Source organism: Bacillus sp. LLTC93 (assembly GCF_002993125.1).
In the GTDB taxonomy this organism is placed as follows: Bacteria; Bacillota; Bacilli; order Bacillales; family Bacillaceae; genus Bacillus; species Bacillus zhangzhouensis.
On sequence record NZ_PVME01000001.1, the window covers coordinates 746080 to 803750 of the forward strand.

The 57671-nt window shown below is 41.4% G+C and carries 55 protein-coding genes, 1 tRNA gene, 2 pseudogenes and 2 other annotated features (2 of these 60 only partly in view); of the genes and pseudogenes, 6 read left to right on the forward strand and 52 right to left on the reverse strand.

The window, feature by feature from the left end:
- The 3 genes from C6W18_RS04040 to C6W18_RS04050 all read right to left on the reverse strand — a co-directional run.
- Positions 1–409, reverse strand: the 5' portion of a protein-coding gene (locus C6W18_RS04040) for a prepilin peptidase (protein WP_105926095.1). 314 nt of this gene lie to the left of the window's left edge; 409 of the gene's 723 nt are visible here — the first part of the coding sequence; the start codon lies at positions 407–409; its stop codon lies beyond the left edge, outside the window.
- Positions 410–552: 143 nt separating this feature from the next.
- Positions 553–1860, reverse strand: a complete 1308-nt coding sequence (locus C6W18_RS04045; RefSeq protein ID WP_105926097.1) for a bifunctional folylpolyglutamate synthase/dihydrofolate synthase — start codon at positions 1858–1860, stop codon at positions 553–555.
- A gap of 65 nt (positions 1861–1925) precedes the next feature.
- Entirely contained in the window at positions 1926–4568 is a 2643-nt protein-coding gene (locus C6W18_RS04050) for a valine--tRNA ligase (protein ID WP_105926099.1), read from the reverse strand.
- Positions 4569–4626: 58 nt separating this feature from the next.
- Positions 4627–4856 (reverse strand) — a binding site (T-box leader).
- Between the two features lie 169 nt (positions 4857–5025).
- Here C6W18_RS04050 and C6W18_RS20240 point away from each other — a divergent pair.
- Complete coding sequence (locus C6W18_RS20240) at positions 5026–5214, forward strand: hypothetical protein (RefSeq protein WP_003216497.1); 189 nt, start codon at positions 5026–5028, stop codon at positions 5212–5214.
- Between the two features lie 67 nt (positions 5215–5281).
- Here C6W18_RS20240 and ysxE read toward each other — a convergent pair whose 3' ends face one another.
- The 8 genes from ysxE to hemA all read right to left on the reverse strand — a co-directional run bounded on the left by ysxE (position 5282) and on the right by hemA (position 13959).
- On the reverse strand, positions 5282–6313 hold the full coding sequence (ysxE, locus tag C6W18_RS04060; RefSeq protein ID WP_105926101.1) for a spore coat protein YsxE: 1032 nt from the start codon (positions 6311–6313) through the stop codon (positions 5282–5284).
- A gap of 37 nt (positions 6314–6350) precedes the next feature.
- Positions 6351–7571, reverse strand: a complete 1221-nt coding sequence (gene spoVID, locus C6W18_RS04065) for a stage VI sporulation protein D (RefSeq protein WP_034321227.1) — start codon at positions 7569–7571, stop codon at positions 6351–6353.
- A 133-nt stretch (positions 7572–7704) separates the two neighbouring features.
- Positions 7705–8997 carry a glutamate-1-semialdehyde 2,1-aminomutase gene (hemL, locus tag C6W18_RS04070; RefSeq protein ID WP_034321225.1) on the reverse strand — a complete coding sequence of 431 codons (1293 nt, stop codon included), beginning with the start codon at positions 8995–8997 and terminating at the stop codon, positions 7705–7707.
- A gap of 27 nt (positions 8998–9024) precedes the next feature.
- Positions 9025–9996, reverse strand: coding sequence for a porphobilinogen synthase (gene hemB / locus C6W18_RS04075; RefSeq protein WP_105926103.1), 972 nt, complete (start codon positions 9994–9996; stop codon positions 9025–9027).
- Entirely contained in the window at positions 9993–10784 is a 792-nt protein-coding gene (locus C6W18_RS04080; RefSeq protein WP_105926105.1) for a uroporphyrinogen-III synthase, read from the reverse strand. Before C6W18_RS04080 ends, hemB begins: the two co-directional genes overlap by 4 nt.
- Positions 10781–11716, reverse strand: a complete 936-nt coding sequence (gene hemC, locus C6W18_RS04085) for a hydroxymethylbilane synthase (protein ID WP_105926107.1) — start codon at positions 11714–11716, stop codon at positions 10781–10783. Before hemC ends, C6W18_RS04080 begins: the two co-directional genes overlap by 4 nt.
- A gap of 37 nt (positions 11717–11753) precedes the next feature.
- Positions 11754–12584 (reverse strand): cytochrome c biogenesis protein, encoded by an 831-nt coding sequence (locus tag C6W18_RS04090; protein WP_105926109.1) that lies wholly within the window; start codon positions 12582–12584, stop codon positions 11754–11756.
- A gap of 7 nt (positions 12585–12591) precedes the next feature.
- The gene (gene hemA, locus C6W18_RS04095; RefSeq protein WP_105926111.1) at positions 12592–13959 is read right to left on the reverse strand and encodes a glutamyl-tRNA reductase; all 1368 of its coding nucleotides are present in this window, start codon (positions 13957–13959) and stop codon (positions 12592–12594) included.
- A 242-nt stretch (positions 13960–14201) separates the two neighbouring features.
- On the opposite strand from hemA, the gene C6W18_RS04100 reads away from it, so the two are divergent.
- A complete protein-coding gene (locus C6W18_RS04100; RefSeq protein ID WP_034321210.1) occupies positions 14202–14687 on the forward strand; it encodes a hypothetical protein in 486 nt (161 codons plus the stop codon).
- A 248-nt stretch (positions 14688–14935) separates the two neighbouring features.
- On the opposite strand, the gene yihA is transcribed toward C6W18_RS04100, so the two are convergent.
- The 14 genes from yihA to ilvE form a co-directional block, all read right to left on the reverse strand.
- Positions 14936–15523 (reverse strand): ribosome biogenesis GTP-binding protein YihA/YsxC, encoded by a 588-nt coding sequence (gene yihA, locus C6W18_RS04105; protein WP_105926113.1) that lies wholly within the window; start codon positions 15521–15523, stop codon positions 14936–14938.
- Positions 15520–17844, reverse strand: coding sequence for an endopeptidase La (lon, locus tag C6W18_RS04110; protein ID WP_105926115.1), 2325 nt, complete (start codon positions 17842–17844; stop codon positions 15520–15522). The genes yihA and lon overlap by 4 nt, the downstream gene beginning before the upstream one ends.
- A 171-nt stretch (positions 17845–18015) precedes the next feature.
- Positions 18016–19677 carry an ATP-dependent protease LonB gene (gene lonB / locus C6W18_RS04115; protein ID WP_034321201.1) on the reverse strand — a complete coding sequence of 554 codons (1662 nt, stop codon included), beginning with the start codon at positions 19675–19677 and terminating at the stop codon, positions 18016–18018.
- A 137-nt stretch (positions 19678–19814) separates the two neighbouring features.
- Positions 19815–21080 (reverse strand): ATP-dependent protease ATP-binding subunit ClpX, encoded by a 1266-nt coding sequence (gene clpX, locus C6W18_RS04120; protein ID WP_034321198.1) that lies wholly within the window; start codon positions 21078–21080, stop codon positions 19815–19817.
- A 251-nt stretch (positions 21081–21331) separates the two neighbouring features.
- Entirely contained in the window at positions 21332–22606 is a 1275-nt protein-coding gene (gene tig, locus C6W18_RS04125) for a trigger factor (protein WP_034321196.1), read from the reverse strand.
- Between the two features lie 240 nt (positions 22607–22846).
- Positions 22847–23854: a DNA damage checkpoint antagonist DdcA gene (ddcA, locus tag C6W18_RS04130; RefSeq protein WP_034321194.1), complete on the reverse strand. Its 1008-nt coding sequence runs from the start codon at positions 23852–23854 to the stop codon at positions 22847–22849.
- A gap of 125 nt (positions 23855–23979) precedes the next feature.
- Positions 23980–24579, reverse strand: coding sequence for a 3-isopropylmalate dehydratase small subunit (gene leuD, locus C6W18_RS04135; protein WP_105926117.1), 600 nt, complete (start codon positions 24577–24579; stop codon positions 23980–23982).
- Between the two features lie 13 nt (positions 24580–24592).
- On the reverse strand, positions 24593–26008 hold the full coding sequence (gene leuC / locus C6W18_RS04140; RefSeq protein ID WP_034321188.1) for a 3-isopropylmalate dehydratase large subunit: 1416 nt from the start codon (positions 26006–26008) through the stop codon (positions 24593–24595).
- 41 nt (positions 26009–26049) lie between these two features.
- Positions 26050–27147 (reverse strand): 3-isopropylmalate dehydrogenase, encoded by a 1098-nt coding sequence (gene leuB / locus C6W18_RS04145; protein WP_105926119.1) that lies wholly within the window; start codon positions 27145–27147, stop codon positions 26050–26052.
- An 18-nt stretch (positions 27148–27165) separates the two neighbouring features.
- Positions 27166–28719, reverse strand: a complete 1554-nt coding sequence (locus C6W18_RS04150) for a 2-isopropylmalate synthase (RefSeq protein ID WP_034321182.1) — start codon at positions 28717–28719, stop codon at positions 27166–27168.
- Positions 28706–29734 (reverse strand): ketol-acid reductoisomerase, encoded by a 1029-nt coding sequence (gene ilvC, locus C6W18_RS04155; protein WP_105926121.1) that lies wholly within the window; start codon positions 29732–29734, stop codon positions 28706–28708. The genes C6W18_RS04150 and ilvC overlap by 14 nt, the downstream gene beginning before the upstream one ends.
- Positions 29735–29752: 18 nt before the next feature.
- Positions 29753–30271: an acetolactate synthase small subunit gene (gene ilvN, locus C6W18_RS04160; RefSeq protein WP_034321175.1), complete on the reverse strand. Its 519-nt coding sequence runs from the start codon at positions 30269–30271 to the stop codon at positions 29753–29755.
- A complete protein-coding gene (gene ilvB, locus C6W18_RS04165; RefSeq protein ID WP_105926123.1) occupies positions 30268–31992 on the reverse strand; it encodes an acetolactate synthase large subunit in 1725 nt (574 codons plus the stop codon). The genes ilvN and ilvB overlap by 4 nt, the downstream gene beginning before the upstream one ends.
- A gap of 122 nt (positions 31993–32114) precedes the next feature.
- Positions 32115–32362: a binding site (T-box leader), on the reverse strand.
- Between the two features lie 8 nt (positions 32363–32370).
- Positions 32371–33285: a branched-chain-amino-acid transaminase gene (gene ilvE / locus C6W18_RS04170; RefSeq protein WP_034321170.1), complete on the reverse strand. Its 915-nt coding sequence runs from the start codon at positions 33283–33285 to the stop codon at positions 32371–32373.
- Positions 33286–33718: 433 nt separating this feature from the next.
- Here ilvE and C6W18_RS04175 point away from each other — a divergent pair, with 433 nt between their 5' ends.
- Positions 33719–34762: a lactonase family protein gene (locus tag C6W18_RS04175; RefSeq protein ID WP_034321167.1), complete on the forward strand. Its 1044-nt coding sequence runs from the start codon at positions 33719–33721 to the stop codon at positions 34760–34762.
- Between the two features lie 229 nt (positions 34763–34991).
- Here C6W18_RS04175 and C6W18_RS04180 read toward each other — a convergent pair whose 3' ends face one another.
- The 18 genes and pseudogenes from C6W18_RS04180 to C6W18_RS04260 all read right to left on the reverse strand — a co-directional run bounded on the left by C6W18_RS04180 (position 34992) and on the right by C6W18_RS04260 (position 49291).
- Complete coding sequence (locus tag C6W18_RS04180; protein WP_034321164.1) at positions 34992–35411, reverse strand: YkvA family protein; 420 nt, start codon at positions 35409–35411, stop codon at positions 34992–34994.
- A 95-nt stretch (positions 35412–35506) separates the two neighbouring features.
- On the reverse strand, positions 35507–36673 hold the full coding sequence (gene dltD, locus C6W18_RS04185; protein WP_105926125.1) for a D-alanyl-lipoteichoic acid biosynthesis protein DltD: 1167 nt from the start codon (positions 36671–36673) through the stop codon (positions 35507–35509).
- Positions 36673–36909, reverse strand: a complete 237-nt coding sequence (gene dltC, locus C6W18_RS04190; RefSeq protein ID WP_024423191.1) for a D-alanine--poly(phosphoribitol) ligase subunit 2 — start codon at positions 36907–36909, stop codon at positions 36673–36675. Before dltC ends, dltD begins: the two co-directional genes overlap by 1 nt.
- An 18-nt stretch (positions 36910–36927) precedes the next feature.
- A complete protein-coding gene (gene dltB, locus C6W18_RS04195) occupies positions 36928–38115 on the reverse strand; it encodes a D-alanyl-lipoteichoic acid biosynthesis protein DltB (RefSeq protein WP_105926128.1) in 1188 nt (395 codons plus the stop codon).
- Positions 38112–39617, reverse strand: a complete 1506-nt coding sequence (dltA, locus tag C6W18_RS04200; protein ID WP_105926130.1) for a D-alanine--poly(phosphoribitol) ligase subunit DltA — start codon at positions 39615–39617, stop codon at positions 38112–38114. Before dltA ends, dltB begins: the two co-directional genes overlap by 4 nt.
- Positions 39618–39631: 14 nt before the next feature.
- Positions 39632–39781 carry a teichoic acid D-Ala incorporation-associated protein DltX gene (locus C6W18_RS04205; RefSeq protein ID WP_223251640.1) on the reverse strand — a complete coding sequence of 50 codons (150 nt, stop codon included), beginning with the start codon at positions 39779–39781 and terminating at the stop codon, positions 39632–39634.
- Between the two features lie 253 nt (positions 39782–40034).
- A complete protein-coding gene (locus tag C6W18_RS04210) occupies positions 40035–41294 on the reverse strand; it encodes a Kelch repeat-containing protein (protein ID WP_105926132.1) in 1260 nt (419 codons plus the stop codon).
- 244 nt (positions 41295–41538) lie between these two features.
- On the reverse strand, positions 41539–42180 hold the full coding sequence (locus C6W18_RS04215) for a DUF4241 domain-containing protein (protein WP_105926134.1): 642 nt from the start codon (positions 42178–42180) through the stop codon (positions 41539–41541).
- Between the two features lie 58 nt (positions 42181–42238).
- Positions 42239–42364 (reverse strand): annotated as a pseudogene (locus C6W18_RS20565) (hypothetical protein); the annotation flags it as partial.
- A gap of 477 nt (positions 42365–42841) precedes the next feature.
- Positions 42842–42915, reverse strand: a tRNA-Arg gene (locus tag C6W18_RS04220).
- Positions 42916–43038: 123 nt separating this feature from the next.
- Positions 43039–43563: a YfcE family phosphodiesterase gene (locus C6W18_RS04225; RefSeq protein WP_105926136.1), complete on the reverse strand. Its 525-nt coding sequence runs from the start codon at positions 43561–43563 to the stop codon at positions 43039–43041.
- Positions 43564–43577: 14 nt separating this feature from the next.
- A complete protein-coding gene (locus tag C6W18_RS04230; RefSeq protein WP_105926138.1) occupies positions 43578–44180 on the reverse strand; it encodes an XTP/dITP diphosphatase in 603 nt (200 codons plus the stop codon).
- A 10-nt stretch (positions 44181–44190) separates the two neighbouring features.
- Positions 44191–44919, reverse strand: a complete 729-nt coding sequence (gene rph, locus C6W18_RS04235; RefSeq protein ID WP_034321135.1) for a ribonuclease PH — start codon at positions 44917–44919, stop codon at positions 44191–44193.
- Positions 44920–45070: 151 nt separating this feature from the next.
- Positions 45071–46132, reverse strand: a complete 1062-nt coding sequence (locus tag C6W18_RS04240) for a GerMN domain-containing protein (RefSeq protein WP_105926140.1) — start codon at positions 46130–46132, stop codon at positions 45071–45073.
- Positions 46133–46233: 101 nt separating this feature from the next.
- Complete coding sequence (gene racE, locus C6W18_RS04245; RefSeq protein ID WP_411266066.1) at positions 46234–47052, reverse strand: glutamate racemase; 819 nt, start codon at positions 47050–47052, stop codon at positions 46234–46236.
- 7 nt (positions 47053–47059) lie between these two features.
- The gene (locus tag C6W18_RS04250) at positions 47060–47500 is read right to left on the reverse strand and encodes a MarR family winged helix-turn-helix transcriptional regulator (protein WP_003216546.1); all 441 of its coding nucleotides are present in this window, start codon (positions 47498–47500) and stop codon (positions 47060–47062) included.
- Positions 47501–47649: 149 nt separating this feature from the next.
- Positions 47650–47736 (reverse strand): annotated as a pseudogene (locus C6W18_RS04255) (hypothetical protein); the annotation flags it as partial.
- Positions 47737–47767: 31 nt separating this feature from the next.
- Positions 47768–49291, reverse strand: a complete 1524-nt coding sequence (locus C6W18_RS04260; RefSeq protein ID WP_105926145.1) for a recombinase family protein — start codon at positions 49289–49291, stop codon at positions 47768–47770.
- Between the two features lie 158 nt (positions 49292–49449).
- Here C6W18_RS04260 and C6W18_RS04265 point away from each other — a divergent pair, with 158 nt between their 5' ends.
- Positions 49450–50424, forward strand: a complete 975-nt coding sequence (locus C6W18_RS04265; RefSeq protein ID WP_105926147.1) for a hypothetical protein — start codon at positions 49450–49452, stop codon at positions 50422–50424.
- A gap of 70 nt (positions 50425–50494) precedes the next feature.
- Positions 50495–50686 carry a hypothetical protein gene (locus C6W18_RS04270; protein ID WP_105926149.1) on the forward strand — a complete coding sequence of 64 codons (192 nt, stop codon included), beginning with the start codon at positions 50495–50497 and terminating at the stop codon, positions 50684–50686.
- A gap of 28 nt (positions 50687–50714) precedes the next feature.
- Here C6W18_RS04270 and C6W18_RS04275 read toward each other — a convergent pair whose 3' ends face one another.
- Complete coding sequence (locus C6W18_RS04275; protein ID WP_105926151.1) at positions 50715–50897, reverse strand: hypothetical protein; 183 nt, start codon at positions 50895–50897, stop codon at positions 50715–50717.
- 111 nt (positions 50898–51008) lie between these two features.
- On the opposite strand from C6W18_RS04275, the gene C6W18_RS04280 reads away from it, so the two are divergent.
- Positions 51009–51518: a hypothetical protein gene (locus tag C6W18_RS04280; protein WP_105926153.1), complete on the forward strand. Its 510-nt coding sequence runs from the start codon at positions 51009–51011 to the stop codon at positions 51516–51518.
- A 37-nt stretch (positions 51519–51555) separates the two neighbouring features.
- Here the strand turns inward: C6W18_RS04280 and C6W18_RS04285 are convergent, their stop codons facing one another.
- The 8 genes from C6W18_RS04285 to C6W18_RS04320 all read right to left on the reverse strand — a co-directional run.
- Positions 51556–52365: an N-acetylmuramoyl-L-alanine amidase gene (locus C6W18_RS04285; protein ID WP_105926155.1), complete on the reverse strand. Its 810-nt coding sequence runs from the start codon at positions 52363–52365 to the stop codon at positions 51556–51558.
- 54 nt (positions 52366–52419) lie between these two features.
- A complete protein-coding gene (locus tag C6W18_RS04290) occupies positions 52420–52683 on the reverse strand; it encodes a phage holin (protein WP_105926157.1) in 264 nt (87 codons plus the stop codon).
- A 26-nt stretch (positions 52684–52709) separates the two neighbouring features.
- Positions 52710–52922, reverse strand: coding sequence for a BhlA/UviB family holin-like peptide (locus C6W18_RS04295; RefSeq protein ID WP_105926159.1), 213 nt, complete (start codon positions 52920–52922; stop codon positions 52710–52712).
- 61 nt (positions 52923–52983) lie between these two features.
- On the reverse strand, positions 52984–53163 hold the full coding sequence (locus C6W18_RS04300) for an XkdX family protein (RefSeq protein WP_105926162.1): 180 nt from the start codon (positions 53161–53163) through the stop codon (positions 52984–52986).
- Complete coding sequence (locus tag C6W18_RS04305; RefSeq protein ID WP_105926164.1) at positions 53160–53459, reverse strand: hypothetical protein; 300 nt, start codon at positions 53457–53459, stop codon at positions 53160–53162. Before C6W18_RS04305 ends, C6W18_RS04300 begins: the two co-directional genes overlap by 4 nt.
- Before the next feature lie 17 nt (positions 53460–53476).
- Positions 53477–54835 (reverse strand): phage baseplate upper protein, encoded by a 1359-nt coding sequence (locus C6W18_RS04310; RefSeq protein WP_105926166.1) that lies wholly within the window; start codon positions 54833–54835, stop codon positions 53477–53479.
- A gap of 15 nt (positions 54836–54850) precedes the next feature.
- On the reverse strand, positions 54851–56725 hold the full coding sequence (locus C6W18_RS04315) for a right-handed parallel beta-helix repeat-containing protein (RefSeq protein ID WP_105926168.1): 1875 nt from the start codon (positions 56723–56725) through the stop codon (positions 54851–54853).
- A gap of 39 nt (positions 56726–56764) precedes the next feature.
- Positions 56765–57671 carry the 3' portion of a phage tail protein gene (locus tag C6W18_RS04320; RefSeq protein WP_105926172.1) on the reverse strand. It continues 827 nt past the right edge of the window, so the window shows 907 of its 1734 coding nt (coding positions 828–1734); its start codon lies beyond the right edge, outside the window; its stop codon occupies positions 56765–56767.

Consider the following 57671-nt stretch of genomic DNA (forward strand, 5'->3'; position numbering starts at 1 on the left):
TGCGGTATATGACGAAAAGAGGAAAAAAGAAGAGAAACAGCTCGTTTGGGACCCTCATATAAAGAAGATCGCTCACGACAGCAATCACGAATAAACTACAAAGAATCACAAGAAAAAGGCCTTCAAACGAAAAACCAGCGTTCCTATAAATGAGCAAAAAAAGGCTGCCTGACAGCAGCTCGACCATTGGATATAGCAAAGACAACCGAATGCCACAATGTTTGCACGACCCTCTCAATAAAGCATACGAAACTAGCGGGATCATCTCGTGCAAGGAAAGCGGCTGTTTACAGGCTGTGCAGTGAGAACGAGGAAAGAGTATGGACCTCTTCATTGGCAGCCTTTCACCAACTAGATGAAAAAACGACCCCATGGTGATGCCTGCAAGAAACACAAAAATTCCAATCATATTAGTGGCTCCTTCCGGGAATAAGATAGACCGGATTTTACCATCACCATTTACATTGAGCACCTAGCGAAAATGTGATTTTATCCCTCTTCTACACATCAAAAAAAAAAGACACAAATGGCATAGTAGCCTTTTGCGTCTTTTCATGATCCTAAAATACGATTTCGTATATCTGAAATAAAATAAAGGGAGCCTGTCACAAGGATCACTGCCGAAGGATCAGCGCTTTTTTTCTGAATCCATTCAAGCACTGCACGAGGGTCATCATCAAACGATTTTGTTTCTAAATGACTGCAAGCATAAAGCTTTTCTGCTGATTCAGCTCTTGGAAAGTCAAATGAAACAAAATGAATAGATGAACTAATGGCTTCAAGCTTTTGAATCATTTGTTTGTACGGCTTATCTTTTAAAGCGCTAAAACATATATGCACCTGTCTACTGGAAAAATGAGCTTGTACGGTTTCGATTAATCGATCCATCCCCTCTTCATTATGAGCACCGTCTAGATAGACAGGAGGATGATCTTTGACCTTTTCAAATCTTCCAGCCCATACTGCTTGCCGAATCCCTTTATACAAATGCTCTTCTGTCACACTGATATAGCCTTCTTGCTCCAGCCATTCAATCAATAGAACGGCAAGAGATGCATTTTGCCTTTGGTGCGTTCCAATTAACCCTGTTTCAAGCTCTGGATACTGACTTTTTGGGGTTCGTAACGTGAAACGTTCACCTGTTTCTGTCGGCTGCTGCTGATCAAAAGTACATGTATCATGTAACGAGATGCATACGGCATTCTTTTCTATTGCAGTGTTTTGAATGACAGCTAGTGCCTCTCGTTGATGAACAGCCGTGATCATCGGAATACCATCTTTTATAATGCCTGCTTTTTCAGCTGCAATCTGTTCAAGTGTGTCGCCTAAAATCGCCATATGATCATGGCCAATTGACGTAATGGACGTTAAGATCGGCACTGCAACATTTGTAGAATCAAGCCTTCCGCCAAGCCCTGTTTCCAAGAGGACAAAGTCTACTTGGCGCACATGGGCAAAATAAGCAAATGCACATGCTGTAATGATTTCAAATTCTGTTGCTGCGCCAAGCTCTGTGCCATCTAATTCATCAACATAAGGCTTTATCTCATTCACCAAACTTAGCCATTCTTCATCCTGAATAGGCGCTCCATTTACGCTGATTCGTTCATTGAACGTTAAAATAAATGGAGAGGTGAAAGTTCCAACTGAATAGCCGGCTTCCTGTAAAACGGAACGAGTAAACGCAATGGTTGACCCTTTTCCATTTGTACCTGCAACATGCACCGCTTTTATTTTTTGTTCAGGATGGCCTAGTCTGTTCATTAGCCACTTCATTCTTTCAAGACCTGGTTTTACGCCAAAGGCCAGTCTGCTATGAATCCACTCAATGGCTTCATGATAGGTTGTAAACAATGTCATCTCTCATTTCATACGAAATTTTCAAAAAAGACGACTCCATTCCGTTAGGAGCCGTCTTTTCAACATTATGCTTTCAGCTCTTCAATCCGCTTTTGAACAGCTTCGCGTTTTGCGACATAATCACGTTCTTTCGCACGCTCTTCTTCTACGACACTTTCAGGCGCTTTTTTCATAAAGCCTTCGTTGCCAAGCTTTTTCTGTACTCGTTCTACTTCTTTTGTCAGCTTATCAAGCTCTTTTTGCAGACGAGCAATTTCTTCATCTAAGTTGATTAAGCCTTCAAGCGGTAGAATGAGTTCTGCTCCAGAAATGACAGCCGTCATGGCTTTATCACTAGCTGGGACATCTGTGCCAATCTCAAGAACACTTGGATTCGTGAAGCGCTCAATATATGAACGATTCTTCTCTAAACGATCTTGTACATCAGATGTGGATGCTTTGATGTAAAGCTCGACTTGTTTGCTCATTGGTGTGTTTACTTCACTGCGAATGTTACGAACAGAGCGAATGAGTTCAACAAGCAGCTTCATGTCTGCAGAAGCTTGCTCATTTGAAAGCTCCGGCTTCACTTCAGGCCATTTCGCAAGTGTAATGGACTCACCTTCATGCGGAAGATGCTGCCAGATTTCTTCTGTTAAGAACGGCATAAATGGATGAAGAAGTCTCATCGTTTGATCTAATACATACGCAAGGATCGAACGAGTCGTTTTCTTCGCAGCTTCATCTTCTCCATAAAGAGGAAGCTTCGCCATCTCAATGTACCAATCACAGAAATCATCCCAAATGAAGTTATATAAATGTCTGCCAACTTCACCGAATTCATACTTGTCAGCAAGCTGTGTGACACTTTCAATCGTTTCATTTAAGCGGGTCAAGATCCATTGGTCAGCAACTGATTTTTCACCTGTCAAATCAAGTTCATCATACGTTAAACCATCCATATTCATTAAAGCAAAACGGGATGCGTTCCAAATTTTGTTCGCAAAGTTCCAAGTGGATTCAACCTTTTCAAAGCTAAAGCGAAGATCCTGACCTGGTGAGCTACCAGTGGCTAAGAAATATCTTAATGAATCCGCACCGTATTTGTCGATGACCTCCATTGGATCAATTCCGTTGCCAAGCGACTTACTCATTTTACGCCCTTGTTCATCTCGGATGAGCCCATGAATAAGGACATCTTTGAACGGTTTTTCTCCTGTGAATTCAAGAGCTTGGAAGATCATACGAGATACCCAGAAGAAAATGATGTCATAGCCAGTTACAAGCAGGTTTGTTGGATAGTAGCGCTTGAAGTCTTCATTGTCTGCATCCGGCCAGCCCATTGTGGAGAAAGGCCAAAGCGCTGAACTAAACCATGTATCAAGGACATCGTTATCTTGTTCCCAGTTCTCAATATCTTCTGGCGCTTCCAGTCCAACGTATACTTCTTTCGTTTCTTTATGGTACCAAGCCGGGATACGGTGTCCCCACCATAGCTGGCGAGAAATACACCAGTCACGGATATTTTCCATCCAGTGTAAATATGTCTTTTCGAATCGGTCTGGAACAAATTGGACTTGGTCATCACCTTTTTGCAGGTTGATGGCTTCATCCGCCAGCGGCTGCATTTTCACAAACCATTGGGTAGATAAGTACGGTTCAACAACAGCTCCGCTTCGCTCACTGTGACCAACTGAATGCATATGATCCTCAATTTTGAACAAAATGCCTTCTTCCTGTAAATCTTTCACCAGCTGTTTACGGCATTCAAAGCGGTCCATCCCTTTGTATTGCAGCGCATTTGCATTCATTGTGCCATCTTCATTCATGACAAGAATTCGCTCTAGCTCATGGCGGTTTCCAAGCTCAAAATCATTCGGGTCATGAGCAGGTGTAATTTTCACAGCCCCTGAACCAAACTCCATATCGACATAGTCATCACCGACGATTGGGATCTCACGTCCTGTAATTGGTAAAATAACTGTTTTGCCAATCAAATGCTGATAGCGTTCGTCTTCAGGATGCACAGCTACTGCCGTATCTCCAAGCATTGTTTCAGGTCTTGTTGTCGCAATTTCAATTGAACCTGTTCCATCTGCCAGCGGATATCTCAAGTGATAAAACGCACCTTGAACATCCTTATAAATCACTTCAATATCAGAAAGTGCAGTCTTTGTCGCTGGATCCCAGTTAATGATGTACTCTCCGCGATAGATAAGCCCTTTTTCATATAATTGGACAAACACTTGACGAACAGCTTTATTCAGACCCTCATCTAATGTAAAACGTTCACGCGAGTAATCTAGACCAAGGCCCATTTTCGCCCACTGACTGCGAATAAAATCCGCATATTCTTCTTTCCACTTCCACGTTTCTTCCACAAACTTTTCGCGTCCAAGGTCATAACGGCTCACGCCTTCTTCACGAAGTTTTGCTTCTACCTTTGCTTGAGTAGCAATACCGGCATGGTCCATTCCTGGGAGCCATAGAACATCATAGCCCTGCATTCGTTTCATGCGCGTCACGATGTCTTGAAGTGTTGAATCCCATGCATGCCCAAGATGCAATTTCCCTGTCACGTTTGGTGGAGGAATGACGACTGTATATGGATCTTTCGTTTTGTCATTTTGCGCTTCGAAGAATTTTCCTTCAAGCCAGTACGTATAGCGGTCTTTTTCAATCGCATTTGGATCGTACTTTGTTGGCATTTCTTGATTATTTGTTTCCATTTGTGTACCTCCACATTTTTTCGGCTGATGAAACATAAAAAAAGCCTTTCCATCCTTATAAAAGGACGAAAAAGCTTTTTCGCGGTACCACCTTTTTTCACAGGACACATACACGTGTCCCGTACACTCTAAAGGATAACGGGGTTCTCCCGAATTTCTCTACTTGTTCATTCAAGAAATTAAGCTCACAGGCGACCTTCCAAACAAGCACATCCTAGGAAACCTTTCAGCTAGTGGTTTCCCTCTCTTTAGGGTCTTGCTCGTACTCTTCCTGATCCACGCTTACGATATATCACGTTCATCAGCACATACTCATCTTTTATTAATATTACTAAATGCCTTTTGTTTTCGTCAATCATCTTTTCCGCTTTTCTTCTGCTTTATACAAATTGGGCAGGCACCCTTCACCTTATTGCCCATATGATAATAACAAAATGAAGAAGGAGGGCGTTTTATTTTGAAGAAGATCAATCCTTACACACTTCCCCCCTGGCTTAGACAAATTCGGGCAGTTGCCTCCCAAGTCGTTCTCCCGATCGCCATATTTCAAGGGTTTCGCACGATCATTTTCCCCACAACATTTGACGTCCTCATCCTAGGTATTCTTATTTTTCTCGCCTGTGCCTTTCACCTTGATTGGTTTTAAAAACTCACGCTTATGTATCGGTCCTTCCTTTACAGAGAAATCATAAAGCCAACACAAAATCACCTCGTCATTCTGCTGATGACGAGGCATTTTGCTCTTCTTCAAGGCGTCTAGCCTGCTCAATCTCATGAATCTTCATGACCGTCGGCTCTGAATTTTTCATTTGCCAATACGCTCTTAACAGCTGCTGACAGCTTTCCATCTCATCCTGCCTGCCTGTTTCATAGGCTTTCACCATATCAAACAGACCTTGCGGATAAGCGAGATAGCTTAAAAACAAATGAAGCTCTTCCTCCCGAAGAGGATTCCCCTTTTGATACGTATAAAACAAGGAAGTGCATTCAGGACAAGACGTAGGATAGGTTTTGAATGTCCGAAAGTAAAAGGTCAGAAGGTCATAAATGGGGGCGGCCTTTTTGGACCGCTCAAAGTTGGTGAAATGTCCTGTGCCTACATCATTATACAAAAAGTGATGGATCGACAGCTGCCCATGATTTAACACAACACGTGTTGTCTCTTGTTCTTTCATTTCCTCATGCCAATCCTCTAATCGTTCAAGCGCAAATTCACTGGCAGACATAGCTTCTGAAAAATACATAGCAGCGGCCAGCTCAAATGGCGACATATACCACGTTTGCTCTGCCCGCTCTATGAATCGTTCATACATGTCTTTCTCTGTTTCCCATTTGGTCTTGATTTGTGTGTAATGGGCTTCAATTTCTCGCTCTGTGATGTCCATCATCACTTCAGTTCGTTTATGGAGTCTTGCAATCTCTTGAAATAAATATTCATGTTTATCGTCCTGCTCTTCTCGCTTTTCATTCGTCAGCCATGGCATGAGATAATATGCGTACTGGCTTTCCCGATGACTTGAGAAAAAGGAACCGCTCTTCGTCCGATAAATCGGCACAAAGGAGCGATAACCTTTTGATTCTAGTTCAAGCATTTGTTCTGTAAACTGCATTTGTCGATTTGCTTTCACTCTCTTTAGGGCAAAGACGCCCTGCTTTGTATACACCTTGACGACAGCAGGACTAACAGGTTCAATGTATTCAGCCTCAAGCCCATATTCATATAGGACAGATTGGATTTCATCCACGTTCATTCACCACATTTTCTCGGTCGGTCATCGCTTGCTATGCGTTGCTTTTTTGATATTCAGGAATATAAAGGATCTGCCCTTCTTCAAGCTCCGCATCAACCGATAATGAGTTCGTTCGAAGGAGCTGCTGCACATTCAACTGATATCGCTCACAAATACGATCGACCGTATCTTCTTGCTGAACTATACAAATTTTCATGCGAGAAAAATCTTCCTCCTCCTGCTTAGCGAACAGCTTCGTTAAATAAAGAGAATTCTCACTGCCAGACGTTTCCCTCACGTCATTTTCAGGCTCCTCCGCTTCTTGAGCAGACTCATACACCTTTGGTGCTTCCCGTTCATATAATCGCTCGATTTGATAAGTGTCATCCCGCTCTTCCTGCACCGGTTCCATATGATAAGCAGGTGGTTCAAATGCCGGATACGCTGGAACCGTTTCTTCTTGCTCTTCGGCTGCTTCAGGGTCTTTTCTCACTTCCACCTCAAAGAACGCCTCATCTCGCTCCTCTTCTTCTAATAGCTTAGGCGGTTCAAAAAACGGCGGCTCTTGCACCTGAGCTTCAGGGAAGGAGCGATAACCAAGTGCCATTGTTTCTTCTTGGTCCTCCGGTTCTTTCAATTCTTCCATTTCTTCATCATCTTCTTGCTCGGTGCGTGCGTCGTCAATTTGTATTGCAGCCTGTTCTTCATAGTCCTGACGTTCATTGTCTTGCAGCTCTTCTTGTTCCTCATGCTCCGGCTGCGCCTGATATTCATAGGTCACATCGCCATATTCCTCTTCAGTACGTTGCACAAATTCATAGGGCTCCTCTACAGGCACTTGAGGCGTTTCTTCATCTAACAGACCCTCAATCGCTAGATCAGCCTGAATGGTGAGCAAACGGCTTTCTGTGAGCTGGTAATCAAACGCATCAATAAACACAAACACATCATTTAAATGATTGATTTTGTTTTTAGGGATGGTGATATCCACTGGAAATTGATGCAGAAGCTCTGCTGTTCCGTCCTCTCTTACCTTCACCTCATCAGCTTGCCTGTATGATGCATAGGAACTGGATTCACCCAATCGCTCCTCTTGATTTATGTTGTATTCTCCTGTTAGCTCGAGTGAACCTCTAATGGAAACATAATCATTCACTTCTTGAACGAGAATGTCAGGATCGAGAGAAATTGACAGTAGCTCACTGACTTCCTGTCCGTTTTTGAAATAAATGGATTCTTCTACCGAAAACTGTAATCGATTGTTTTGAGACAAGTCGGTGTCCTCCTTTCATCTAATCCTTCAAAATAAAATTAGATGTCAATACAGGTGTATGTGAGAGGCGGTGAAAATATGATTGGTTTTCTCCAACGCAAAAAAGCCGATATGTCTCCATATCGGCTTCTGTTTATCGACGTAGTTTTTGAAAAACCTTTTCCACTGTCTCAATCGTATATTCGATGTCTTCATCCGTATGAGCAGTGGATAGGAACAATCCTTCGAATTGAGAAGGTGGAAGGAAGATGCCGTGGTCAGCCATTTCCTTGTAAAATTCAGCGAATAAATCAAGATCAGCTGTTTTCGCTTTGTCATAATTGATGACTTGTTCATTTGTAAAGAAAAATCCGATCATGGAACCCGCACGGTTAAACGTTAATGGAATACCATGTGCTTTCGCTGCTTTCGAAATTCCTTCTTCCAGTCGATCCCCTTTTCGTCTAAACTCTTCATAAGACTCAGGTGTCAGCTGTTTTAATGTTTCGAGGCCTGCTGTCATCGCAAGAGGGTTACCAGATAAAGTCCCTGCTTGATAGATCGGACCACTTGGCGCAATTTGTCTCATAATATCCGCTCTTCCGCCATAAGCGCCGACCGGGAGACCGCCTCCAATGACTTTACCAAGGCACGTCAGATCAGGTGTGATGCCAAAATAGCCTTGCGCGCAGTGATAATCCACACGGAAACCTGTCATGACCTCATCAAAAATGAGTAAAGATCCGTATTGTTCAGTGATGTCTCTCAGTCCTTGCAAGAAACCTTCTTGCGGAGGAACAACGCCCATATTTCCTGCTACCGGTTCTACAATGACACCTGCGATATCGTCTCCAAATTCTTGAAAAGCGACTTGAATGCTTTCTAAATCATTGTATGGAACTGTGATCGTATTGCTTGCAGTACCTTCAGGAACACCAGGACTATCTGGAAGCCCAAGTGTTGCCACACCTGAACCCGCTTTAATCAGTAAAGAATCACCATGGCCATGATAGCAGCCTTCAAATTTCACAATTTTATTTCTGCCTGTAAAACCGCGTGCTAGACGAAGTGCACTCATTGTCGCCTCTGTTCCAGAGCTGACCATCCGAATGACTTCAATAGAAGGAACTCGTTCTGATACAAGTTTAGCTAATTCATTTTCAACTAAAGTAGAAGCACCAAAGCTTGTACCATATTCAGCTACTCGCTGAATACTTTCGACAACACGGTCATTCGTATGTCCTAAAATGAGCGGTCCCCATGATAAGACATAATCGATGTATTCATTTCCATCAATATCGTATATCTTTGCACCTTTGCCTCGTTCCATAAAAATCGGGTCTGTGTTGACTGATTTAAATGCACGTACTGGGCTGTTCACACCACCAGGCATTAAATGCTGCGCTTCTTCAAATGCTTGCTTAGATTTTTCATAGCTACGTCCCATTTCAACGTCCTCCTGTCTATCCGTTCTTTATTCTGAGAGCCATTTCGCCGCATCTTTTGCATAATACGTAATGATTAACTCTGCCCCTGCTCGTTTCATGCTTGTCAACATTTCAAGTACAAGCTCTTTTTCAGAAATCCAGCCATTTTGAGCTGCGGCTTTGACCATTGCATACTCTCCGCTTACATTATAAGCGACAACAGGTAGTGTAAATTCATTTTTCACATCACGCATAATATCTAAATAAGAGAGAGATGGTTTGACAATCAGGAAGTCAGCCCCCTCTTCGACATCAGATTGCGCTTCTCTCAGTGCCTCTAAACGGTTTGCAGGGTCCATTTGATACGTTTTACGATCTCCAAACTGTGGTGTACTATGCGCTGCATCACGAAACGGACCGTAAAAAGCACTTGCGTATTTCACGGCATAAGACATCACAGGCACATGAATAAAGCCTGCTTCATCAAGTGCCTCACGGATTGCGATAACAAAGCCATCCATCATGTTTGAAGGAGCGATGATATCTGCACCTGCACGCGCTTGGCTAACAGCTGTTTTTGCTAAAAGCTGAAGAGATTCATCATTTAAAATTTCACCATCTTCAACGATTCCGCAATGTCCATGATCTGTATATTGGCATAAGCAAGTATCTGCAATAACAACAAGCTCAGGGAAATGCTTTTTGATCTCAAGCGTTGCTCTTTGAACAATGCCATGATCGTGATACGCCTCACTACCCACATGATCTTTGTGATCTGGTACACCAAATACAATGACGGATTTAATGCCAAGATCAACAAGCTCTTGGACTTCATCTTTCACAAGATCCACCGAAATGTGATATACACCCGGCATTGAAGGCACTTCTTTCCGGACATTTTCTCCCTCTACAAAAAAGATCGGATAAATGAAATCAGATGGTCTTAAAAATGTTTCTCTGACTAGTTCTCTCATTCCTGCGCTTGTACGCAATCTACGGTGTCTATTAAATTTCATCATTGATTCAACTTCCTTTCAGATAGACGGCACATCAAATCAAGCATCCCGTCTACCGTATAAGTATCTGGGGTTTCAGACGAAATCCCGTATTGAAGCAGTGCCTCTTTTGTAAGAGGACCTATCGTCACAAAACATGTGTCAGATGCAGCTAACCTAGATGCAGCTGCTTCCATGGCATGCATAAATGAATGAACAGTGGATGAGCTCGTAAATGTAATAAAATCAAATGATTGCTCCATCATTGCCGATTTGAGGGCGGCAATTCCCTCCTCATCCTTGACTGTTTCATATAAAATCCATTCCTTTACTTCTATGCCAAGTGGAACGAGGGTTTGTTTCACCACATCTCGTGACAAGTGGCCTTTTGCTACAAATACACGCTCTCCCGGGAGCACATGGTCAAGTAAGGCATCTGCCAGCTCTTCCGCTATAAATCGTTCTGGGACCACATCAACCTTGAAGCCATGCTGCTCAAGATAGGCAGATGTTTTCTCACCTACAGCAGCCACTTTCAAGTGGGATAAGCTCTGATGTAAATGATGCTCCTCTATATAACTGAGAAAAAAAGACGCACCATTTACACTCGTGAAAACAAGCCAATGGCTTGCTTCTAAGTCTTTTAAAAATGCCTTCGCTTTTTCTTGTGTGAGCGTAGGCTCAAACCTGATAAGAGAAGTTAAAACAGCATGGCCGTTCAGCGCTTCAATTTTCTGCTGAAACACACCCGCTTGACGTTCATTTCGAGTGACAAGCACCGTCTGCCCGTGAAGCGATTTGGCTATGGTCATTGGGAGGACAGATCCTTTTTCACCTTGTCGATCAAATCCTTTGCTCCCTTATCAGCCATCTGCTTCGCGCACGCTTCACCAATTGCTTCAGGATCAGTGCCTGTTACAGTTTCTCGAATAATCGTGTGCCCGTCAGCAGATGCCACAAGACCCGTCAGTTCAATTTCATCACGCTCATTCATTGTCGCGTAACCAGCGATCGGCACTTGGCAGCTGCCATCCATTTGCTTGAGAAAGGCTCTTTCAGCGAGTACGGTTTTCTTCGTATATTCATTCGTAAATTGAGCAAGGAGCTGCAATAGCTCTTCATCATCTCCGCGGCATTCGATCGAGAGCGCGCCTTGTCCAACGGCGGGCAGGCAAGTATCGGGAGATAAAAATTCCGACACGACCTCTTTGCTCCATCCCATTCTGGACAGGCCGGCAGCAGCTAGAATAATGGCATCATATTCTTCATTTTTCAGCTTCTCAAGTCTTGTGTCAATGTTTCCTCGAATCCATTTAATTTCAAGATCTGGTCTCTCCTGAAGAAGCTGGGCACTACGCCGTAAGCTGCTCGTTCCCACAATGGCTCCCTTTGGCAGTTCATGAAGACGGAGATGATCCTTCGAAATAAGTGCGTCCCGCACATCTTCACGCTCAGGAATACAGCCAATGACTAAACCTTCCGGAAGAGCGGCCGGCATATCTTTCATGCTGTGCACCGCCATATCAATGTCATGATTCATCATTGCCTGTTCAATCTCTTTGACAAACAGTCCTTTTCCGCCAACCTTTGATAAGGTCACATCTAAAATTTGATCACCCTTCGTCACAATTTCTTTTATTTCGAAAGAATAAGAAGGGTTTAGTTCAGACAGCTTTTGAATGACCCATTTTGTTTGTGTAATTGCAAGCTTACTTCGTCTAGAACCTACTTTAATTGTACGCATTACGTCTTCCTCCCGACAATGCCCTTAAAACTCATCATTATTGAAACCAATGAAAGGTTGATAAGCTACCAAGCAGAAAATAATTGATCATCAGCACAAGAAATGAGGCGACATTCCAACGTGCCACGATTTTGCCCTGCATATTTCTCGCCAATCTGATATATAAATAAAAGCCGTATAAAAACAGCATAATAAACGAACCAAGTACCTTCGCATCTGTCCAGTACAACGTATCATACGAAATATATGCCCAAATAATGCCAAGAATTAAACTTAGCAAGAGCATTGGCACGCCAATAATATTTAACACGTAGGCCATATGATCAAGCTTTGATAAGTCTTCAATTCTCAGAAGCCATTTTCCCCATTTTTTCTTTTTCAACAAACGATATTGAAAAAGATAGAGAAGTGAAAAAGCAAATGAAAGTGAAAAGGCACCATATGATAAAATGGCCATCGTAATATGAATCACGAGCAGTTCACTCGTCAGCTTCCCCGCCAGTTCCGCCGAATGGAGATCAGATGGTGTAAAGGTATGAATCGCCATCATGGAAAAACCAATCACATTTGTAAAAAAGACAATAAATTCAACGCGCAATACTTTTGTGAGGACGAGTGAAAGTGTCACAAGCACCCACGTATAAAAATATAACCCCTCTGCTACATTCAACACAGGGAATCGGTCTGTTTCCATCATAATATAGAACATGTAGACTGTTTGCAGCAGCCAGACAATAGAAAGCAACCAGAAAGCCATTTTTCCAGCCTTCCGGTTGTGTTGAAGAAAATCTATGAAATAGAACAAGACACTTAGTGCATAGATCAAGATCGTCGCTTCGTTGAGTCTCGCTACAATGGATTCCATCATCGCTTAATCACTCACTGGCAACTGTAGCAAAGCCTTGTGCCATATTTGGTTTAAACAGCTGAAATGACCCTTGCTCTACCTGTATAGGTTCTACCTTTTGCTCTTCATCTTCAACCTGTAAATCAAAGATTTCTTTAAAGAGTAAAAGTTTTTCCTCTGCATTCGGCTCCCCGGCAATTTCCTTTGCCTTTAAAATAGGATCTTTCAGCATTTGATTGATGATGCTTTTCGTATGTTTATTTAACAGCTTCATTTCACGGTGCGTGAGGTTTGGAAGCTTTCGTTCAATGCTTTGCATCGTATCCGCTTGAATCGTGAGCGCCTTTTCTCTTAAAGCAGAAATGACAGGAACAACACCTAGCGTATTAAGCCATTGCTTAAATTCCACAATTTCTGCTTCAATGAGGAGTTCAACCTCCTCAGCCACTGCCCGGCGCTCTTTTAAGTTGGCTGCCACAATGCCCTCAAGATCATCAATGTCATACAAAAAAGCATCTTCTACTTCAGAAATGGCTGGATCTAAATCGCGGGGTACTGCAATATCCACCATAAATAGGGGTCTACCTTTCCGCTTTTTATTCGCACTTTCGACCATTTCTTTTGTAATGACAAATTGTTTAGCACCAGTCGAGCTAATGACAATGTCCGCATCAGATAATGTCTTTTCTAATTGGTTTAGGCTCTTAGGCTCTCCTGAAAAACGGCCGGCCAATTCTTTTGCCTTCTCATATGTTCGATTGATGACCGTCACCTGACCAATTCCTTGGCCTTGTAGGTTTTGTGCTGCCAGTTCACCCATTTTACCCGCACCAAGAATAAGGACATGCTTATCAGAAAGACGTCCAAAGATTTTTTTGGCAAGCTCAACAGCTGCATAGCTGACAGACACGGCATTAGACGCAATATCTGTTTCCGCATGAGAGCGTTTTGCAACGGTGACCGCCTGCTTAAATAAATAATTGAAAACGGTACCAATGGTCTTCTCCTCTTGAGATACTTTAAAGCTGGAGCGCACTTGACCGAGTATTTGTGTTTCACCAATCACCATGGAATCAAGTCCACAGGCAACACGGAATAAATGCTCAACCGCTCCATCGTTTTCATAAAACTTCAAATATGGAGAGACATCCTCTTTTTCTAAACCGAACCAATCTGCTAAAAATCTTTTTATATAAAACCGACCAGTATGAAGCTGATCTACAACTGCGTAGATCTCTGTTCGATTACATGTTGAGATGACGATATTCTCTAGAATGCTTTTTTCTTCTTTAAGCTTGGACATCGCTGTTCCGAGCTCGCTCGGTTCAAAGCTCAGCTGTTCCCGTATCTCAACAGGGGCTGTTTTATAATCTAAACCCACAACAAGAATATGCATAACTTCAGCTTGCACCCCCAACGCCCTATCTAATTTATAATAATTATAATATAGAATTTATTATTTATAGTGATTATAACATATATTCATTTTTAACTGGATGAAAATTGTGAACAGATTTCAAAAATGTTGTGATATAGTAGAAAAATGTTCGACATCAATCATGCCATATCATTACTTCAAGCAATTTACCAGATTTGGCGTGTGCGGACAAATGATCTGCTTAAAAGAAGGTGACATCTTTGAAGAAGAAATCCATTTTGCTGCCGCTCACTTTGCTGGCTGTAGCGCTTTATGCCATTCTCTCAGGAGGTCAATTTGACATCTGGAAAGACCAGGAGAAATGGTATACACTTGTACTGTTTTTTGGCCTTGCTTTCTTATATCAAGGAAAGAAGGAGCAGGAAACTTCTCATGTGTTTATCGGTATGCTCATGACTGGCCTTTCGCTACACTTTATTCTTCAGCCGAAATTGGACCACTGGCCAGACACATTTACGATGATTGTGTTCATCGTTGGACTTGCGCTCTTTATGAAATCATCTCAGAAAAAGGAATATCGTATAGAAAGTGTTGCTTTAATCGGACTCGGTCTGTTCCTTTATTTCTTTCAACAAATTACAAAACAGCTTAGCTCACTCTCTATCCCTACTTCCGGCTTTGAATTGTACTGGCCCTATGTACTGATGGCAGTCAGTCTCCTCTTATTATTTTTAAAAAGGAAATAACTTATACAATAAAAAGGCATCTACTTATGGCAGATGCCTTCAGCGTGAAAACAAACCCTCGCATTCGGTGTCAGTTCTGCGTGCTGGTGCTCACGAATAGAAAATTATCTCCGCTCCAGTACTCGGCCTTCCTAGACTTCAAGGGTTTTCATATCACGCTGTAAAGAAGACAAAGGGCTAAAATAATCCCTATTTTAGCCCTTTGTCACAAATTTAAAGGCATCTGCTCATGGCAGATGCCTTTTCTTTTAGCTGTTAACCTTCGCAAGAATCGCATTCCAGGCTTCATCTTTTCCCTTCTTGGTTTCAGAAGAGAATAAGATTAATTCATCTGATGGGTCAATGTCGAGCGTCTGTTTGACGACTTTCGCATGTTTTTCCCATTTGCCTTTTGGAATTTTATCCGCCTTTGTTGCAATGACGATCACTGGAACTCCGTAATATTTAAGGAATTCATACATGTTCACATCTTCTGCAGATGGCTTATGACGCAGATCCACAATTTGGACGACTGCTTTTAATTCTTCGCGCATCGTAATATACGTTTCGATCATTCTACCCCAGGCTTCGCGCTCTGTTTTTGATACTTTGGCAAAGCCGTAGCCCGGAACGTCCACAAAATGGAGCATATCATTAATAATGTAGAAATTAAGCGTCTGGGTCTTTCCTGGTTTAGAAGACGTACGTGCTAAATTTTTACGATTAATTAATGAGTTAATGAACGAGGACTTCCCAACATTTGATCGTCCAGCAAGAGCGATTTCCGGCAGTCCCCCGCTTGGGTACTGCTCTGGTTTCACCGCACTAATGACGATATCTGATTTTGTTACTTTCATCTTCCCTCTCCTACTAACGCTTTCTCAAGCACCTCATCTAAATGCGAGACCGGAATAAAGGTTAGCCCTTGTCTCACACTTTCAGGAATATCATCAATATCCTTCTCGTTGTCCTTTGGAAGAATAATGGTTTTCAGTCCTGCGCGATGTGCGCCTAATGCTTTTTCTTTTAATCCGCCAATCGGAAGCACTCTTCCTCTTAACGTAATCTCTCCTGTCATGCCAACCTCTTTTGACACAGGACGTCCTGTAAGTGCTGATACAAGAGCCGTCGCAATGGTAATACCAGCTGATGGCCCGTCCTTTGGAACCGCACCCTCTGGAACATGGATATGAATATCGTGCTTTTCATTAAAATTAGGATCGATGTTCAGTTTATCTGCTTTTGAACGGATATAACTGAATGCCGCTTGCGCAGATTCTCTCATGACATCACCGAGTTTACCTGTTAACAAAAGCTTGCCTTTACCCGGTGAGAGTGATACCTCAATAGATAAGGTGTCTCCACCAACTGTGGTATACGCAAGTCCTGTGACAACGCCCACTTGATCTGTCGTTTCAGCCTGACCATAACGGTAAAGTCTTTTTCCGAGATATTCAAATAAGTTCTTTTCCGTCACCGTGATGCGTTTACGGTCTTCAGCCACAATCGCTCTTGCCGCTTTTCGGCAAATCGCCGCAAGCTGACGCTCTAATCCGCGAACTCCTGCTTCTCTTGTGTAATAGCGAATCATATCGTAAATCGCTGCTTCACGAAGCTGTAAGTTCCCTTTTTTTAATCCGTGCTCCTTTAGCTGCTTCGGCAGAAGATGATCTTTCACAATCTCTGCTTTTTCAACCTCTGTATACCCTGCAATCGTGATAATCTCCATTCTATCACGAAGTGGGCCTGGAATGGTTGCTAAATTATTGGCAGTGGCGATAAATAACACTTGAGACAAATCAAATGTCTCTTCAATATAGTGATCACTAAAGTTATGATTTTGCTCTGGATCTAACACTTCAAGCATAGCAGATGACGGGTCTCCTCTAAAGTCAGAGGACATCTTATCAATTTCATCTAAAAGGAACACCGGATTCATGGTGCCTGCCTTACTCATACCACGAATGATACGGCCTGGCATCGCACCCACATATGTTCTTCTATGGCCACGAATCTCAGATTCATCACGTACACCACCAAGAGAGATACGGATAAACTTTCGATCAAGTGACTTTGCAATGGATTTTGCAAGTGACGTCTTCCCTACTCCAGGAGGTCCTGCCAAGCAAAGAATTGGTCCTTTTAATGAATTCGTCAGCTTCTGAACAGCAAGATATTCAAGCACACGTTCTTTGACTTTTTCCAGCCCATGGTGCTCATCGTCTAAAATTTGGCTTGCAAGCTTTAAGTCTAGACGATCTTCTGTATAGATGCCCCACGGAAGATTGATCAGCCAATCAATATAATTTCGAATCACAGAGCTCTCGGCAGAGCTTGAAGGGATTTTTTCATAACGATTCAGCTCTTTTAACGCAGTCTCACGAACAGAATCCGGCATGCCGGACTCTTCGATTTTAGTCATTAATGTACTGACTTCCCCTGTTTTTCCTTCTTTGTCTCCAAGTTCTTTTTGAATGGCTTTCATTTGTTCACGCAAATAATATTCTTTTTGCGTTCGTTCCATTGAACGTTTGACGCGCTGCCCGATTTTCTTTTCAATCTCCAGCACTTCTTTTTCATTGTGGATCAGGCTGATCACCCGGTTCAGCCGTTTTTTGACATCTACTGTTTCCAGTACTTCTTGCTTGTCTTTTAATTTTAACGGCAGGTGAGAAGCGACGATATCTGCCATTCTTCCCGGTTCCTCAATATCCGTCACCGTTGCGTATGTTTCAGCTGAGATTTTTTTTGAAATTTTTATGTACTGATCAAAGTGATCTAACAAAGTGCGCATGAGTGCTTCTGCTTCTGCGTCCTTTAATTCTTCTTCTGCCAATTCTTTAATATCGACTGACGTATAGTCCTCTAACTCCACATATGATTCGATCTGTGCTCGATTTAAACCTTCAACGAGTACACGAATCGTTCCATTGGGCAGCTTCAGCATTTGTTTAATTTTTGTGTAGGTGCCGACTTTGAAAATTTCTTCTTCACCTGGTTCGTCTATTGAAATTTCCCGCTGTGTTGCTAGAAAAATCATATGATCGTTCATCATTGCCTGTTCTAATGCTTGAACAGACTTCTCGCGTCCAACGTCCAAATGCAAGACCATTGTTGGATAAACAAGCAAACCTCGCAATGGAAGGAGCGGAACATTCTTTTTGATTTCATCTGCCATGTTGATTGACACCTCCGTCACTAGTATGAATCATTATAATATACCTGTTTCAGTCTTGTACAATGTAAAAGACCTGAGAAATGATGATCTTATCGTAGTATACCCTTTCTTTTTATCTTGAAAAAGAAAAAAAGTTCTATTTCACTAAAAAATCCCCATATGTGATGGGGATTAAACAGATTTTCTTTTCATTTCGTCTTCTAGTCCATCTTTCTTCTCGTCTGGTGGATTCACCAAACACTGATCCAGCACCTCTTGGAAGTGCTTCACAGCCACAATGGTGACGCCTTCGATCTCTTTTAAAATCGACTGCTGGTTGTCATAAGGGATAATCACTGTTTTGGCACCAGCTTGTTTGGCTGCCTTAATCTTCGGTATGACACCACCGATCGGCTTCACCTGACCTTGCAATCCAATTTCACCCGTCATGGCGGTTAGATGATCGATCGGAATTTGATGAATGGCTGAGAAAATCGCGGTGGCCATCGCAATCCCAGCAGACGGCCCATCAATGGGAGCACCCCCTGGAAAATTAATATGGATATCATATTCATTTGTGCGTATGCCTAAGTTTCTAAGTACTGTTAATACATTTTCAACAGAGCCTTTGGCCATACTTTTTCGTCTGATGGATTTAGACTGGTTGCCAATGCTTTCCTCTTCTGCAATACCTGTAATGTTGATACTACCTTTTTCCAGCGCCTTACATATATTCACTTCAATCTCAAGCAGGGCGCCGCTATTTGGTCCATAAACGGCAAGGCCATTTACTACCCCCACTTTTGGCTTTTCCGGTACTTTTTGTTCATATCTTGGCGTCAGCTGGCTTGAATGAATGACCCATTCTACATCAGCTATCGTGATGTCTTTTCGGTTTTCAGTGATCGCCATACCAGCCGCAATCTGCACCATATTGACCGCTTCACGTCCATTTTTCACATAGGAGGTTAACAGGTTTAGCCCTTCATCACTTAATTCCTTTTGAATTTTTTGGACAGCCTTGGCAGCGACGATTTTCAGCTCATGCTGGTCAAGATCTTTAAAGAATATTTCCAAACATCTTGATCTAATCGCTGGCGGAATTTCGTCCGGCGTTCTTGTGGTGGCACCAATCAATCTAAAATCAGCCGGCAGCCCATTTTGAAAAATATCATGAATGTGATTTGGGATTTGGGTATTTTCTTCACTGTAGTAGGCACTGTCTAGAAACACTTTCCGATCCTCAAGCACTTTCAGCATTTTGTTCATTTGGATCGGGTGCAGCTCGCCAATTTCATCTATAAACAAAACCCCGCCATGAGCATGCGTGACTGCTCCTTGTTTTGGCTGCGGAATGCCTGCCTGTCCCATTGCCCCTGCCCCTTGGTAAATCGGATCATGCACGGAACCAATTAAGGGATCTGCAATGCCTCGTTCATCGAATCTTGCTGTTGTGGCATCAAGCTCTACAAACACTGCATCTTTCTTAAACGGAGAATCAGCGTGACGCTTTGCTTCTTCCATAACAAGACGAGCAGCGGCTGTTTTTCCAACACCCGGTGGTCCGTAGACAATGACATGCTGCGGGTTAGGTCCGCATAGTGCCGCTTTTAATGCACGAATGCCGTCTTCTTGTCCTACAATATCTTGAAACCCCTTTGGCCGGACTCTCTCTGATAAAGGTTCACTCAACTTGATCGATCGCATCTTTCTGAGTGCTTCCATTTCTTTTTTTGATTCTTTGTCTATCGTCACCTTTTGTGTGCGCTGATTTTTCAGTAAGTTCCAAAAGTACAGCCCGATGACGATACCGAAGAACAACTGTATGAATAGTACGATTCCTGTCCAGCTCAATCGGTGCTCCCTCCTTCATCTATCGTATGTATTGGTTTCTGTCTGCTAGTATTTCCTAGAGCTGGACGGAATAAACACGTCTTCCACGATAAATAAAAAACTCCTGAATCAAAAAGATTCAGGAGTGATCACTTCTCTTATGCAGATGTTTTTGTATCTTTATTAACGACTGTGCCGTCCTTTAACACAAGACGCGGCGGTTCACCGTCAGCAACCGTTTCACCAGTGATGACACATTTTTCAATATCATCACGAGATGGAAGGTCAAACATCACATCAAGCATGATGCCTTCAATGATGGAACGAAGACCACGAGCTCCTGTTTTACGCTCAATTGCTTTTTTCGCAATCTCGCTGAGAGCATCTTCTTCGAACTCAAGCTCCACATCGTCAAGCTCAAGCATTTTTGTATACTGCTTAACTAACGCATTTTTAGGCTTCGTCAAGATTTCAACAAGTGCTTTTTCATCTAATGGCTCTAAGCTTGCAATAACCGGTAGACGACCGATGAATTCTGGAATTAAACCGAAGCGAAGCAAGTCTTCCGGCAGTACTTTTGATAGAAGGACTTCTTTTTCAAGGTCTTCGATTTTATTATCCGCACCGAATCCAATGACTTTTTGGCCTAGGCGACGTTTGATGATTTGCTCAATGCCGTCAAAGGCTCCACCACAAATGAAGAGGATATTTGTCGTATCAATTTGAATGAATTCTTGATGAGGGTGCTTACGTCCACCTTGAGGCGGTACGCTAGCAACTGTTCCTTCGAGAATTTTCAAAAGGGCTTGCTGTACACCTTCCCCAGATACATCACGAGTGATAGAAGGGTTTTCTGATTTTCTTGCTACTTTATCGATCTCATCGATGTAGATAATGCCTTTTTCCGCTTTTTCTACATCATAATCCGCTGCTTGGATCAGCTTTAGTAAAATATTCTCTACGTCTTCACCAACATAACCTGCTTCAGTTAATGATGTTGCATCTGCAATTGCAAATGGAACATTTAAAATACGAGCAAGCGTTTGAGCAAGTAATGTTTTACCGCTCCCTGTTGGTCCAATCATAGAAATATTACTTTTCGAAAGCTCCACATCATCAATCTTGCTGTTGGAATTGATCCGTTTATAGTGGTTATAGACCGCTACAGCTAAGGATTTCTTCGCATTCTCTTGTCCGATGACATACTCATCAAGAATCTCCCGAATTTCATGAGGCTTCGGAACATCCTTGAATTCAACTTCTTCCTCAGTACCGAGCTCTTCTTCAACTATTTCCGTGCAAAGTTCGATACATTCATCACATATATATACGCCAGGTCCTGCGACCAGTTTACGCACTTGATCTTGCGTTTTTCCGCAAAACGAGCATTTTAATTGACCTTTTTCCTCGTTGAATTTAAACATTCTTTCACCCCTTATTCTTCTTCACTTGCCTGTAGCCAACAGTCAGCTACCTTTCTGGGTCCAGTATGTATGCATTTTACCATACTTTCCTAAAAGACGGTAATGATGTGTTTGTAACACTGCACATTGAGATATGTATGACAGAAAGATGCGACTTACACTATCGTTTCCAAAAGAAGCGATGATAAGTCAAAAATTGTACAAAACAAGGCACGAGTCACTCGCGCCCTGTTTTATTATTATGCACCATATTAACGGTTTTCTACAAGAAAATCAATTGCTTTGCGAACTTTTAGATCTTCTTTCATTGCTTCAGTAGATCCAATCGCTTGTTTGATATTTTCAACTGGCATGTTGTATGCTTCAGCCATTTTTGAAAGTTCTTCTTCCACTTCTTCGTCAGACACTTGTAAGTCTTCTGCAGCAGCAATTGCTTCAAGTGTTAGGTTAGATTTCACGCGTTTAGCAGCATCTTCTTTCATTTGCTCTTTAAGCGCATCTTCATCTTGACCAGAGAATTGGAAGTAAAGCTCAAGGTTCATCCCTTGCATTTGAAGACGTTGTTCGAATTCTTTCATCATGCGGTCTAGCTCTGTGTCAACCATCGCTTGTGGAACGTCAACTTCCGCATTTTCAGAAGCTTTCGCTACTAGCTCTTCACGAAGTTTTCCTTCTGCTTCGTTTTCTTTTGCTTCTTCAAGACGTTTCTTTGTTTTTTCAGTTAATTCAGCAAGAGTTTCTACTTCTTCATCAACATCTTTAGCGAACTCATCGTCAAGTGCTGGAAGTTCTTTTGCTTTGATTTCATGAATTTTCACTTTGAATACAGCTGGTTTACCTGCAAGGTCTTCAGCATGGTATTCTTCTGGGAATGTCACTTCTACGTCTTTTTCAGCGCCAGCTTCAAGACCAACTAATTGCTCTTCGAAACCAGGGATGAATGAACCAGAACCTATTTCAAGAGAGTAGTTCTCAGCTTTTCCGCCTTCGAATGCTTCTCCATCAACGAATCCTTCGAAATCAAGAACAACTGTATCGCCGTTTTCGATTGCGCCTTCTTCTTTGACAACAAGCTCAGCTTGACGGTTTTGAAGTGCTTTTAGCTCTTCTTGTACATCTTCATCAGTGACAGTTGTATCGTCTTTTTCTACGTTAAGACCTTTGTAGTCACCAAGTTTTACTTCAGGCTTCACTGTTACTTTTGCAGTGAAGATTAAGCTTTCGCCTTTTTCGATTTTCTCAACATCGATTTCAGGGCGGTCAACTGGCTCGATACCAGCTTCGTCGATTGCTTTTGGATATTCAACTGGAAGAAGAATATCTAATGCATCTTGATAAAGAGATTCTACACCAAAACGTTGCTCGAAAAGACCACGTGGTACTTTCCCTTTACGGAATCCAGGGATAGATACTTGCTTGACAACTTTCTTAAATGCATCATCAAGTGCTTTGTTAAATGTTTCAGCGTCAACTTCTACAGTTAAGACACCTTCGTTACCTTCTTGTTTTTCCCATTTTACTGACATGTGTGTTTCCCTCCAAAAATCTATTCAGATTGTGCGTTGTTACATTCTAAAGCATCATAAAGACTTCGTCCAATCAAAAACCACGCACTCTGCTAAAGAAGCGGTATTATGTATACAACATTTGACTTGATTATACATATCGTCTTTCAACCGTTGGAATCTTACAACTGCACTATATATGCACAAATACAACCATTATATTATAACATAACAAGTCCGTCTTTCAACTAAATCGACAAATTACAAATAAGAAATTTCTTCAATATCTTTCAGCATTGTGCAAGCTTCTCTCAACTCTCGTTCGTTAAAATCATACAATAGATGCAATTCTTCGAGGTCAATCTCAATCCCATGCATTTCATAGCCGACTTTATGAAGAGCCGCAGCCCAAAGATTCGGATCTGTGTATTTAGGAAGAAATGGATATAGCACAAATAAGTGCCGGCGCCATAACTCTTCCACGCCTTGGTAAAGGGTTGGGTTCTCATTGCCGAGCGTATCATCCAGTATACGCAGTACTTGCTGAAGAAGCGGCATCTGCTCTGGCTTCACGGCCTCAGAAGGCACAAGCGTTAAAGAATCTCCGAATTTCGTCACATGAACCGGCTTTGCCACATCATGATCTGACAGAAGCTGCAAGATCAAGGATTTGACCAAAGGGTTGCCATCCGGTTTTTGTAAGATCGTATTTAATAGACCCATATGCGGTGTAATATTCCGGTCCTTCAATGAATGGATGAACTGTACCTGCTCTTCTGGCAGCTCGAGTATATCATCTATATTGATTTCACCGCTATCACTCTCGTCTTCATCTAAGATCTCTTCAGGCGATTCAATCATCTTTCTGCTAAATTCGAGTAGCTTGTAAAAATGCTCCGCGCTTTCTGCTGGAAGGTGGTTCTCCTCAAGTACAGCCTCAATTGTCTGTTTGACTTCCTCGTATTCTTTCAGCTGAATTAAGATGGTCATATACACTTGAAGCACGGTGAAATAGTGACCATACCCTTCATTTAACATCTTTTCACAAACACGCTTTGCATCCTGCAGCTCACCCAGCTCTAGAAAACAAATCGCCATACCGAGGTGAATATCGGATTCTTCATCGTCATCATAAGATTTCGCTTCTGAAAATAACTGAAGCGCCTCTTGATACTGTTTATCTTTTAATGCTGCCATTCCTTTTTCAATCAGTCTTTCTTTCAGACCAGGAAACAAAATGACATTATCTTTCTTCTTGTCATGTTTCATGCTTACGTTCCTTTCGGGCGCATATTTTTTATCAGTTTACCAACGAAGGTTAGTAAACACAAGTAACGAGAGGTTTTCATGCAAAAAAGAAGCCGTCACACCTCGGGCGGACGGCTTCTCGTTGTTTATGCACGCAGCCAGCTGCTGCGCTTTTCTTCAAATGTCTGAATGTCATCTTCTAATAATAATGTTAATGAGATCTCATCATAGCCATTCAGGAGCATTTCTCTCCAGTGAGGGTCTACTTCAAAAGGAGTTATATTCCCTTCATGGTCTTGAATCTGCTGTTTTTCTAGATCAACCGTCATCTCATACCCTTTGTACTCATATGATGCTGCGAATGTTTTCCACACATCATAATCAAGACGAATCGGAAGCATCCCATTTTTAAAGCAGTTTTGATGAAAAATATCTGCAAATGATGGCGCGATGACAATTTTGAAACCATAATCATCAAGTGCCCAAGGTGCATGTTCCCTAGATGATCCGCAGCCGAAGTTTTCTCCTGCGATCAAAATGGATGCTCCTTCATAAATTGGCTGATTCAGCTCAAAATCAGGATTTGGACTGCCATCGGCTAAAAACCGCCAGTCAAAAAAGGCAAACCGGCCATATCCTGTTCGTTCTATTCTTTTCAAAAATTGCTTCGGAATAATTTGATCTGTATCTACATTTATACGGTTAAGCACAGCGGCTTTTCCTTTATGAGTGACTAAAGGCTCCATCTCTGACAACTCCTTACACGACTGTTTTCTCTTGATTAAACTTCCTGACATCGACAAATCGGCCATGTATTGCAGCCATTGCAGCCATTGCTGGGCTGACAAGATGCGTTCTTGCACCCTTCCCTTGACGCCCCTCAAAGTTACGGTTTGACGTGGACGCGCAGCGTTCGCCTTCTGGCACCACATCATTATTCATACTGAGGCACATACTGCAGCCAGATTCTCTCCATTCAAAGCCTGCTTCAAGGAAAATTTCATGAAGACCTTCTTCTTCTGCTTGCAGTTTGACACTTTGAGAGCCAGGCACCACAATCGCTCTGACATGATCGGCTACTTTTTGCCCTTCAATCATAGAAGCTGCTTGGCGTAAATCAGTCATTCTTGAGTTCGTACATGAGCCGATAAAGACATGCTCGATCGTAATGTCTTCAATACGCTGATGCGGATGAACACCCATGTACTCGTAAGCTCGGAGCGCTTCTTTTTGATCATCTTCTTGTGCAAAATCCTCAGGCCCTGGGATCGACGCATCCACAGGCAACACCATTCCTGGGTTAATTCCCCACGTGACCATTGGTGAAATCTCATTTCCATCTAACACAATGGTTTTATCATAAGTTGCACCCGGATCTGTTCTAAGCTCTTTCCATTCTTCAATGGCTGCTTCGAAATCTTCGCCCTGCGGTGCATATTTGCGTCCGCGGCAATATTCAAACGTCACTTCGTCAGGTGCAATCAACCCTGCTCTTGCGCCTGCTTCAATCGACATATTACAAACGGTCATCCGCTCATCCATCGTCATGTTTCTGAATACTTCCCCAGTGTATTCAATGACATAACCTGAACCGAACTTCACGCCGTGTGCACCAATGACTGCTAAAATGACATCTTTGGCAGTTACCCCTTTTTGAAGCTTTCCGTCTACTCGAATTTCTAAAGTTTTCGGACGCTGCTGCCAAAGTGTTTGTGTGGAAAGCACATGTTCAACCTCACTTGTACCGATCCCAAAGGCAAGTGCGCCAAACGCGCCATGAGTTGATGTATGACTATCTCCACAAACGATTGTTTTCCCCGGAAGTGTCAAACCAAGCTCTGGTCCAACGACATGGACAATTCCTTGGTCTACACTATGAAGGTCAGCTAGACGGACACCAAATTCAGCACAGTTGCGCTCTAGAGCACTCACCTGCTTTTTAGCAATCTCATCTTTGATCACAAATCGATTCACAGTCGGGATGTTGTGATCCATCGTCGCAAACGTGTTTTGAGGTCTTCTCACTTTGCGTCCTTTTTGTCTTAACCCTTCAAATGCTTGAGGTGATGTCACTTCATGCACCAAGTGCAGATCAATATACAAAAGGTCTGGTTTTCCCTCGCCGCTTTTGACAACATGCTGATCCCATATTTTTTCGATGATTGTTCGAGGCATAACCCTTTTCCTCCCTCTACCTAATTCAAAAAGATTTCTATTTATACAATAGTTTTCGCACGTTGTTTAAGTGCGTCTACAACTGCTGTGGTGATATCGTCAGTCGTTTGATATGTTCCCTCTTTTGCTGCTAAATCCTTTGTGCGTTTGCCAGAGGCAAGAACAGCTTCCACGGCTTCTTCTATTGCAGCCGCTTCATCTTCTAATGCAAAGGATGTTCTAAGCAAGCTTGCTGCTGACAAAATGGTTGCCAGAGGGTTTGCGACGTTTTGCCCCGCAATATCGGGTGCTGAACCATGAATCGGCTCATATAAATGGAGGCCTGTGCTTGACAGACTAGCAGAAGGCAGCATACCAAGTGAACCAGTAATCATAGAAGCCTCGTCACTTAAAATATCGCCAAACATATTCTCTGTCACAATGACATCAAATTGAGCGGGCTTATAAATAAGCTGCATGGCGGCATTATCAACAAGCATGTGCTCATATGCAACTTCTGGATATTGGGATGCAACTTCTTCTACCGCATCTCGCCATAGTTTACTAGAAGCAAGAACATTTGCTTTATCCACAGACGTGACCTTTTTTCTTCTAGTTAACGCCATGTCAAACGCTTCTTTTAAGACGCGGACAATCTCTTCCTTTGTATAAAGGAGTGTATCAACAGCAGCTTCTTTTCCTTCATCATCCGTATAGCGCTCGCTTGGTTCACCAAAATAGAGGCCTCCTGTTAATTCACGAACGATGACGAAATCTACTCCGCTAATGTGATCTTGTTTTAACGGTGAAGCCTCGCTTAAGCTATCGAACACTTTGACAGGACGGATGTTTGCAAATAAGTCCAGCTGTTTACGAATGGCGAGCAAGCCTTTTTCAGGGCGAAGTTCTGGCGGGTTTTGATCCCACTTTGGTCCACCAACTGCTCCTAATAAAATCGCATCTGCGCTTTTGCACACATCTACTGTTTCCTTTGGGAGCGGGTTGTTTTTTTCATCTATCGCTATACCGCCAATGAGCGCAGTTTCGAATTCGAATTCGTGTTGAAATTGAGTCGCTGTTTCTTGCAAGACAGCGACTGCTGATGCTACGACTTCCGGTCCGATTCCATCGCCGGGCAAAAGTGCAATTTTCTTTTTCATGAGAACCTTCCTCCTTTCCTATGAGATCGCGTGATGTTTCTCAATTTCAATTAAATTTGATTTAAAGATTAAATGCCTGTTCACTGCATTGACGTAAGCTTTAGCCGATGCTTCCAGCACATCTTGCGCCACACCGCGGCCTGCTGTTTCTTTTCCTTCTATTGAAACAGTGACATATACTTCTGCTAGCGCGTCTCTGCCTTTTCCATTTGATTGAATACGATAGTCTAGCAAATGAATTCTTTCCTCCATACAGCGCTCAAGCGTGTTGTACACAGCTTCTACACTACCTGCACCTGTAGCTGCTTCTTGAATCACTTCCTGCGTTTCCTGATTTTTAAGAGAAACCGTTGCTGTTGGCATTTGTTCTGTACCATAATGTACTTGAAGGCTTTCAAATTCGTAGCCAATTTTTCGGTCTGCTACTTTTTCTTCTAATATAATAGAAATCAAATCATCATCTGTGATTTCTTTCTTCTTCTCCGTCAAGTTCTTGAACGTTTCGAAGAACTTATTGATTTCTTCTTCCATTAGTTTAAAACCAAGTGTTTTCATGCGGTCTTTAAACGCATGTCTTCCGGAGTGTTTTCCAAGGACAAGCACATCTGTTGTCACGCCAACAAGCTCTGGAGAAATAATTTCATAGGTTGTTTTTTCTTTGAGGAAACCATCTTGGTGAATACCTGATTCATGTGCAAAAGCGTTGTTTCCAACGACTGCTTTATTGCGCGGTACAATCATACCCGAGTATTTGCTCACTACATCACTTGTACGCTTAATTTCATTCAATTGAATTGTTGATTCGACCTGATAAAAGTCTTTTCGAATATGAAGAGCCACTGCAATTTCTTCTAAAGCAGCATTCCCAGCTCGCTCTCCGATACCGTTGACTGCTGTTTCAATTTGATCTGCTCCATTTTCGATTGCTGCAAGTGAGTTTGCCACAGCCATGCCAAGGTCATCATGACAGTGTGCTGACAAATTCACGCGATCGATATTTGGAACGTGTTCCTTCATATATTTAAAGATATTTCCGTACTCTTTTGGCGCTAGGTATCCAACTGTATCAGGTAAGTTAATTACACTTGCCCCAGCGTCAATGACTTTCTCTACAATTTCCGCTAAGAAAGCAAGATCTGTACGGCACGCATCTTCTGCTGACCACTGGACAACCGGGAAGCGTTCTTTTGCGTATTTCACCATTGAGACAGCCTGTTCTACGACTTCCTCACGTGTTTTCTTTAGTTTATGCTTCAGGTGAATATCAGAAGTAGCAATAAAGACGTGAATTCTTGGTTGAGCCCCATCTTTTAATGCTTCCCACGCTGCATCAATATCACCTTTCACACAACGTGCAAGCCCTGCAACTGAACAGTTTTTGATTGTTCTTGCAATCTCTTGTACGCCTAAGAAATCCCCTCGGGATGAAGCGGGAAAACCCGCTTCAATGATATTAACCCCAAGGCGCTCAAGCTGCTTTGCAATGATTAGCTTTTCTTGTGCATTTAAGTTCACTCCTGGTGATTGCTCTCCATCTCGAAGTGTTGTGTCAAAAAAATTAATTTTTCGCACCGACGCTCACCGCTTCCTTTTTCTTTCCTTGTTTGACGAAAGGCATCATTTCCCGAAGCTTTCTTCCAACGATTTCAATTTGGTGCTCACTTTCACTTTCATTAATGGCATTGAAACGTGGACGATTCACTTGGTTTTCAACAATCCATTCTTTAGCAAATGTTCCATTTTGGATGTCGGTCAAGACTGCTTTCATTGATTCTTTTACTTTTGCATCAACAACGCGTGGTCCTGATACGAAGTCACCCCATTGTGCTGTATCAGAGATTGAATATCTCATGCCTTCTAGTCCTTCTTCATACATAAGGTCAACGATCAGTTTTAGTTCATGCAGACACTCGAAGTATGCAAGCTCTGGCTGATAACCAGCTTCTGTTAACGTTTCGAACCCTGCTTTCACTAGTGAAGTAAGACCTCCACAAAGAACTGCTTGCTCACCGAATAGGTCCGTTTCTGTTTCTTCTTTAAATGTTGTTTCAAGTACGCCTGCTCTTGCTCCGCCAATTGCTTTTGCATAAGCAAGTGCTTTGTCTTTCGCTTGACCAGATACATCTTGATAGATGGCAAATAGTGCAGGTACACCAGCGCCTTGCTCATATGTTCTTCTCACAAGATGCCCTGGACCTTTTGGTGCAACAAGATACACATCTACGTCACTTGTAGGAACAATTTGATGGAAATGGACGTTAAATCCGTGTGCGAATACAAGTGAGTTGCCAGCTTCTAATTGATCTTTGATCTCTTCGTCATATACTTTCTTTTGCTGTTCGTCTGGAAGTAATACCATCACCACATCTGCTTGTGCTGCTGCTTCTTTTACTGTGAAAACTTGATGGCCATCTTCTTGAGCTTTTGTATAAGAACCACCTTTTCTCACACCGACAATCACGTCTACGCCGCTTTCTTTTAAGTTCAGTGCGTGTGCGTGACCTTGTGAACCGTAACCAATGATGGCAACCTTTTGACCATTTAATACGTTTTCTTGAATATCACCGTTATAATATACTTTTACCATTTGACTCTCTCCTTTTGTTTAGACAATTGAAATTGTTTTATTTGATTGCGGCTTTTGCTGATTATCTCTCGCAAAGGCCGTGGTGCCAGTTCTGGCGACTTCTTTAATGCCGTATGGCTTAAGTAATTCAATGAGTGCTTCAATTTTTGAAGACTCACCTGTCACCTGAATGACGACACTCTCTCTGCTCACATCTACAATAGAAGCTCTAAACGGTTCAATGACCCCTGTGATCTCCATTCTAGATGATGGTGCAGATACGACTTTTATCAAAGCCAGCTCTCGCTGAACGATTGATTGGTTTGTAATGTCTGTGACTTTGAGGACATCAATTTGTTTGTTCAACTGTTTTGTCAGTTGTTCGATGTCTTTCTCTTGGTCTACATGGACGACGAACGTGATGCGTGATACATCTTGAATCTCAGAATGGCCGACCGTAATGCTTTCAATGTTGTAGTGTCTTTTTGTAAAAAGGCCTGTGATTCGGTTCAGTACGCCTGATCGATTTAATACAGTCAACACAATAATTCTTTTCAAGGTTTCACCCCCACCATCTCATGAAGTCCTTTCCCCGGTGCAACCATCGGGAATACTTTTTCATCTCTCGCTACATTGACATCGATGAAAACAGGTTCTCTAGAGGTTAGCGCTTCTTCAAGCTGCTTTTTCGCCTCTTCGTCTGATGAGATTCTGATTCCCTTAATGCCATAAGCTTCTGATAATTTGACGAAGTCCGGCTGCTCTGAAAATTTAGAATACGAGTAGCGTTCTTCGTAGAAAATCTCTTGCCATTGTCTTACCATTCCAAGGCTGTGATTATTGAGAACAATCACTTTGACTGGAAGGTTCAGCTCACGGATAACGGCAAGTTCTTGCAGGGTCATTTGGAAACCTCCGTCTCCTAAAATTGCCACAACCGTTGCCTCTTGATCAGCTAGCTGCGCGCCAATGGCTGCCGGTAATCCGAAGCCCATCGTGCCAAGTCCGCCAGATGTTACCCATTTATCTGCATTTTCAAATGGATAGAACTGAGCCGCCCACATTTGATGCTGACCGACATCAGTTGTCACAATGGCTTCACCTTTTGTGAATTGATGAATGTATTCAATCAGCTTTTGAGGCTTAAAGCCTTCTGCTTCGTTTTCGACGTACCAGAGTGGATATTCTGCCTTCCACTGATCTAATTGGTTTTTCCATTCGTCTGATTCCCCTTGCTTCCCGTCCTGCTTGATCAGCTCTTCAAGCACTAGCTTACTGTCTCCAACAACCGGGATATGGGTGTGAATGTTCTTGCCAATTTCTGCTGGGTCGATGTCAATATGAGCGACCTTCGCATGTTTGGCAAAATGATTGAGGTTGCCTGTTACCCTGTCATCAAATCTAGCTCCGATTGAAATGAGCAAGTCACATTGGTGAAGCGCCATGTTCGCCGCATATGTGCCGTGCATGCCAGCCATTCCTAGGAAAAGAGGATGCTTTGCCGGAAATCCGCCAAGACCAAGTAGTGTATGAGCGACCGGGATTTGCTGCTGCTCTACATACTGCCTTAATTCTTCCGACGCTTTGCCATGAAGAACGCCAGCTCCTGCTAGAATAACTGGTTTCTTTGCTCTGCTCACAGCTTCTACTAATTTGCGAATTTGCAAATAGTTCGGCTCGATTTTCGGCTGATAACCAGGTAAATCAATGGGCTGATCGTATTCAAACGTTCCTTCAATGCCCGCAACATCTTTTGGAATATCAATCAAGACTGGACCAGGTCTACCTGTTGTTGCGATGTGGAACGCCTCTTTAATGACACCCGGCAACTCTTCTGGACGTCTTACTTGGTAGCTGTGTTTTGTAATTGGCATTGTGATGCCGAGCACATCTGCTTCTTGGAAAGCATCCGATCCAATGACTGAGGTCGCCACCTGCCCTGTGAATACAACAAGAGGAAGTGAATCAATCATCGCATCTGCAATTCCTGTGACAAGGTTTGTCGCACCAGGTCCTGACGTTGCAATGACAACACCCGGTTTACCAGATACTCTTGCGTACCCTTCTGCTGCGTGAATCGCTCCCTGTTCATGCCTTGGCAGGACATGAAATAAACCTGAATCGTAAATTTTATCGTAAATCGGTAAAACCGCTCCGCCAGGATAACCAAAAATGACTTCTACTTTTTCTCTTTTGAGTGCTTCAATTAACATGAGTGCACCGTTCATCGTTTGTGGTGCTTTTGATGTTTCCGTCTCCACTTGTACATTTGTCCCCATTTGATTTCCTCCTCTTTGTCTTGCTTCAGTCAAGTTCTTTCACCCTTTTCTATTCAAGATAGAGATTTGAGACCATATAAAAAAGCCTTCTCACCCCACAATGACACTACTTTTCACTAGGTCAAAGGGGCGAAAAAGCTTTGTTTTTCGCGGTACCACCCTTGTTCACGGCAAATCATTCTGCCGTCTCATGGACATCTTTCATCCATTTTGGTAACGAGTGAAGCAATGTCACTCGGTCTGCCCTACTATCATTTCAAGCAGACACTCAGAGGTGAGTTCACTTTAGAAAGTAACACCGGTTTCCAGCTAGCACCGGCTCTCTGTAGATACTGACTCTAAAGCTACTAGTCCTCTTCAACGTTTATCGATATCTATTTAGCTTGCGTGAATGTTTTCATCTGTAAAGATTACTTTTTCTCCTTCTTCAACCACTCGTTTACGGAATTGTTCAAGAAGTTTGTTTGTGTGTAACCCAGGTTTTCCTTCACCGATTGTTCGGCCGTCCACCTTTACAACGGCAATGACCTCGGCAGCGGTTCCTGTCAGAAAGACTTCTTCTGCTGTATACACATCATGTCTTGTGAATGGTTCTTCTTTCACCTCGTAGCCTAAGTCTTCTGCGATCTCCATGATGGCGTTTCGTGTGATGCCTTCAAGAGCGCCGATATAACCTGGCGGTGTATAAAGCTTGCCTTTTTTATAAATAAACACGTTGTCCGCAGAACCTTCTGCCACGTACCCTTGATCGTTCAGCATCAGCGCTTCACTCACACCGGCCATATGGGCTTCGATTCGGACAAGAATGTTATTCAAATAGTTTAATGATTTCACTTTTGGACTAAGTACATCTGGACGATTTCGCCTTGTCGGTACCGTCACAATATCAATACCTGTTTCATATAGGTGCTTTGGAAAGATGGCCAGCGGCTCTACAATGATCACTGTGTTGGCTCTCCCGCAGTTGTTAGGATCTAAACCAAGATCACCCGCACCTCTTGAGACGACAAGGCGGATATAGGCATCCTTTAGGCCGTTCCTTTCAACTGTATGAATCATTTTTTCAGTGAGTTCCTCAAGTGAATATGGAATGTTCAGCATAATGGATTTGGCGGAATCATACAGGCGATCTAAATGTTCTTTCATTCGAAAGATATTTCCGTTATACACGCGTATACCTTCGAAAACACCGTCACCATATAAGAAGCCATGATCATAAACTGAAATTTTCGCATCCTCTTTTTTCACGAGTTCATCGTTTAAAAAGATCCACTGTTCCTTTTGGTCTTCCATTTTCAGTGAGCACCCTCTCTTTCAAACAAAAAGTAGTTGAATTTTCAGACATTTTATATTGAAGTGTCTGACGCTTGCTCTCGGTGTTTGTTTAGCTTTTGTTGAACCCATCTTACGCCGCTTTCCATACAGTGTCAACAGCATTTTTAAAATTATTAGACAATTTAGACTAATCAAAATAAAATGTATACGCTTACACCTTTGCTAGACAAGGAATGAAAAAACTTAAAATTTTTTGTATTTTTTCTTCAATTTATTTACTTTACATGAACGGTTTTGATTTGAACAAACTTTTGTGATATTTTTTACCATTCTTTTTGATGAACGTCGTCAGATTTCATCACTTTCATTTTTTCCTTCGGCATGCCTTTCTAAAGCGTTTTCCTATGAATTTATGATAGAATGAGAGCATCTAATAGAAGGAGGGCAATACATGGCTAACATCAGAGGTTATATCGGAACGTATACAAAGGGAGACAGTAAAGGTATCTATTCCTTTACATTAAATACGGACAAGCAGCAGATTGAACAAGTAGAAGTCGCTGCTGAACTCGAAAATCCTACATATTTAACCGTGTCAGAGGATCAAAAATTTGTGTACGCTGTTGTGAAAAAAGGATCGCAGGGCGGTCTTGCTGCGTATCAAATTGATTCAACAACGGGAAAACTTAGTTTCATCAACCAAGAGCTTGCCGATGGCGCTTCTCCTTGTCACGTCAGCGTGGACAGTCAAACGAAAACAGCTTTTACAGCGAACTATCATAAAGGAACAGCAGAGATGTATGAAATCGATGCTGAAAATGGCTCAGTGATTAGCACGCTGTCACAAGCGCAGCACGAAGGAACTGGACCAAACGAAGACCGTCAGGAAAAACCGCACACCCACTTTATGGGTCTGACACCAGATGAACAATTTGCAGTGGCTGTTGACCTTGGTACAGATGGCATTTATACGTATAGGAAAGAAGGCGGCAAACTCGAGCTCGCTCATACATTTGAAACAAAACCAGGAAGTGGACCTCGTCATATCACATTCCATCCAACGAAACCTGTGGCATATGTGATGACAGAGCTAAGCTCAGAGGTGATTGTGCTTCGTTACTTTGAAGATGGTCATTTTGAAGAGATTCAAACCATTACGACCATTCCAAGCGACTTTACAGAGAACAATCAAGGCAGTGCCATTCATGTCTCTTCAGACGGTCAATTTGTTTATGCGGGAAATCGCGGGCATGACAGTATTGCAATTTTTAAAGCAGACGCTGAAGGCCAATTAAGTCTTGTCGAAATTGCTTCATCTGAAGGAAACTGGCCTAGGGATTTTGTGCTTGATCCAACAGAAGAATTCCTCGTCGGATCAAACCAAGAATCTAGCAACCTTGTATTATACAAACGCGACAAAGAAACAGGGCGACTCACTGTCTTACAATCAGACATCACCGTCCCCCATCCAGTTTGCGTGAAATTTTTAGGATAATGAAAAAAGCCTCCAAAAACGGAGGCTTTAGATTGTTGACAAATGGCTAAAATGACCTTTATTTTAGCCATTTGTCTTCTTTTCAGCGTGATAGAAAACCTTTGCAGTCTAGGAAGGACGAGTACCGGAGCGGAGCGAATTTGACATTCGTGAGCACCGGCACGCAGGACTGACAACGAATGCGAGGGTTTGTCTACACGCTGAAGCCTCCAAAAATGGAGGCTTTTCTTTATGCTGATGGCATACCGCCATCCTCAAGCTTTTGATCTATTAAAGACGTATCGGTTTTTTCACCGAACCATTTTGCCAGCCTATCTTTTGCTTTTCCTTTCACATCATCATCAATGTACATCCCGACTTGAAGGAGAGCAAATGTCATCGCACCTAAATCATCTGTGTAGCCGACACCAATTAATGTATCAGGTATCAGGTCAATAGGAAGGATAAAGTATCCGAGCGCTCCAATGATAAGGGTCTTCGCTTTGACAGGTACTTCAGGTTTTTGCAATGTATAGTAAAGTAATAGCACAGCATAGACAAGAGAGACACCAGCTTTTTGTGCCGTCTTTTTTAACTTTTCCCAAAAGGCATGATCATTAAAATGCTTCTTCGAACGCTTTAATAGTTCTTTTTTCTCAGAACGGTTCATCATATCGCCTCCATATTCAGCATATCCCTTTCACCTTAGTTATACAAGATATCCGCCCATTCGACAAACAAAAAGCAGCAGAAAGCCGCGGCATTCTACTGCTCTTTGTAAAACTTTTCGATCGCCTTATCGATGTACACCCATCCTTTATATGACACATGAATCGTATCTTTAAAGAAATAGGGATCATACTCATGTGAAGTCAAATCTGCGACTTCATACCCGTTATCTCGAATTTGACGATTGATTTTTTCATAATACCCTGTACGTCCCTCTTTCGGGAAACCGGTGTAATCATACCATTTTCCGTTTACAGGGATCGTCACAAACAAAGGCTTAGCCCCTGCCTGTTTTAAAATATCCAGCATGAGCTGAAAATCTTTGTATTCTGGTGATTCCGCATAGGAGTTGTCTTCACGGGAATCCTTCATCTTTTTCATGATCGGTTTTAGCTTACGGTCAAACAGTTTCTGATTAATATAAAACGGGTTGTCCCCTGCTTTTTCCGCACCTAGTACGCTCGCTTCTTTTTCAAGCTCAGTCCAAGTTTTTCCTTTGACTGAAGGAGATGGATGAAGCTTGCGCTCATGCCCCGATCCAATCGTATAGTACATGTCTTTCTTTTGAAGCATGCCATAATACATTTTCGCAATTGGAGATATCGCGCCAAAAGCAAATTTGTTCCCAGAAAGCTCTGCTTTAAAAAGCTCTGTGATGACCATGTCGTTCTTCACTGCTTTAAACGTCATGATTCTCTTCATCAGCTCTTTTTTCACAGCCGGATCAATTTCTTTATTGTAGGCTAGATTCAGCGCTTGAAGCGCTGAATAGTTAGGTGCAAAGTGATTCTCGTCAGATCCCCATTTCACGAACCACTGCGGAGACACGATAAACACAAGCTTTTTCCCTTTTAATTCATCCATATGCGCTGCGAAGTTCATCGCATGAATTAATGATTGCGATCCACCTTTTCCAACAAGATAAGGTGTAAACCCTTGAGGATTCTCATGAAAGAAATTCGAAGGGTGATATGGATCAAAACGTGATAGTTCAGAAGATCCATAGATCGGCAAATAGGTTGGATCTTTTAGCATTTCATCTTGTAAATAAAGCCCTTGAAACATCCCTGGATCTAATTCTGTGGCTGACTTTTGTAATTTGTCTTTTGGGATCAGATGTGAGAGCCATGCATTTGGTACAAGAAGAACACCAATGAATAGAACAGCCGCTAAAATAAGCGGCCCAAAAAAACGCTTTTTCATTACTTCATCTCTGCCAGCTGCTCAGCAATGTGATTCGGTGTATCCCACACATCACGATCGAACTCTGTAATCGGAACAGTAATTCCTAGTTGACTTTCAATCGCCATGAGCAGTTCTACTGTACCAAATGAATCAAGAAGACCTTCTTCAAAAATCGCAATCTCTGGATTTTCTTTCACAACGTCGTCCTGACAAACCTCTGCAATAATACCGTATACTTGATTTTTAAATTCCATAATTTTCTACTCCCTTAATCATTTATGATGAAATGGTTTTCCTGAAAAAATATAAAATCCGAAACAAATCACATGGAATGTAATAATGATCGACACAACCATTGTGACCTTATTATCCGGCCACCACTTGTGCTTTTTATTCCATTTCTCAAATAAATTGTAACCGGACATGACAACTGCATGGTATAGTCCGTAAATAATATATTGAAGGGCGAGTCCATGCCAAGCACCCATCAATAGAAAGAGGACAAAGTACCCAATATTCGATACGGCCATACGGTTCTTGATCCACTTCTTTTTTGTCATAAAGAACACAAATCTCATAAACACGTAGTCTCTGAACCAGAAGGACAGGGACATGTGCCAGCGATTCCAGAAGTCTTTAATGTTACGGCTGATAAACGGTTTATTAAAGTTTTCTGGTGATTTAATGCCCATGATATAACTCACACCCACAGCAAACGCTGTATAGCCAGCAAAGTCAAAGAACAAATACATGCTGTAGGCATACATATACGTTAACTGTTGAACAAAGTGGCTGCTGCTAATATGATGAATATTCATCAGAATATACGTGTGAATCAGATATCCAATAATGAACTTATATAAGAAGCCGATAAAAATTTTATGAATGCCGGCGTATAGAAGATCACTGTATGCTTCCTTTTCAGGCGGCATATCCATATCCTTTTCAAAACGGCGGTAACGATCAATCGGACCTGATGAAATCGTCGGGAAAAAGACAATGAAATAGACCAAACGGTGAATCGGAATTTTCTTCTTAATCAAGCCGTCTCTTGTCTCGATAATTAACTGAACACCTTTAAATGTTAAGTACGAGATCCCCAAAAAGCTTAGCCAGTTCATTGGCGGCGGGTGATGCGGCTGATGAGTTAAAAAGAACGGTAAGATCTTTGATATTACAAGCGGTAAAATAGATGCTACCACTGCTATATAGAATACAGATGCTTGATTCGCTTTCAGCCTGTACGCAAGGTACAAGCGGATGATCAACACTTGCCACACTGTGAACAAGAAGAGCAGCAGCGCGCCATGTGCATCCTTTGAGAAAATAAGCGCCAGTGCCACAACCGTTGCAAACATGTTGTAGCCCTGCATTCTTTTGCCGCGAAGACCAAGAATGATCGTCGGCAAAAGAAGAATACCAATTAGAATGAAGAAAAAGAATGAACTAAACGGAATCATAGAAGAACCTCTTTCGCGATTCTCTTACGGTCAACCTTCCCGTTTGGCGTCATGTACAGCTGCTCAAGATAGACAAACTTTCTTGGAATCATGTACGCAGGCAGTGAATCCGCCATTTCTTTTTTAATCGCACTTGTCAGCTGATATTCTTTTTCAAATGAATGCTCTGTTGGGACAATCGCTGCAATTAAATACTCCACATGACCGTTTGGCTGGAACGGCACAATCACACAAGCATTGACATAGATTGTCTCGCTCACATGATATTCAATTTCTTCCAGCTCCATCCGATATCCATGCAGCTTAATTTGATAGTCCAGACGACCGTGGCACGTAATCAAACCAGCCTGCGCCACACCTGCGTCACCTGTGCGGTAAGCAGGACGTCCTTCGTATTCAAAGAACACTTGATCCGTTAAGGCTTGTTCACCTAAGTAGCCTCTCGTGACGCTTGGTCCCACGATAACGATTTCCCCTTTTTCACCATCAGGAAGTGTCTTGCCTTCTTCGTCTAAGATGACGATATCTGTATCAGGTTTGGCATAGCCTACTGGTAAAGAATCGTGCTGATCAAGAATCGCCTGCGTGACTTCAATGGATGTGATCGCAACTGTTGCTTCAGTTGGGCCATACGTATTAAAGACCTGCGCCTTTGGGAAACGCTCAAGGAGTGCACTTGCTACAGATACAGGAAGTGCCTCGCCGCAGAACAAGAAGACTTTCAGCTCTGGTAAAAGCTCTCCTGTAAAGGATGGGTCCATTAAGCACATTTGCACAAAGGAAGGTGTTGATGTCCACACTTCAACGTCAGATTGACCAAGTGCTGCAAACATATCCTTCGGCTTATTGACGAGATCTTTCACTAAACAGTAAAGTGTGCCGCCTGATTGAAGCGCTGGATACAGATCCATCACCGATAAGTCAAAAGAAAATGGGGCTTGATTTAAGAACATGCGTCCCTCGCCAATAGGAAAATCGCTGCACATCCACTTTGTAAAGCTTTCTAAATTGTTGGCTGTTACTTGAACGCCTTTAGGCTTCCCGGTACTGCCTGACGTATAAATGATATAAAAGACATCATCATTTTGAACCCACTGCGTGGATGGCGGTGCTTCTTTTTCAAGTGCTAAAAGCGCCGCTGCACTCTTCACCTGAATGTGTTCTTCTACATCTAAAACGGTCTGCTCATTTGCACTAATCAATAGACTGGCTTTTGAGCTTTCAATAATCGAGACGATACGCTCGACAGGTATTGAGACATCGACCGGAATATAAGGTCTTCCTGATTTCACACTTCCTAAGAAAGAAATCAGCATCTCTGGCTCCATATGACCGTATACAATGACAGGTGCACTGTCAGTTGCGACTGCCTCAATCGCACCAGCCATTTGGTCTGATAGACGCCAAAGCTCATCATATGTGATCGAAGCATCTTGAGAAACAAATGCTGGTTGTGTCGGTTTCGTTTGCTGGTATTCATGAATCGTGTGTAATAGTTTCATAGTTTAATCTCCAATTAAAAATCGTTGTAAATGAATGATCCCGTATTTGCTGTATGGAATCCGTAAATAAAGAACAATAATAGAAAAATAAGTAAGTAAAAGCTTGTATATCCTATCCATTTTACAGACTTATTTTCTGATAGCTTTTTGAATAGCATATTGATAACCTCTTTTCTTTTGACACTTATAAAGACGCACGGATCATCCAAAGGTTTCATATCAAAACATAAAAATTTTAAGAAATCATGAAAAAAAGATGTCGGAAATATGAACGTACCTCTAGGCAAAGCTGTCTTATTGTAACAAAGATTTAATGTATTTGAAATGAAATGGAAGCTTAAATTTGCCTTAAAATTGGTGAAAGCTGTCGAACAAACGCAAAAGCCACCTAGTTAGACTAGATGGCTTTGATGTTATTTACTTTTTATATTTATTCACTTCGAACATGAGAATGTTGTTGAATACCACATAATCCTTTTTACTTTCAAACGGACCTTTGTTGTTGTCATGCTCATCAATTTCATAAAACCCTGGACCTTCTCCGGCATCACGTTTTTTGTACCAAGAGAGGAAGGCGTTGACTTCTTTCATTGAAAGGTCATACTCTTTCTGTAAGCCATTGACCATTGTGATGATGAGAAGGGCGTCGCCGTCTTCATCTGTTGCATCGTCTTTTGGTGGTGTGGTTGGTTCTGGGTCTTTGTCGCCTGGGGTTTCGGTGTTGTTTTCTTGAGGTAATGCGTCTTTTAGAGAGATTGATATGACAGATTTAAACCTTTCTCTTGCACTGGGCATATCACCATTTGTGTTTTCTTCTCCTCCAATGATATAAAGATTATCATTGACAATAGCAGTGGAGTGTCCCTTTCTATAAAAGGTTTTAGGTGTTTGAACGCTATACCTTGTTCCTAAAATTACATCATGTACCGATAATCTAGCAGTTCCACCTGTAAGTAAAACTTTATTATTGTAAACAGCTGACGCATAATACCCCGCTGACCAACCACCTTGCTTTTTAATCCACGTATCTGTGTCAGGGTCGTATTCACCGATCATTTTATTTAAAGCCTCTGTTCCCCCAGATAAATATAACTTACCATCTATCTCATTTAACGTCCCGGCAGTCACATTATAATCTAAAGAACTTTTCTTTTCCCATTTTTTCGTTTCCGGGTCATAGCTGTATGTTTTCATTTGATAGTTACCTTCTTTTGCGACAACTAAAATTTTTCCTTTTACACTGCTCGCATATATTCTGTATGGTGAGACTTTTGTTTCCAGCGGAATATCTTCAAGCTTTTCCCAAGAATCATTTTTAGTATTATAAACTTCAACTGTCTTTACTACTCCATCTGTAGACATTCCACCTATGACATATATTTGGTCATTTAGAATTGCCGTAGCCGCCCCATATCTAGGAGTTGGCATTGATGTTTTACTTGACCATTCATTTTTCTCCGGATCATAAACAAAAGTTTGATCTGCACCTTGTCGTTGAGTTGGCCCCTGACCACCTATGACATATATTTTGCCGTCAACTACTCCACTACTAGCACCAACACGCGCCTCTGGCAAATCTGCTTGTTCTTTCCATTCTACTGTGTCCGCTTTTACTGAATGTAACGGATAAATTAATGACGAGATAAACAAGAAGAATATTAACCCTAATTTTTTCAAGAAAATCACTCCTTAAAATTGTGTACCCAGAATTTATCGGTTTTTTTATGACTTTCTTCATACTTTTGTTATATTTTAAATAATTTAACACTATATCACCTAATACCGCTTCACTAATCGTTGTATGTTCATCTGTTTTTCTTTTGTTCAGATTTTCTTCATATAAACTTTATCTTCTTCACAATTATTATGAATACACTGTATTCAAAAACAAGAAAAAACCCATGGTTTCATGGGTTTTTCATCAATCCATTATAAGAAAATCCGTCACAAGGCAAGCGGGTTCCCCGTTTTTATCTAGTCCCCAAAAGCTTGGGTACATCCCGTCGCCGAAGCCTGTTGTAAACATGGCAATGTCCACCTTGTTATGAAAACGGGTGACGAGCCAGTCCCATGTGTGCTTGTAGTTTTGCTCAAGCGCTTCTGCAAATTCCTCATAAAAATAGAAATCATTGTCCTCTTTATATCGCTTATCCTCATAAGCTTGTATATATAGTGCTGCCTCAGCATCCATAAAGCAGCCCATACCCGTATTTACACCGTAGCCAAAGAACTCGTCTTCTTTCAATTGATTGAGTTCCTGCCCTGCTCTTGTGGCAAGCTCCCATTCTATTGCTTGTTCGTTTGTGAACTTGATCATCGCATAGGCGACGCGTTCGTCACCACTTTCCAACCGCTTAACAACAAGTAGAATCGGATATTTTCCTAGAGCAACCTTCCTCGTAAACGATTGGTCTCCTTCAGAAACAAAAGGATCACAGGCAACGATTTGACCGCTCGTGATCTCGATATAGCCTAACTGTTTAGCAAATAATTGATCACTCTCTTGACTGCTTGTTGTCTCTCCATTTCTATATAACAGGTGTGTTGGATTGATGTTGTACAAGTGATCATTCCTTTCATTGTTTTTATGAAGTGTTTGAGATTATGTACTTTTCCACCATTTAAGCTGTCAATTTTCTAAGGATAAAGTTCAAAGTATGATCATCCATAAAACATCCATTTCCAGTATCAACCCCATAACCAGAGAACTGATCCCCCTGTAAATCAATTTCTATCTGTCCATTTGATAATGCAAGTTCCTACTTAAAACTCGATTCATCTTCTCCTTCTACTATACATCTTAATTTTTTTAGTTGGAGAAAAAATTATTCTCTCTTTTGAATATTTACCCTTTGCGATGTCTTTTTCATTAGTGAAAATAAATGGAAGGTTAATTAAAAAACGCCCTTCCAAATAGGAAGGGCTTTTCATTTATTTCTGCTTTACCTCAATATATTTAGTTGCAGCCTTCATATATAAGCCTATTTTCAATTTATACATTTTTGATCCATTTACGCTCAAGTCATTGAAGAAGCTGACCAAAAATCAGTCACCCATTTTGATAGCTTCTTTGATACAAAAACAGGGACGGAAATACTTAAAAATAAATCCGCTCCCAACTCGCTCCAAAACCCCAATTTGAAGCGATAAACGAACTTAAGTTCCAACAAACTAAAAAGCCTGAAACCCTTGATAATAAAGGGTTTCAGGCTTTTTTCTTAATACGTCCCAGGAGAGATTCGAACTCCCGACCGACGCCTTAGAAGGGCGTTGCTCTATCCAGCTGAGCTACTGGGACATGTTGTTATGTAGTGTGCTGTTGTGATGAACACCTCATCGACAAGATTTATTATATTACTATTGTTCTTTAAAGTCAACGGTTTTTCGAAAGTTTTTTCATAAGGGGGCAAAGTATGCACCCTTATGAAATACCTTCCAATGTCACGGTGTTTTCGAGGTCTTGTATGGCTTGACCTTCGTCTGTGAAAAATTGTACGTTCGCTTCGCTTCCATCTAGTGTCAGTATAGCATAGCTGCGCTCTTTGCGCACTCTTGGCAGGTGCACGCTGCCTGGGTTAATAAGCAGTTTTCCTCTTAGCAGCTCACTGCCTGGGATGTGCGAGTGGCCAAAGCAGATAATGTCTGCGCCTAGCTCTTCTGCACGGTAGTAGACTTGAAGTAAGGATTGTTTGATGCCATGCAGATGTCCGTGAGTGAGAAATAGTTTTCCGCCTCCATCCAGTGGGAGCAGGAGCTCTTCTTCAAAATCGCCCATAAAGTCACAATTTCCTTTGACGACTTTGTATCCTTCGAGTGCTGGGTGGTTCGTTTCGAGTTCTGAATCTCCGCAGTGAATCATCATGTCCACTTCATTCGCATGCCGTTTGGCAATGGTTTGAAGTTCGTCTGTGAGTCCATGACTGTCACTAATGATAAGTATCTTCATGGCTTCATTCCCCCTTATTCATTTGCGTCTAGCAGTGATGAAAGCTTTTGAAGCGCGACCGCTCGATGGCTGATCTTGTTTTTCTCCTCTGGTGATAACTCGGCCATCGTCTGGTCTTTGTCTTTGACGATGAAAATGGGGTCGTATCCGAAGCCGTTTTCGCCGATTGGTTCTTCTGCGATGAAGCCTTCTACTGATCCTTCTACCGTCTTTGTTTCTTTGCCCGGTATGCTGACAGCGAGGGCACATCTGAATCTGGCTGTGCGGTCTTCTTTTTCAATTCCTTTGAGCTCGCTCAGCACTTTTTCCACATTCTCGGCATCGTCTTTATGCTCACCAGCGTATCTCGCTGAATACACGCCAGGTTTTCCGCCCAGATAATCAATCGACAAACCGGAATCGTCTGCAATCACCATTTCACCTGCTTTGGCCTGAATCGCCTCGGCTTTGATGATGGCATTTTCTTCGAAGGTTTGTCCTGTTTCTTCAATCTCTTCAGTAAATCCAATGTCTGCTAGTGTTTTGACCATGAAACCTTTTGGCTCAAGAATGGCTTTGAATTCTTTCGCTTTGCCCGCATTATGCGTTGCGATGATGGCTGTTTTCATCCTGATCAAACCCTTCTCTTTATTCGATGACTTCTCCTGTCACTGCTTTTTGCTTTTCGATTAATTCTTTAATGCCCTTTTCAGCTAAATCAAGCAGTCCGTTTAGCTGCTCTCTTGAAAATGTCGCTTCTTCGCCTGTGCCTTGAAGTTCAACAAAGCGTCCAGCGCCTGTCATGATGACATTCATATCCACTTCAGCTGAAGAATCTTCTTCATAATTTAAATCTAACAGAAGACCCTGCTTAGAATCAATTCCGACGGATATCGCCGCTAAATAATCAGTGATCGGGTTTTCTTTGATGACCCCTTCAGCTCGAAGCTTTTGAAGCGCGAGTGTCATGGCGACAAAAGCACCTGTAATGGATGCCGTCCGTGTTCCACCATCTGCTTGAATGACATCACAATCAATCCAAATCGTGCGTTCGCCAAGTTTTTCTAAGTCAACGACTGCGCGGAGTGCTCGTCCAATTAAGCGCTGAATCTCCATTGTGCGTCCTGTAACTTTTCCTTTAGATGATTCTCTAATCGTTCTTTGTGCTGTTGCTCTTGGAAGCATGCTATATTCTGCTGTGATCCAGCCTTTTCCTTCTCCTCTTAAAAAAGGAGGTACGCGGTCTTCGATGGATGCGTTACAAATCACCTTCGTATTTCCCGCTGAGATTAAGACAGAGCCCTCTGGATGCGTGATGTAGCCTGCCTGTATTTCAATTTTTCTTAATTCGTCATATTGTCTTTCATCTAATCTCATGATTTACCTCCGTTACAATATACATTCCGCGCGGGTGCCAGCGGGGTTCTCCTACTAACTTTGACAACCTCGGCTCGTTCTAATCGCTTGGAATAAAAAAGAGGCAGCGAATATGCATGCCTCTTTTTCTCCATTATATCAATGTGTGACGTTAAAAACTACCTGTATTCACTTGTTCTGGTCTTGAAACTGGCTTTGTGAGCTCTGCACCTTTTTCGTTTACAAGCTCAGCCTTGCCGTTTACCTTCACAGATACGCTTTTCACATCCGGTAGCTCTGTTAATGTGAGCACAATGCTATCAAGCACTTTTTGTGAAATCACCTTTTTCTTTTCATCTGCACTGCCAAAAATGGATTCGTTGAAATCAAGTGTCACATGACCGTCTTTTACCTTTGGTACATCATTTAGCTTCACATCTTGATCAAAGTCTGTGAGCAAATGGCTTGTTTTACTTGGTCCAGAGACGAGCTCATCAATGGCTGCTGTAATAGGATCATCCTCTTCCTTTGGCGCTCTTTTTGTGACCGGGACATAGTAGGTCTGTTCATCAGATTCAGATAAGTAGTAAACGGTTACTGGCTTTGTCGATGTCATATCAGCGGCAGCCTCGTGCTGAATATTAATGCCGTCCTCTCTGCTTAAATCATCTGAGATCGGGGTACCGTTCACAGGCATTTCTTTTAATTCATGTCCATTCATTTTCAATTTGACTTTGGCTATTGAATCAAACTGAGTTAACGTCCAAGTGACAGATTGAAGGATGCGCTGTTCGTCTTCTTTTTTATAGTTTTTGAATTCATTTGAGAAATCAACAACGGCCGTGCCATCTTTGATATCGACAGATACGCTCGTGTCAGCCGGCAAAACAGCTCTAAATCCATTTGGCATCAGGTTGGAGATGGGTCCTCCATCCACGAGATATTCAAGCGTTTGTTTGGCACTTCCTTCGTTTTTCGGCAGCGGAATGGATTGAGAGACGACATAACCGTTTTTATCAATTAAATATAATTCTCTCATGACCGTATCTGCCTGCTTCTCTTCTTTTCCTCCTTTGGCTGTTTGTTTGTCTTCTTTATTTTCTTTCACATATGTGACGTTTTGTGGTGGATCAATCTCTGTTTTCGCTTGGTCTGTTTGAAACAATCCGCATCCTGATAAAAGCATGGCTGACGCAATACACGTAACAGCTGCTGTAGTTCCCTTTTTCAGCATACTTCACCCTCCTCTAGTAGTTTGTACTACTATGTATACGAGCTCCCTAAGAGGATTAGACCCTTTTCATAAAAAAATAACCCACTTCAAGTAGAAGCGGGTTATTGCTGATATACCTGTTCAAACGACACGGTCTCGACCTTACCTGGCAGGTAGCCGAACCAGTCACGAGCAATGTTTTGAAAATTTTGCTGCTGCCCTGTTGTGTAAAATGTATGAACCGGTGATTCATCTGAATCGTTTAGCAGCCCTTTATAAGAAAGAATGGTACTTGCTTCTCTAGCTGTCTCATCACCTGATGAAATGATGCTCACATCACTACCCATAAAGCGCTGAATCGGCTCTTTTAAAATAGGATAGTGCGTGCAGCCAAGAATGAGCGTATCAATTCCTGTTTCTTTCATCGGTTCAAGAGAAGCTTTCACGACTTCATCTGCTGTCTGATCTAAAAACGAACCGCTTTCGACAAATGGGACAAGCATCGGGCAAGCCAGACCTTGAACCGTCAGACCTGCTTTTAAAGAAAGAAGTGCTTCTTTATAGGCCTCGCTTTTGATCGTATTGACTGTTCCGATGACACCAATATGCTGATTGCTTGTCACCTTGATCGCTGTGCGAGCTCCGGGCTGAATCACACCAATGACCGGAATATCGAGCGTTGCTTTGATCTCATCAAGTGCAATGGCAGTGGCGGTATTGCATGCAATGACCAGCATTTTAATATGATGATGTCTCAATAAGTAATGCGCCATTTCCCATGTATATTGTAGAACCTCTTCTTCATCCCGAGGGCCATACGGACATCGTTTCGTATCGCCTACGTAAATGATGTTTTCTTTTGGTAGTTGCCTCATGATTTCCTTCGCAACGGTTAAACCGCCAACGCCGGAATCAATGACGCCGATTGGTTGATCCAACAAAATCGCCTCATTTTCTTTTCATTTGCTGCTGTAGTTTCGTTAAAGATTGGTTGAAAACGATGGCTTCTTCTTCTGAGAAAGCCCCTAGAAGTTCACTGACGTATTCTTGGCGTTTGACAATCACTTCTTGAATGATCCGCTCGCCTTCAGGTAATAAATGAATGCGAACCACGCGGCGGTCAGAAGGATCTTTCACTCGTTCGACAAGTTCACTTTTTTCCATTCTATCAATTAAATCGGTTGTCGTACTGCAAGCCAAATACATCTTTTGTGATAGCTCACCTATTGTCATATCACCGAATTCATAGAGCCACTGAAGCCCTACAAATTGAGGTGGTGTAATCGTATATTGATTCAGAATTTCTCTGCCTTTTTGCTTAATAATTGCAGCAATGTGGCGTAATGATTTTTCAATCTCTGCAACATGGTCGAACTCATTCGTTTCCATTTCATTGATACCTCACTATAGCATCTCACTTTGATTAAAACGTACATTCCTATTTTCCTCGTTTTTCAAAGAAAATGCAAGAAGAGACTCAAGGAAATCACATAGAAATAACCGGTTCCTCCCCGATGTGGAAGGAAAACCGGCTGACTTTAGAGCTCTAGCTCACCCATACGCAGAAGCTCGACTACGGCCTGGGAACGACCTTTAACTCCTAGCTTTTGCATGGCATTTGCTAAGCGTACCTTTTGCAAAACGTTATCCGTGCTGTCATTTGAATCTATAATAGATGTTTATTTTCCCATTTGGATCAATAACGATACGATCAATCAGCTTTTCAAACACATGCTTTAAGTCTTTTTCTCTATCCTCAAGTTCTTGAATGACTGCTTTCATTTCAATAATTGAATTCTTCTCATTTTGTACATGTTGTAATGAAAATAAACTCTGTTCAAGATTTGTTATTTTGGCCTGAATGTCGTTCCGTTTACTTTGAAATTCGGCTTTTGTAATCATTTGATCTTCTAAGTACAGTTCTAACAATCTTTTGTTTTGTGTCTCTAAAGATTTCAATTCTGCCTTTATGGCTTTAATTTGTTTTTCCTTTTGTTCAAGAGCATTTTTCTTGAAGTCATGTGAAATGCCCTCTGAAAATGTAATGAGATTTTCAACCACAAAATCTCGAAGTTCTTCATATTTGATCGGAACATGATTCACACATCCATCTTTCCCCGATCTTCTGAAATTACTACATTTTAGGTATTTCCAATAAGTTCGCTCTCCATTCTTCTTGTCTCGATGAGTTTGAATGATCACCATTTTAGAACCACATTTCCCACAAATAATTAACTTTCTCAACTCATTCCAAGGTGTGAATTTTCTCTTTTTATTGACAGTTTTTTTATTGTTAGCTTTTTCCCAATCTTCTCTAGAAACAATTGGAGGGCAGAAATTTTCATAAACAGTCCATTTTTCAGGTGGATTTCTAATGAATTTCTTTCGTCCATCTACCTTTATCGTCGTATGTCTATTAGCAATGTGAACTCCACAATAAATAGGGTTTTTTAAAATAGTCTGGACAGTTGTGAGCTGCCAGTTACTTCTTTTTCTAGGCGGAGGTATTTCACCAGCTTTACACTTCTCCTGCAAAGCGTATGTAACTCTTTTCTGGCCTAATCCCTCGTTGTTATATAAATGGAAGATTAACCTTATGACATCTGCTTCATTTTCATTAATAACGAGGTATTTCCCCTCTTTCATATAACCATACGGTATTCTTCCAGAATGCTCTCCTCGTCTGGCCTTTGCTGCAAGTACCCCACTTATGTTTACGGACATAGATTTAGGTAACTGCTCTGCGAAAAGGGCCGACATTTCAAATTTCATCGAAGCTTTGCTTTCGTACAGACTATCATAATCTTCTTCAAGCGTCACGACACGAACACCGTTAGATACTAAAATCTCTCTAATATAGAGGGCATCTTTCAAATCCCTGGCAAGACGTGTAATGGATTTGAAAATAACCATTTTTATTTCTTTCTTTTCAGCCAATGAAAAAATGTATTTCATTGCTGCCCTATCTTCAAGGACTGTTCCGCTGATACCATCATCTAACAAAACAGAACGGTCATCCCATTCATAGTTGTGTTGCTCGATCCAATATCGACAAACGTCAATTTGGTTTTCCTTAGAACTTATTTGCTCGTCGCGGTCTGTCGAAACCCTTGTATAGACTTTATAAGGGTAATCGTCATATTTGATGATTTCTTCAACTGATTCTTTGCGGAAATGCATATAACACACCCCAATTGTGAATTGTTCTTACTAAATTATAACATCTCGAATGTCAATTCCGTAATATTCTTAATTTGGAAAAAACATTATTTCATCCTCTTTTTAATCCAATAATATGATAGACTTATTTGGAAAATATTTGTTTTGGAGGGTCTATATTGAATCTTATTAAAACTTTTCTCCTTTTAATTTTATGTACCTTATTCATTACTGCTTGTGGCAAAGCAGAAAACACATCCACAAGTAACTCCAGTAAAAAAGAAGAAAGCATTGAAACTAAAAAAAAATTAAACGTAAAGATCACTTTGGATAAAGAAATCACAAACAATAAAATTATTATCCTTAGCGGGAAAAGCAACTTACCTAAAGATACGAAACTAAGGATTCGTCTTGAACAAAAAAATTCCCATAAAAACTCAATAGTTAATACAGCTGTTCAAAAGGATGGATCTTTCGAGTATAAATTCTTTAATGAAAATGACACAGTATTTGATGATGGGAAATATTTTATATATGTTGAAACATTACCGGTTCTTGAACAAGCTGAAGTTATTCAAGAAATTTTTGGAGATAATGGATCTAACCTCACTGGTCCACAGATTAGCGGTGACTCAGAACTAAAAGCAACTGCTGAAATAGATTTAAAAATAAACAATTCTGAAGTTATAACTGAGGAGGAAACTTTGCCTAAAGATAAAGATGCAGAGGAAGAGAAAAATGAAGTTTATACCTCAGAAGAAGTTGAAGATAACAGTGAAGAAGATGAGTTAGATATGATTAAATATGATGCAGAAATAGAAATCAAAAAAATTATCGAAGAGAACTATAAAACCACATCGATTGAAAAAATTGAAATTAACGAAGATATGGGTGTGAGTGAGAAGAACAAGTTAATTGCTCTTGTTTACTTATCTTTTGATGCATTGAACACAAGTAAGACAGCTTATAACATGGTTGAAATGTATAGTGATGACTTAGCTGCAAACATTGGCAAAGATAATGATACAGTCAATCAGATAGCTGTATTTTGGAAAGTTCCTTATATAGATGAAGAAGAAACAGTTGCTAAATTCTCGTATGAACGCTCAGGAAAACAAATGAAAATTACCGATAAAGTATCTTCTTTAAAATGACCCTTCAAGTTGAAGGGTTTTTTATTAACATTTATAATCGAACATACATTCTTTTATAGGAGGGTATGCCGTGACCGATCTTGAAAGGAAACTTTATAGAATAATCTACAATATGAGCAGATTCAGACGGAACCCATCAATAGATGAGCTTAAACGGAAAACGGGTAAAGATGAACTCGCGATCCGTAAGGCTGTTAAAAATCTTATGTCAAGAAATGAAATAGAATGGGATAAAGAGAAGAAGGAATGGCGATTTAAATAAAAAATGCCCTTCCAATGGAGGGGCTGTGTTAATGACTATCTTCTTTTGAATATTTCTTAATCAGTGTTTCGCTGATCCTGCTTACGATATAGATCGCAACCGCTAAAATCAACATCAATGGAAACATGCTTAACCGATCATCTGCAACATAAACAATTATCCCCACAACCACAGCCACTACAATTGCCGTTAAAAAATGCTTCACCGCCATCTCACCCCTTTGTATAAATCATATACATTTTATTACATAAAAGCTGGCATTAAAAGACTTTTTTATCTATAATAATAAATGAATTACATTTTTTCCAGAAAGAGGGTTATTATGAAAATCTTCAAATCTTTGTTTCTTGTCAGTTTGTCTTTGGTATTAGTGTTTTCTGTAAGCACTCCTTTAATGGCGCAGCAGAATGAAGTGATTCCTAAAAAACAAGTAAACTACGAACCTTCTTTAATCAACGAGAATTTATTAAACGCTGAATTGGAAGCTCAAGCCAAGTGGGACGGACAGTTCAATTCTAATTACACAATACCTTCTTATGTAGTTGCATCAGCTGCCACCTATGGGATGTTTCATATTACGAGATACTTAACCGCAACTTTACAACTTGGACCTGCTGCTGCTGCAGCGTTTGCTGGAATGGTATCAGGTTATGTTTCAGCAAAAGGTGAAATAAAATTAAAGTCTGTACAAAAATATAGATGGATTAAGAAGTACACTAAAGCTGAATACCAAGCAACCACTAAAATATATGTGAACGGTAAATATAAAACAACCAAAACAAAAAAATGGATCTCAGAAGTAGATACTAACATTGATAACGTTAATAAATAACAAAAAAAGCCCCTCCATTTCGGAAGGGCTTTTCATTTTACTTTTGTTTCACCTGAACGTATTTCGTGGCAGCTGTGATGTATAATCCTGATTTTAGTTTATACATTTTTGATCCGTTTACGTTGACAGTTTTATCAATCGTAAATGCTTCGCCCGGCTTTACTTTTTTGTGCTTTGCCGACCAATTGGGCTTATCATAGACCCATAGCCACCCATCGCTATTCGGCTTAACCACGGCCATTGCAACGCCTTTTGAAGCCGTTTCTTTTTTAGGGCTTGTTTTAGATGATGAAGATACCTTTTTTAAACCGACGGCTGCCGCAATTCCCTCCGCATGTCCCTCAGCCAAAGCATCGAGGAACGAATCTTGTTTGAGCAGCGCAGCATCTTTTTCCCGATCAATAAAAAGGTTCTCTGTCAAAATTGCTGGCATTTTTGTTTCTCTTAACACCGCAAGATTTTTAGACTTGGTCCCGCGGTCTCCTGCTTTTTCTTTGATCTTGTTGTAAATGGAATCATGTACGATCTTTTGCTGCTTGCCAGTGCTGGATGTTGCTGATAGTTTATCAAAACGGAACGTCTCAAAACCCGTTCCTCCGCCAGCATTGATATGGATTGATGCAAAATAATCAGCGCCCCAATTATTTGCTAGTCTTGCTCTTTGGGACAGATCAGCGTAAACGTCAGTTGATCGTGTGAGCTTGACTGTTGCCCCATAGAGCTTTTCGAGAATCACTTTAGTTTTCTTGGCAATGGTAAGTACAAGGTCTTTTTCTTTCAACCCGTTTGCTACTGCGCCTGGATCGTGCCCACCATGTCCTGGATCAAGCATAATTTTTTTCGTCATATTCAATCTCTCCAATCATCTTGTGTATAGAAAAAAGCCGCCTAGGGCAGCCCTTTACTTCGTTAATCCTTTTTGTTTTAGGACTTCTTTTTGCAACTTCCCTTTATCGGTCACATAGTTGTTTTTGAACCATGCGACAAGCGTCGTTACCATTGTGAAGATCATTGAGCCTGCAAGATATAACGTATCAGCCAGAGATGTGACTTGGTCCTCGTTGATCGGTAAGATTGGTTTGCCAAACACAATTAATGCTTGATTGATCAAAGCAATAAAAAGAAGCACCGTGCGGATCACAGTACCTTTGTCTAAGTTTTTCATATTCAATTCCTCTTTTCGTTTTATTTTTATTTTTGGTTTCTTTCGATACGATCTAGTTTTTCAATGACAACGTCATATTTCTCACTGAATTTTTCTAACACATGGTTTTGAGCATCTATTTGCTCGTTAAGCTTGTTTTCTCGCTCTTTAGTTGTATTGAGCACATAAAACAGCACCCAACAAAAAAGAACCGCAAACGGTCCTTGTGTCATTAAATACTGTGCAATATCCATTTCCATTTCACTCACCTACTCCCTCATTTTGTCCACCTCCTTTCGAAGGCAAAATAAAAAGCACCTGTTAAGATGCTGTTGAACCTAAATCCACTGAGACAGCAGGCTTATCAAACTTCAATCTCGTGATCTCTTCAAATTCTGTTTTAGTGATAACTTTCAATGAAACGTATTCCCTCATGATTTCAGGCGTATACACGCCCCAATCCCAAAATACTTTTATGTCGGCCGCCGTTGGGTAGATCATGATGCCCCGCCTCTCTGCATCTGCGAAACTTGCAATGTGAGTAAAGCCACTTGTTTTTTAAGCATCGTTACAGCATCTTGTGGCGGTGGATCAGGCTGCAAACTATCAATGTATTCTTTAGATGCCGCCTCGAACCATTCTTCTTTTTTGGGATCATACTTTGCAATAAATAGCCCATCTGGTGGCTGTTTATCTGTATAGCCTTTGGGTATTTCTTCTCCGTTTTCTACATCTACTAAAATGTCTTTGTCTGCTTGCCAAATGTAATTTTCATCATATTTATACACCCAGATCATATTTGCACCTCCCACGTTTACTTTGCTTTAAAACGGACCCCAAACGTAATAAATTCATTGGGGTTCACCGTATTAGAACAAGATTGAACACAAACTCGACCGTCAGTACCTATATAGGTGCGGTGATATTGTGGGACACCCGGTGTCCCCAAACTGGATGCTACACCAATAAAGTGAAATGACTGCAAAGGAAAGAATCCTTCAAGTAATGTAAACGCCTCGACATCATTACCAATCACACCACCTGTAATAGACCCGATGATCTCCACCTCTCCCGAAGCATCTTTTGAGTAGCGTAATGTGTGCGGAAATCCATCTGATGAAACATATTGCTTCCATCCTTTGGACAATGAAGGTGTTTTCCAAGTGACTGCAGCATCTCCGTCTGTTATGAGACGTTTCCAACCTCGAAAGCCTTGTGCATGGAACGTGCCAATCCAAGTCATATTATCAAATGATCTCGTGGCAATAATCCTTTTGTAATTAATTTCATTTTGGACATATGATGTTTCTAAAACTTCAATGTAATAGAAACTGGAATCATTCTCTACAGGCAGATTTAACAGATTTGCTCCCATATAAAAACCCGTTGGCAGTAAAAAAATATCAGTACCGTTTGACAACCTTGCAACTTTACCGTCGTTAGGTGTAAGCCTGTGCAGCTGGCCGTTATTCCAGTTACTTTTTTCTGATTCTGTTACGTGAATCTTTTTGTTTTCAAGGTGCGGATCGACGTATTCTTTTGCCGCTTCCAGTGCCACCGCTACTTTATCTTTTGCACCTGCAGGTGTTTCCGCGTGAGCATCTGTGTATTTTTTAGCTGCCGCAAGTGCTGCATCTGCTTTAGTCTGCGCGCCCTGTTTTGTTTCGATATTATCCAAGTCATCAAACTTGGCTCTCAGATCATCAATCGTTTGTATAGACTCTTCGTAAAGCTCATTTATCTTTGTTCTTAATGCCTCGAACTCGTCCACATAATACTCAGTGATCGGCACAATGTCTTGATCTATAAGAGACTTTGAAATGTTAAAAGAGAACTGGTGCACAGACATAGATTGATCATTCGTATAGTACAAATTTAATTCAGCTTGTACTATACCGTAGTTCTTAACCTCTTTGTCTGACAAGATGTATTCCGCGTGACCATTCACTCTATCAACTATCGTTACGTCTCTAATGAATCGGCTGCCGTCAGACATAACTAATACAAGTTTTCCTGTGACAGCTGCAAGAGGCAACGGCACTCCATCTTTCGTGAGTTTGAAAATAAGCCTTGCCGTCTGACGATCCTGCGTCCAAAAATTTATGCTGGTTGACACACTTGAACTGGTATATGCGTTCACGTCAAAATCAAGTGGACCGTTTTTGTGAATCATTTGTTATCACCTCACTCATGTTACATTTTCTATTGTTTTAATTGGATCGACACTATTATCCTTCAAGCTGCCTTCTGCGCCAGCTCCTTTTAGTCGATTGCCGAAATGCTGAATTCTTGAACATTTGCTAGTCAAATACATTGCATACCTGCATTTCTTTCCACGCACTTTGTTGAATCTTGCTGCTGAATCTATGACCCCGTCCATGAAGATAATTCCGTAATAGGGATTAGATGTGGATGTTCTTTTTCCCGCATTGTCAATGTCACTGAAATCTACGCTAATATTTTCTGAATCACCTGATACAGAAATTCCAGAGTAGCCAACTTCACGTAAATTTGTGTTTGTGACATCAATGTTCTTACACCCTAATTCCACACGCACGCCGTTCCCCTCGATGTCTCGTCCCACACTTGAATCTACTTTGCCATTACTGCAGCGAGTTAAGAGCACCCCATGATGCTTGATGTCTCTATATTGGTTATTCAAAACCAAAAAGCCATCCACATCTGATAAGTGAATAGCGTGCTTTACCTTTACTCCATTAATTTGATTGCCTGAAACTTCGACGTCATCAATTTTTTGGTACCCTTTACGTCCGTAAACTTGTATGGCATGGCGGTCTTTTACGTTAATGAAAGTATTTTTTGAAACTATGTGCCTTCTCACTTTATTGACTCGATTTGTAGGATTCCCATTCTTATCTTGCGTATATTTTGATGTAACGGCCGGAAGTAGCAACCTTACACCAGATGCACAATTTAAAAATGTATTTCCTTCAATCAAGACATCTTCCCACTTGTTTCCTGAAACAGCCCATTCAGTTGTATCTTCCACAATGTTGAATAAAAACTTGATATTTTTATACCAAAAACCATCTGTGCTAGTATGCGAGTCCATTGCACGTGCATAGCCGCCTAGCTTATCTGATTTACTGAAACGGCACCTTTGAACGATTATATTTTCAGAAGGGGTATTGTCATAGCTACCAAACGCCCCAAAGTTTTCAGATGATCTCATAAGGTCCAATTGAATAGCAGCTGAAAACCATCTGTCACCCTTATAATCTGCAAATCCTGAGAATTTGACATCATCTATCAATACGTTTTTGTTGCCAGCACAATCTATACCGTGCCCTCCACAAACATCACGTATGTGAATACCTTTGATAACTATTCCATCTGCGTGAGCAAATCCTATAACAGAACACTGTTCCTTATATTCATCGCCAGCGCTATCAAACATCCCTTGACCATCAATCAGTAAATTCCCATGTCCCTCATAGCCTTTGGTTTGATCGTCTTTGTCACCATTTACAAGCATTGACCCTACAAATCCGCGCCTTATAACTGCGCCAGCCTGTAAGGTCAAGTGAGTGTTTTTATAGATACGGGCTGTCTCCATCAACTTGTATTGTCCAGGAGGGACAACAATGTGCACAGGATATAATTTTGCAAGACTAAGAGCTGCCTTGAATCCCGCCGTAAAACTTCCGTACTTTTTAATAAACCTTTTTAGATTCAGGGAAACGGCAGCTGCTTCTATTTCTTCTTCAAGTATTTGAAAGTCATAGTCTAATCTGTCTTTTGCTGTGGCATGAATAGATGCATCCCTAGCAACTCGAATGTCTACAACTTCCTTTACGTCTTTTCCGTCGTGATTCAACACTAAATTAATCAGCCTTGACCACAAGTTATCAATTCTATTTGCGACGGAAAATAACCCGTGCATAATCTGATTAGACGAGTGCGCTTTTTTACTGTCTTTATGCGATTGTAATTCACTGGCGTTCTTATTAAGCTCACTCTCAACCGTTTGCATGTCGCCGCGTAATTGCGATTCATAGACTGAATTTCTTGTCGTATCATAATCCTTTTTAAGCCGGACCAATATGTTCACTCCTTTCAATTCCAAAAGAAAAAAACGCATCTAATTGAGCGTTCTCATCAATTGATCAATGTATCTTTTTTGTTGCTTAATCTGCCGCGCCTGGCTTACTTGATAGTCCTGAATGTCTTTCCTAAAGTTAGCAAAGGTCATTTTAGGGCTGTCATAAGGGTTGAGGGGATTATAAGTGACAGACACTAACCTTACATCTTCCTCAAACGTAATCCCGTTTGCTGTATCAGCAATGACATGTATGGTGTCACCCTTCCAAAATTCCTCTTCTATCCCTAGTAGTGCTGGCTCATAGATATACTGATACTCTGCCTCAACGACCACGTCAGGATATGGGTTCACATGCTTTTTCAAAGCAGAAACCATGTTGCTTGCTTTTTTTACTGTGTCGTCTCTTATCGGTTCTCCCCAGCGCGGCTTACCTTCAATGAGAAACTTATCTTCATCAGGATGGATATAAAGGATAGGCTCGAATTCGTATTCAGGCTCTTTTTCCTCTTCATCCTCGTTCGTTTTTGTATCAGTTGATTTAGTATCACTTTTCTTAACTTTCTTTTCTGCGCCGTAACCCCATGCTCTTGTGGAAGTGTTTTGGTCATTGATCTTTAATTTAAAGCCCGGCATATTGTATCGGCTGTCAAAAGTGTAATCTACTACTTTTCCCATCTTTTTATATACATAGATGACATAGTTGTTTACATCAAGCTCTATTTCATAATCCTCAACAATTTGATCCATTAACTCAATACAATTCTTTTCGCCAAAATCGTCTTGATCGACTATATCAAATGCTGATTCTTTTTCTTTCAGGACATATTGAAAAGGTGTGTCAGCAAGCGCAATGTCTAGGGCTTCTTTGATGTTAAGTTTCTTTGACGTTTTTTCTTCGACTCTGTCATTTACAAGAAGAACAGTATACACATGATTGGCCGTAACC

Excerpts from the sequence above, each read along its gene's own strand:
- clpX (WP_034321198.1), bottom strand. The coding sequence starts at position 21,080 with ATGTTTAAATTCAACGAGGAAAAAGGTCAATTAAAATGCTCGTTTTGC.
- ilvB (WP_105926123.1), bottom strand. The coding sequence starts at position 31,992 with ATGGGGACAAATGTACAAGTGGAGACGGAAACATCAAAAGCACCACAA.
- lon (WP_105926115.1), bottom strand. The coding sequence starts at position 17,844 with ATGGCAGATGAAATCAAAAAGAATGTTCCGCTCCTTCCATTGCGAGGT.
- hemC (WP_105926107.1), bottom strand. The coding sequence starts at position 11,716 with ATGCGTACAATTAAAGTAGGTTCTAGACGAAGTAAGCTTGCAATTACA.
- tig (WP_034321196.1), bottom strand. The coding sequence starts at position 22,606 with ATGTCAGTAAAATGGGAAAAACAAGAAGGTAACGAAGGTGTCTTAACT.
- C6W18_RS04180 (WP_034321164.1), bottom strand. The coding sequence starts at position 35,411 with ATGAACCGTTCTGAGAAAAAAGAACTATTAAAGCGTTCGAAGAAGCAT.
- C6W18_RS04225 (WP_105926136.1), bottom strand. The coding sequence starts at position 43,563 with ATGAAGATACTTATCATTAGTGACAGTCATGGACTCACAGACGAACTT.
- hemL (WP_034321225.1), bottom strand. The coding sequence starts at position 8,997 with ATGGGACGTAGCTATGAAAAATCTAAGCAAGCATTTGAAGAAGCGCAG.
- C6W18_RS04240 (WP_105926140.1), bottom strand. The coding sequence starts at position 46,132 with ATGCTGAAAAAGGGAACTACAGCAGCTGTTACGTGTATTGCGTCAGCC.
- dltC (WP_024423191.1), bottom strand. The coding sequence starts at position 36,909 with ATGGAATTTAAAAATCAAGTATACGGTATTATTGCAGAGGTTTGTCAG.
- dltA (WP_105926130.1), bottom strand. The coding sequence starts at position 39,617 with ATGAAACTATTACACACGATTCATGAATACCAGCAAACGAAACCGACA.
- C6W18_RS04260 (WP_105926145.1), bottom strand. The coding sequence starts at position 49,291 with ATGCATTTCCGCAAAGAATCAGTTGAAGAAATCATCAAATATGACGAT.
- dltB (WP_105926128.1), bottom strand. The coding sequence starts at position 38,115 with ATGATTCCGTTTAGTTCATTCTTTTTCTTCATTCTAATTGGTATTCTT.
- C6W18_RS04285 (WP_105926155.1), bottom strand. The coding sequence starts at position 52,365 with ATGACGAAAAAAATTATGCTTGATCCAGGACATGGTGGGCACGATCCA.
- C6W18_RS04080 (WP_105926105.1), bottom strand. The coding sequence starts at position 10,784 with ATGACCATAGCCAAATCGCTTCACGGGCAGACGGTGCTTGTCACTCGA.
- C6W18_RS04295 (WP_105926159.1), bottom strand. The coding sequence starts at position 52,922 with ATGGAAATGGATATTGCACAGTATTTAATGACACAAGGACCGTTTGCG.
- ilvE (WP_034321170.1), bottom strand. The coding sequence starts at position 33,285 with ATGGAAGACCAAAAGGAACAGTGGATCTTTTTAAACGATGAACTCGTG.
- C6W18_RS04250 (WP_003216546.1), bottom strand. The coding sequence starts at position 47,500 with ATGGAAACGAATGAGTTCGACCATGTTGCAGAGATTGAAAAATCATTA.
- C6W18_RS04175 (WP_034321167.1), top strand. The coding sequence starts at position 33,719 with ATGGCTAACATCAGAGGTTATATCGGAACGTATACAAAGGGAGACAGT.
- leuB (WP_105926119.1), bottom strand. The coding sequence starts at position 27,147 with ATGAAAAAGAAAATTGCACTTTTGCCCGGCGATGGAATCGGACCGGAA.
- C6W18_RS04300 (WP_105926162.1), bottom strand. The coding sequence starts at position 53,163 with ATGATCTACCCAACGGCGGCCGACATAAAAGTATTTTGGGATTGGGGC.
- ilvC (WP_105926121.1), bottom strand. The coding sequence starts at position 29,734 with ATGGTAAAAGTATATTATAACGGTGATATTCAAGAAAACGTATTAAAT.
- C6W18_RS04310 (WP_105926166.1), bottom strand. The coding sequence starts at position 54,835 with ATGATTCACAAAAACGGTCCACTTGATTTTGACGTGAACGCATATACC.
- dltD (WP_105926125.1), bottom strand. The coding sequence starts at position 36,673 with ATGAAAAAGCGTTTTTTTGGGCCGCTTATTTTAGCGGCTGTTCTATTC.
- C6W18_RS04290 (WP_105926157.1), bottom strand. The coding sequence starts at position 52,683 with ATGAAAAACTTAGACAAAGGTACTGTGATCCGCACGGTGCTTCTTTTT.
- yihA (WP_105926113.1), bottom strand. The coding sequence starts at position 15,523 with ATGAAAGTAACAAAATCAGATATCGTCATTAGTGCGGTGAAACCAGAG.
- C6W18_RS04280 (WP_105926153.1), top strand. The coding sequence starts at position 51,009 with ATGAAAATCTTCAAATCTTTGTTTCTTGTCAGTTTGTCTTTGGTATTA.
- hemB (WP_105926103.1), bottom strand. The coding sequence starts at position 9,996 with ATGATGAAATTTAATAGACACCGTAGATTGCGTACAAGCGCAGGAATG.
- hemA (WP_105926111.1), bottom strand. The coding sequence starts at position 13,959 with ATGCATATTCTTGTTGTGGGTTTAGATTATAAAACAGCCCCTGTTGAG.
- C6W18_RS04045 (WP_105926097.1), bottom strand. The coding sequence starts at position 1,860 with ATGACATTGTTTACAACCTATCATGAAGCCATTGAGTGGATTCATAGC.
- leuD (WP_105926117.1), bottom strand. The coding sequence starts at position 24,579 with ATGGAGCCTTTAGTCACTCATAAAGGAAAAGCCGCTGTGCTTAACCGT.
- C6W18_RS04305 (WP_105926164.1), bottom strand. The coding sequence starts at position 53,459 with ATGATCTGGGTGTATAAATATGATGAAAATTACATTTGGCAAGCAGAC.
- rph (WP_034321135.1), bottom strand. The coding sequence starts at position 44,919 with ATGAGATTAGATGAAAGACAATATGACGAATTAAGAAAAATTGAAATA.
- C6W18_RS04275 (WP_105926151.1), bottom strand. The coding sequence starts at position 50,897 with ATGGCGGTGAAGCATTTTTTAACGGCAATTGTAGTGGCTGTGGTTGTG.
- ddcA (WP_034321194.1), bottom strand. The coding sequence starts at position 23,854 with ATGAAACATGACAAGAAGAAAGATAATGTCATTTTGTTTCCTGGTCTG.
- C6W18_RS04090 (WP_105926109.1), bottom strand. The coding sequence starts at position 12,584 with ATGATGGAATCCATTGTAGCGAGACTCAACGAAGCGACGATCTTGATC.
- leuC (WP_034321188.1), bottom strand. The coding sequence starts at position 26,008 with ATGCCTCGAACAATCATCGAAAAAATATGGGATCAGCATGTTGTCAAA.
- C6W18_RS04050 (WP_105926099.1), bottom strand. The coding sequence starts at position 4,568 with ATGGAAACAAATAATCAAGAAATGCCAACAAAGTACGATCCAAATGCG.